Raw genomic sequence first — 56,467 nt, forward strand, 5'->3', positions numbered from 1 at the left:
ATTGAACATCACTCCTCCGGCTCGGTGGTGAACATCAGCGGAAATCCGGCCTCCTTGCCAAGATCGTTCGCCTCCTTGGCCTTGGTCTCGGCAATGTCGCGCTCGCAGACAACGACGACCGCGCTTCCGAAGCGATGCGCCGTCATCATCACCCGGTGGCCGGTGTCCTCGCCCATGTGGAAGACGACCTTCAATACCAGGGTGACGAAGTCGCGCGGCGTATAGTCGTCATTCAGCAGAATGACCTTGTAGAGCTTCGGCCGCTCCAGCTTCGGTTTGACTTTCGGTTTCGGTTTGAGATCAACAGGACTGTCACTCATCATTGTCGTCCGTGATTGTCACTCAATTGTAGCCCAGGGGGAAAATCCCCGTTGATGACGAAAGATCGGTTGCTCGACCGGCGCATATTGCGCCGCAACCGCAGCATCGACAACCCCGGCCCCGCACTCGCCCAAAATTCCGCGCCATTCGCGGGGCTTTGCCCGCCCAAATCGGCCCCCGGGCTTGACCTTGCCCTGCCGTTTCCGCAAAAGGCTCCTCAACGAATTCTTTCAAACGGACAGGTTTCAAGCCATGGGCTTCAAATGCGGTATCGTCGGGCTGCCGAATGTCGGCAAGTCCACCCTCTTCAACGCGCTGACGAAAACGGCGGCCGCGCAGGCCGCCAACTATCCCTTCTGCACCATCGAGCCCAACACCGGCGAGGTTGCCGTGCCGGACCCCCGCATGCAGCAGCTCGCGGCCATTGCCGGATCGAAGGAAATCATTCCGACCCGCATTTCCTTCGTGGACATTGCCGGCCTGGTGCGCGGCGCATCGAAGGGTGAAGGTCTTGGCAACAAGTTCCTCGCCAATATCCGCGAAGTCGATGCCGTCGTGCATGTGCTGCGCTGCTTCGAGGACGACGACATCACCCATGTGGAAGGCCGCATCAATCCGGTTGGCGATGCCGACACGATCGAGACGGAACTGATGCTCGCCGACCTCGAAAGCCTGGAACGCCGCGTCGAGCAGACACGCAAGCGCGCCACCAGCAAGGACAAGGAATCCTTGGCCCAACTGCCGGTAATGGAAGCCGTAATTGCCCTGCTCAACGACGGAAAACCAGCACGTCTGCTTTTGAAGACACTGGCGGACGAGGAAATCGAAATCCTCAAGGGCCTCAATCTCCTGACGTCGCACCCGGTGCTTTATGTCTGCAACGTCTCGGAAGCCGACGCATCCACCGGCAACGAGCACACCGCGGCTGTCGCGGAAATGGCAAAGCAACAGGGCGCCGAATGCGTGATCATCTCGGCGGCGATCGAGGCCGAAGTCGCGCAGCTTCCGGCCGATGAAGCCGAGGAATTCCTCTCGGCGCTGGGGCTTACCGAAGCCGGTCTCGACCGGTTGATCCGCGCCGGCTATCACCTGCTCGACCTCATCACCTATTTCACCGTCGGCCCGAAGGAAACGCGCGCCTGGACGATCGTGCGCGGCACCAAAGCGCCCGCTGCCGCCGGCGTCATCCATACCGATTTCGAACGCGGCTTCATCCGCGCCTTCACCATCGCCTATGACGACTACATCGCCTACAAGGGCGAAGTCGGCGCCAAGGAAGCCGGCAAGGGACGCGACGAAGGCAAGGAATATGTCGTCCAGGACGGCGACGTCATCCACTTTCGCTTTAATACCTGATCTGGTCTTGAGCGCGGCGGCGGTCAGATCGCGTCTTTTGACGCGCTGACCGAAGTGACACAGACCTTGTGGCTTATTTCTTCTCCCCGCCGGGGAGAAGGTGGCCCGGAGGATCGGATGAGGGGGCAACGCTGGCGAATCTCGCGACCCTTGCTCCTCATCCCGCTGTCGCGACCTTCTCCCCTCGGGGGGAGAAGGCGCCATGTTGAACTGGCTCTCTCAATAGCATCTCCCTACGCCGCAAACGCACTCTCGATTTGACCTTTACGTAAAGGGAAAAATCATTTTAGATGCCGGTGACATCGACTAGGCAAGGGAGGAAGCCATGGCGCCGGTCGCGACATATGCCTATGAGGATTTTTCCGTTGGACGGGAATTTCCCCTGGGACCGCAATCGATTTCTGCAGCACAAATCATCGAATTCGCCAGCGAGTTCGACCCCCAGCCCATGCACCTGTCCGAAGAGGCTGGCCGCCAGAGCATTCTCGGCGGGCTGGCGGCATCCGGCTGGCACACCTGCGCCCTGCTGATGCGAATGATGGCGGAGAGCTATATCAGCGATTCGACATCGCAGGGCAGCCCCGGCATCGATTATGTCGACTGGAAAAAGCCGGTTCTGGCTGGTGATACGCTTTCGGGAAAATCCATTGTTCTGGAACAGCGCACCTCCGGCTCACGCCCCGGCATCGGCCTCGTGAAGTTTCGCCACGAGCTTTATAACCAGCGCGGCGTTCTGGTATCGCACGGCGAAAACACCGTGATGTTCCTGATGCGTGCGGACGGAGGCCTTGCGGCATGAGACTGGCAGAACTTTCCCCGATCGGCGAACGCGTCACCCTCGACACATTGCATTTTTCCGCCGAAGACATCGTCCGTTTCGCCCGCGATTTCGATCCGCAGCCCTTTCATCTCGATGCCGAAGCCGCGAAAAACAGCGTCTTCGGCGCGCTCTGCGCTTCCGGTTGGCACACCGGCGCCGGCTGGATGAAATGTTTCCTCTCCCATTGGGGCAAGGAAGTGAAGAGGCTGAAACAACTTGGCCTCGAGCCACCGAAACTTGGCCCCTCCCCCGGCTTTCGTGAACTCAAATGGAAAAAGCCGGTTTTCGCCGGAGACGACGTTACCTATTTCGTCACCTTGCTCGATGCCCGACCGCTGGAATCAAGAGCCGGGGTTTGGCTGAACACCACCTTCAACGAGGGCGTGAACCAGTCCGGAGAAACCGTGCTGACCTTCCAGAGCGGGGTTCTGGAGTTCGAATAGCGGCTGGCCGAGATAGCCCGCGCGCGATACCCTCGGAATCGGCGTCGCGGCGGGAAGGCAAGAATGAACGATATTCTACAGGGTTATGCTGAAGCGGCAACGCCGGACCTGATTGCCAGGTTCGATGGACTGGATTGCCGAGAAATCTACGCAGCGGTCATCGATCTGTTGCCGGTCACCCCGGCCCGCGTCGCAGATGTTGGCAGCGGCACCGGTCGCGATGCCGCCTGGTTTGCCGAATGCGGCCATAATGTTCTGGCGGTAGAGCCGGTCAAGGAACTGCGTGAACCCGGAAAAAGATTGCACCTCTCGCACAAGATAACCTGGCTTGACGACTGTTTGCCCGATCTGGTGAAAGCGCGCCTCCACGGCCCGTTCGATCTGGTTACGCTGTGCGGCGTCTGGCACCATATCGATGACGAGGCACGGCAGACCGCCATGGAAAGCCTCTCGGAGATGACGGCAGCGGGCGGATTGCTGATCATGTCCCTGCGTCACGGCCCCGCACCCGAAGGCCGCCGTGCTTTTCCCATTTCACCAGCGGAAACGACGGGCAATGCAGCCCGTCTGGGGTTCACGTTGATCCGACAGGTAGAAGTTGCCTCCATTCAAGCGGGCAATCGCGCCATGGGCGTCCACTGGACATGGATCGCACTACGAAAGACCGGACAAAACACCGGCCTGTCGCAACATTCCTAACCGGAAACCGGCCTCAATGGCCTGAAAACTCCACCAGTGTCCGCACTTCGACACCGAGGTCTTCCAGCTTCCTGCGCCCGCCGAGATCGGGCAGATCGATGACGAAGCAGGCCGAAACGATTTCCGCGCCCATCTGCCGCAAGAGCTTGACCGCGCCTTCGGCGGTGCCGCCGGTCGCGATCAGGTCGTCGACAAGAATGACCTTTTCGCCCGGCTGCACGGCGTCCACATGCATTTCCATCTCGTCAACGCCGTATTCAAGGCTGTAGGCCACGCGCACGGTGGTGTGCGGCAGCTTGCCTTTCTTGCGGATAGGCACGAAACCGGCGGAAAGCTGGTGCGCCACCGCTCCGCCCAGAATGAAGCCGCGCGCTTCCATGCCGGCGATCTTGTCGATCTTCGTTCCCGCATAGGGCTGCACAAGCTCGTCCACGGCACGGCGGAAAGCGCGCGGATTGCCAAGCAGAGTCGTGATGTCCCTGAAGATGATGCCCGGCTTCGGATAGCCGGGAATGGAGCGGATGGCAGCGGAAAGCTCCGAAGCGATAACGGTCATGGTATTTCCAGTTAGATTGGGAAATGGATCAGAAGGTTCGGGCCACCCTATCAACTTGGTGGCTGCGGACCAACTAAAAAGGACCGCCCGCTCATTCCTACCCCGACATTCCCTCGATCCGCGCCCAGACCGGGCATACATCCGCGAAGGAATGCGACAGAGGCCGTAGCGCCTCATCGTTCCTGTCGTCGAAGGAACCGGAGACCAACGCAATGGTAGGCGCATCGTCGACTGCGCCGAGCGTGCTACCGCAGACCGGGCAAAAGGCCCGGCTGGAGTAATCGGAAGATCGGAAAACCGTAGGCGCGCCGCCCTCTCCCGTCCAGACCACTGCATCGCTCGCAAACTCCACCCAGGCAAGGCTGGAAGCGCCGGAATGCCGCTGGCAGATATCGCAGGAGCAGCTGTGCGGATTGCCGGGTTCACCCGTGGCCTCGAAACGGACGGAACCGCACAGGCAACCACCGCTCCGGACTTTCGCCATTTCTCATCCTCCTTCGACACATGAAAAGGCCCCCAGGGCAAGACCATGGGGGCCAATGATTGCAGGCATTTGAAGCCGGTCAATGTTCCTTGTTGGCGTAGACCGATTTCTTGGTGAGATAGATCAGCGCCGTGAAGATGAACAGGAACACCATGACCATGAAGCCGGTGCGCTTGCGTGCCTCCAGATGCGGTTCTGCGGCCCACATCAGGAAAGCGGACACGTCCTTGGAATATTGATCAACCGTCTGCGGTGCACCATCGTCATAGGTCACCTGATCGGCACTGATCGGCGGCGCCATCTTTAAGGAAGTGGCGCCAACGAAGTACGGGTTAAAGTGCGTGCCTTCCGACACCGTGTAATCCGAACCATCCGGGTTTTTTATGCCGGCCGGCGGTTCCTGATAGCCGGTCAGCAGCGCATGGATATAATCCGGCCCGCCTTCCTGATAACCACCAATGATCGGGATCATGTCGATGATGAATTGCGGGAAACCGCGCTCCACGCCGCGCGCCTTGGCAAGCAGCGACATGTCAGGCGGTGCGGCGCCACCATTGGCGGCAGCCGCCGCTTCGTGGTTCGGGAATGGCGAAGGGAAATGATCGGAAGGCACAGCCTTGCGATTAAACATTTCGCCGTCGGCGTTCGGCCCGTCCTGCACTTCATATTCCGCAGCGAAAGCCTTCACCTGCTCTTCCGAATAACCGAGATCGCCTAGTGTGCGGAAGGAAACGAGGCTCATCGAATGGCAGGCAGAGCAGACTTCCTTGTATACCTTCAGGCCACGCTGCAACTGGCCTTTGTCATATTTGCCGAAGGGACCGGCAAAAGACCAGCTCTGTTCCTCGGGCTTGATGATCGGAAAGTGATTGCCGGCGATCGCATGCTCGGTCTTGGCGGCAAGATCATGGCTCTCCTCCGCCGCAAAAGCGGCGGCGGAACAGCCGATGGCGGCGATAAGCGCGATGCTCGTGAGAAGCGTCTTCATTGTCGTCATCCTTCCTTCGCGCTCAGACTTCGGCCGCCGCTGGCGCGGCAGTCTTCTTGGCGTTCTTTTCGAGAACGGCCTCGGTAATCGAATTCGGAATACGCCGCGGCGTTTCCACCAGACCGAGTACCGGCATGATGACGAGGAAGAAACCGAAGTAATAGAACGTACCAAGCTGCGAAAAGCCGACGTAGTTGCCTTTGATATCGCCTCCGAAGAGCAGGCCAAACAGGCCGCTACCTTCCGCCGGACGCGAACCCAGCCAGCCGAGCAGGATGGCGTTGACCACGAACAGCCAGAAGAACAGCTTGTACCAGGGACGATAGACGGCGGAGCGAACCCTCGACGTATCGAGCCAGGGCAGGAAGAACAGCACGATGATCGCGCCGAACATGACGAGAACGCCACCGAGCTTGGAATCGATCGGCCCGATGTTGACGGTGACGGCGCGCAGCATCGCGTAGAACGGCAGGTAATACCACTCCGGCACGATATGCGCCGGCGTCTTCAGCGGATCCGCCATGATGTAGTTATCAGGGTGGCCGAGGAAGTTCGGCATGTAGAAGACGAACCACGCATAAGCGATGAGGAACACCGAAACGCCGAGTGCATCTTTCAGCGTCGCATAGGGCGTGAAGGGCACCGTGTCGGTCTTGCTCTTCACTTCCACGCCGGTCGGGTTGGTCTGACCGGTAACATGCAGCGCCCAGATGTGCAGGATGACGACACCAGCGATCATGAAGGGCAGCAGGTAATGGAGCGCGAAAAAGCGGTTGAGCGTCGGATTGTCCACCGCAAAGCCGCCGAGCAGGAACTGCTGGATCCACTCACCTATGCCCGGGAAAGCCGTGAAGAAGCCGGTGATAACAGTTGCACCCCAGAAGGACATCTGACCCCAGGGCAGAACGTAGCCCATGAAGCCCGTCGCCATCATCAAGAGATAGATCACACAGCCGAGAATCCAGAGGATTTCGCGCGGCGCCTTGTAGGAGCCGTAATAGAGGCCGCGGGCGATGTGCAGGTAAACCGCGATGAAGAAGAACGACGCACCGTTGGCGTGCATGTAGCGCAACAGCCAGCCGTGGTTGACGTCGCGCATGATCTTTTCGACGGAATTGAAGGCAACCGTCGTTTCAGCGGCGTAATGCATGGCAAGCACGACGCCGGTGAGGATCTGCACGATCAGCATCACAGCCAGCATCGCGCCGAATGTGTAGGCGTAGTTCAGGTTACGCGGGACAGGATAGGCAACGAAGCTGTCATAGATCATGCGCGGCAAGGGAAGCCGCGAATCGATCCACCTCTCGATGCCGGTGGACGGCTGATAACTGGAATGACCACTCATAAATATCTGTCCCCTTATCCGATCTTGATCACGGTATCGGATGTGAATGCAAATGTCGGGATGGCGAGGTTCTGCGGCGCCGGACCCTTACGTATGCGGCCCGCCGTATCGTAATGCGAGCCATGGCAGGGACAGAACCAACCGCCGAAATCGCCGGCCTGGCCGAGCGGAACGCAACCGAGATGGGTGCAGGAACCGATCATGACGATCCAGTTTTCCTTGCCCTGACCGGCGGAACGGTCAATGTCCGTCGCCTGCGCGTCGGGGGCAATGTTGGCGTTGCGCGCCACCGGATCCTTGAGATCGGCAAGAGCGACAGCATTGGCTTCGCCGATTTCCTTTTCCGTGCGGTTACGGATGAAAATCGGCTTGCCGCGCCACTTCACGGTCAGCGACATGCCCGGCTCGACCGCCGCGACATTCACCTCGATGGAGGCAAGCGCCAGCGTCGATGCGTCTGGACGCATCTGGTCGATAAAGGGCCATGCCACTGCGGCGGCACCAACTGCGCCCGTCATTCCGGTTACTAGATAAAGAAAATCGCGACGGGTCGGTTCACCCGAGGCGTCGTGATTGGTTACGTGCTCGCTCACCGCTACACCATCCTCTGCGCTGTTTTTGCCGTAAATCGCATGAGTCCTCCCGCTATGATTTGATCCAAGACAATCTCCGTCCCACCGTCTCGGTCATCCTCGCGGCGTTTGAGAAACCGCGTCATTCTGTTTGATCGCAAAATATTGACTGACTTGGCAAGAGCAAAGCACACAAAGCTGCCGTAATTCTGCCAGAAGGGGCGGATTTGTTTCTGATTTTTTCCTAAGCCCCGGCAAGCGGGCAACATTGTGCCCACCCCTGCGGCATGTTACGAGACATCAAGGGAGAGCTTGGAAAGCAGGGATTCGGATGACGGCGAAGCTCTCGTGCATGGTCTCCACGGTCGTGGCTGCCGTACTTTTCATCGCCAGCCTGCGTTATGTGACGGATTTCTGGCTTTTAGCCTTCGTCACCAGTTTCCAGCTTCACATCGCCTTCGTCTGTATCCTGCTGTCATGCCTGGTATTTTGGCTGACGCGTGACGCGATTTCCGCTTTCCTCATCATCTGGTCGCTTGCACTCGCCATCCACGCCGTCGCCATGCTCATGGAATTCTCGACAACCGCCAATGCGGCACCTGGCGCTAGACCCTTCCGGCTATTGTCCTTCAACGTATTGATGGATAACGCCGCCAATGCGGATGCGATTGCCGATACGATTCTCGAATCAGACGCGGATGCGGTCTATCTGTTCGAGGCGGCTGCGCTGGAATCTGTTCTGCCGCGCCTTCAGCAAACCTACCCCCACAGGCTCGGCTGTTATGCCGGAACGCCGACCTGTGATCTTTTGATCCTGTCGAAGCGGCCGCTGCTGGAGGGCCGTTTCCATAGCCTCAGCGATCTGCGCCGCGACCGTTTCGCCATCGCCAGCATCGATTTCGACGGCACGGAGCTGACGCTCGCCGCAGGTCACATCACCAAACCCTATTTCGACGATTATCACCGGGATGAGCTGGACGAAGTCAGCGAAATTCTCTTTCGCGTCACCGGGCCGCTCATTCTGGCCGGAGATTTCAATTCGGCCAGCATCGCTCCCGACATGCGCGACTTCCTCGCCGCCAACGACCTGAAAAAAGCGGCATGGGAACCCGCCACGTGGCCGACGAAGGCAGGTCGCTTCGGCATCGCGATTGACCATATCTTCGCCCGCGAACCGGCCACGCTCTTGAAAACCACCCGTCTGCCCGACAGCCTCGGTTCCAATCATTTCGGACTGATGGCGGATTTCATGATCGGGAAATAGCTGTCGACAGGCCCTATTGGGCCGCCTCGTCCACAGCGAGGAAGCCGCCCGACTGTCGCGCCCAGAGTTCCGAATAAAGTCTGCCCTGCGAGACGAGATCTGAATGGCTGCCCTGCTCGACGATACGGCCCTGATCCATCACGATCAGCCGGTCGAGAGCAGCAATCGTTGACAGACGGTGGGCGATGGCCAGCACTGTCTTGCCCTGCATCAACTCATCCAGATTGCTCTGGATCGCCGCTTCTACTTCCGAATCAAGCGCAGACGTCGCCTCGTCGAGGACGAGGATCGGCGCATCCTTCAGCATCACGCGGGCAATGGCGATGCGCTGGCGCTGGCCGCCGGACAATTTCACGCCGCGTTCGCCGACATGTGCGTCGAAACCCGTGCGGCCGCGCTGGTCCTCCAGCCGTTCAATGAACTCATCCGCCTTGGCCCGGCGTGTCGCCTCCAGCAATTGCGCTTCGGTGGCATCCGTTCGGCCGAACATGATGTTGTCTCTGATAGAACGGTGCAGCAGCGAGGTATCCTGCGTGACCATGCCGATATGGGCGCGCAATGATTCCTGGGTGACTTTGGCGATATCCTGCCCGTCAATGAGGATGCGGCCTTTCTCGACATCGTAAAACCGCAGCAGCAGATTGACGAGCGTGGATTTGCCCGCGCCGGAGCGTCCGACGATGCCGACCTTCTCCCCCGCCTTGATATCGAGATTAAGATTGTCGATGACCCCGTTCGCCCGCCCATAATGGAAGCTGACGTTTTCGAAGCGGATACTTGGACTTTTCACGTCCAGCACCGTCGCATCCGGCGCGTCCACGAGGCCGATCGGCTGCGAAATCAGCTCCGCCGCATTCTGCACCGTGCCGAAATTGCGCATGATGCCGTTGAACTGCGTCATCAATCGCCCGAGCAGGAAGTTGAGGCGCAGAACCAGTGCCAGCGTGAAGGCGACAGCGCCGGAACTGATCTTGCCGGACAGCCACAGATCGATGCACAGCGCCGCCATCGACGTGATCATCACACCCGACAGCAGCGCCATGGAGGCGCGCACACCGGTGATGAACCGCGTGAACGTCATCGTGGCGTTCTGGAAGATATCGAAGCCCTGCCGCATGTAGCGGTCATTGGCATCGTCGCGCCCAAACAGCCTGAGCGTCTGGATATTGCTATATGCATCCACCATCCGGCCGGAAAGCATGGAGGCCGCCTCTGCCGTTTCTTTCGAATGGGAACGGATGCGCGGCACGAAATAACGCGCCAGCAGCGAAAAGATCAGCACCCAGACGAGGACGACGACGGCAAGCCGCCAATCCAGCCCGCCGATGAGCAACAGCATCGAGACGGAGTAGATGCCGACAAACCAGACGCTTTCCATCAGCGAGGTGACAAGATCGCCCGCCGCCTGCCCGCCCGACCAGACCTTGGTGACGATGCGGCCGGAAAAATCATTCTGGAAAAAGGTCAGCGATTGCCGCGCCACATGCATATAGGATTGCCAGCGCACCAGATTGTAAAAGCCAGGCGTGATGATCTGCTGGTCCACCAGCGCGGTCACCATGGTGACGATAAAACGCACGATGCCGATCAACACCAGCATGCCGACGAGTTCGCCGCCGTGGGCTGCCAGCAGTCCAGCCCAGCCCTCTTCCGGCTTGACGGTCGAGAGAATGTCGACCAGCCGCCCGACGAACCAGAAAAGCGCAGCCTCAATGGCAGCCGTCAACCCGCCCAGCACCAGCATGGCAAGAAACGGCGCCTTGGCCTGCGAGATATAGAACCAGATGAAACCGGACGTGTTTTCCGGCGGCCGCAAATCGTCCTTGCGGGCGAAGGGCTTTATCCAGTTCTCGAAAAACTCGAAGATGCGGGTAATGACCATGATCCGGATATAGGCGGATTCCCGGAGCGGGAACAGCCGCAGAGCGTTCGGGAAGAGATTATATTTCGGTAACGTTCGGGAAATGAAAAAGGGCGGAGAATGTTCCACCGGGCTCTGGATAGACCCGCCTGGATTTTGCGCACTCGCAGCATCCTCACTCCGTCACCAAGGACTAGATCCGGGGTCCAGCGCAATCAAGTCTTTGATCGCGGACTCCTTTCACGGCGCAGACGCGCCGTGCTGGATACCGGCTCAAGGCCGGCATGACGGAGGAGAGGTTTAACTCGCCTACATACATAAGCGCGAACCGCAAACGAAAGGGCGGGAAACCATGCTTCCCGCCCCTCGATCTTTCCTTACTCGGCAGCCACTTCCGCCTCGTGGTCGGCTATGAAGCCGCCGGACTGGCGCCGCCATAGATCGGCATAGATACCGCCCATCGCCGCCAGTTCCGCATGGCTGCCCGATTCCACGATCTGGCCCTTGTCGAGGATGATGAGCCTATCCATTTCGGTCAGCGTCGACAGGCGGTGCGCGATCGCGATCACCGTTTTGCCTTCCATCAGCGAGAACAGGTTTTCCTGGATCGCCGCCTCGACTTCACTGTCGAGCGCTGAGGTCGCCTCATCAAGTACCAGGATCGGCGCGTTCTTGAGGAACACCCGGGCAATCGCGATACGCTGGCGCTGGCCGCCGGACAGTTTCACGCCGCGTTCGCCCACCTGGGCATCAAGGCCCTGACGGCCATGCATATCCACAAGCGTTTCCACGAAGTCCCAGGCATTCGCCCGCTTTGCCGCCGCGATCACCTGCTCGTCGGTGGCCTCGGGATGGCCATAGGCGATGTTGTCGCGGATCGAACGGTGCAGCAGCGAGGTATCCTGCGTCACGACACCGATCAGCTCGCGCAGGCTGTCCTGCGACACCTTGGAGATGTCCTGCCCGTCGATGGTGATCCTGCCCGCTTCCAGATCGTAGAAACGCAGAAGCAGGTTCATCAGCGTCGTCTTGCCGGCACCGGAACGCCCGACCAGTCCGACCTTCTCGCCCGGCTTGATATCCAGCGTCAGCCCGTCAATCACGCCCTTGGTCTTGCCGTAGTGGAAGCGGACATTGTCATAACGGATCGCGCCCTGCGGTGCCGCAAGCTGAGGCGCCTTCGGAGCATCGACGATATCGTGCGGCTTCGTCATCATCGACATGCCGTCATAGACGGTGCCGATGTTTTCAAACAGCGAGGTGACTTCCCACATGATCCATTGCGACATGCCGTTGACGCGCATGGCAAGGCTTATGGCAATGGCAACCGAGCCGGCCGTGACCGAACCCTGCATCCAGAAATAAAGACCGAGCGAGGCCGTGGAAAACAGCACGACCGCATTGTTGAGGTCGATCAGGATGTTGAAGCCGGAAATCTTGCGCATCTGGCGGTGAACGGTTCCGAGAAACACGTTCATGCCCTCACGCGCATATCTTTCCTCGCGGCCCGCATGCGAAAACAGCTTGATCGTCGAGATGTTTGTATAGCTGTCGACGATACGCCCCGTCATCATCGAGCGCGCATCGGCCTGCTCCTGCGCCAGCCGGCCGAGTTTCGGCACGAAATAGGTGAGGATACCCATATAGATGCCGAGCCACACCAGCAGCGGAATGACCAGCCGCCAGTCTGCGGCAGCAACCATGAACAGCATCGAGACGACGAAGCTGATCGCGTAGACGAACACGTCGATCACCTTCAGCGCCACTTCGCGGATCGCCAGCGCCGTCTGCATCACCTTGGTCGAAACCCGGCCTGCAAATTCGTTGGCGAAAAAGTTCATGGAGTGGCGCAGCAGGAAACGATGCATCTTCCAGCGCGCGATCATGCCGAAATTGCCGGCAAGCGTCTGGTGCATCGTCATGGTGTGCACTGCGCCCATCAAAGGCAGCACGATAAGCACCAGTCCGGCCATGACCATCAGATGCCAGCCCTCATCGGCAAAGAACGTCTCGCGATTGGCCGTGGAAAGCCAGTCAACGATGCTGCCGAGGAATTTGTAGAGCATGGCTTCCGCAACGGCGATGCCCATGGACATCAGGCCGAGCAGCAGGAGCCACGGCCATGCGGGCTGCACATAATGCCACACGAACGGCAAAAGCTTCTTCGGCGGCACAGACGGCGCCGAAGAGGGAAAAGGATCAAGGCGTTTTTCAAACCAGCCAAACATAGGCCAAGCTCCGGCAAGCAATCGCCCCATCGTGAAACGTGAGCAAACGCAAATATGGCTCACGACGGAACAGAAAAGTATTGGATATGGCCGCAACAGCCACATGACGAATCAAACTATGGGAAACGCGGTCGAACCGCGGGGTAACACCTAGGCCAGCAGCAGCACTACTGGGGCCGGGAGGCGAATACGAATGTCATTTTGCATCAGAACCTCCCTAGCTGGTGTTGAAGATGTCGCCTTGTAGCGCAAAAATTAATCGTTGACCAGCCGCAAAGATGCCGAACGCCTCAGAAAAGCTCTCGATTGCGACCAATTCTGCCGAAAGGGCGGAGATGACCCGCAAAGGTCTCCGCCCGTCGTAAGGCTGAGATGCGCAGCTTACTCGGCGGCGTCCTGCGCTTGCCCGCTCTCGTAATCGTCAATCAACGCGGCCATGCCGTCCTGCGTATGGCGCTTGAGTTCCCGGCGATCGCTGGGCCGGGGTACGAAAGTGATGCTCAGACCCGTGTCCCGCACCGTGCCGATGGTAAAGGACGCACCGGACAGCATGCGCACGCCCTCGTGCAGCCACAGCGGATCGGTGGCGAAATGCTGGCCGATGCCGACCACCACGGGAATGCCCTGCCAGTGCGACATGCGGTCATAATGAATGTGGCCCGCCAGAATGCCGATAACATCGTATTCGAACAGCACCTCGTCCAGCGCCTCGGTATCGGCGAAGGAGAGGGATTCCCATTCGGCCTCGGGGCGATCGAAATCGAGCGCCGGCGCGTGGTGCATCACCAGAAGCTTCGGCAGTTCGGGGTGGTTTTCGATTTCTTGCGCGAGCCATTCGATCTGCCCGGGTTCGAAAGCACCGCCAACCTTGCCGGGAACGCTGGTATCAAGAACGATGACATGGATGTCGGCAATCACCAGGGCATAGTCATAGGGCTCGTCAATATTCTCATGGCGGCCGAGCATCACCGGATAAAAGCCATCGCGGCGATCATGATTGCCGAGCGCGAAAAGAACGGGCACGTCAATCGCAGCTTCATCCAGCAGGCGCTTGAGTTCCTCATAGCTGCCGGCATCGCCCCTGTTGGTCAGATCGCCACTCACAACTATGAATTCGGGCTGTGGCACAAGCGCCTTGATCTGCACCAGAGTATCGGCCAGCGTGGCCGAGGTGTCGGAATAAAGATCATCGTCCTGCACCTGCGGATTGCCCACATGCAGATCGGTCAAATGGACGAAATTAACCCGTTCGGACATGATATCTTCCTGTCTTTGCTGCGCGGAATCCGGATCGAAACAACGCCGATCCGACGCAACCCGATGTGCCGGATCGGCCTGACGACACGTTGGTTAATGGGTAGCCCGACTGTGTGTCACGCGAATGAATACGGCACTCTTCGAAACGGTCTCGGGCTGCATCTGTCACAAGCCCGCCGCCCGTGATAAGCGGTCCGGCATTCCAAACGCGACGAGAAGACCATGAGCGATATCAGACCCCAAATCAGGATTGCCCTCTACCAGCCGGATATTCCCGGCAATACCGGCACGATCCTGCGGCTGGCGGCCTGTCTCGGCCTCGGCGTCGATATCATCGAGCCGGCCGGTTTCGATATTTCCGACCGCAACCTGAAACGGGCAGGCATGGATTACATCGCAGCGGCGACGCTGACGCGCCACGTCAGCTGGGACCGGTTTGAGGAGTGGCGCGCAACTACCGGCCGCCGCCTCGTTCTCGCCTCCACCAAGGCCGCCCTGCCCTATACGAAAATCGCCTACCGGACCGACGATATCCTGCTTTTCGGCCGTGAAAGTGCTGGTGTGCCGGACCACGTGCATGAGAAGGCGCAGGAGCGAATCATCATCCCGATGGTCGAGGGGCAGCGCTCCATCAACGTCGCAATGTCCGCCGCGATGATCACCGGCGAGGCTTTGCGCCAGACCGCATGGTCGTAAGCGCCTTTTTTAACGCCATTTTTTCGTGCAAATACAAAAATTGACCGTTTTTGCTTCAAAACTGTCGCAACCCGGTCTGTACCGAAAGCGTTCAGGCTCCTATACTTATTAGCCGGACAACAAAAATCGCCCTCGCCGGAGCCATCCGCCGGCGGGTGTGAGGAGACGTCGCATGCAATCCACCATTGTCATCGTCAACCTTCTCGGCGCAGTCGCGCTGCTGCTCTTTGGTCTTGCCCAGGTCAAGGACGGGGTTACCCGTGCCTTCGGCATGAAACTGCGAAGTGTATTGGCGACGGGCACCCAGAGTGGCCCGCGTTCCTTCTTTTCCGGCTTTTTCGCCACTGTCGCGCTGCAAAGCTCGACGGCAACCGCGCTTACCGTCGCCTCCTTCGCAGAACGCGATCTAATAAAGCCGCGCATGGCGCAGGTCGTGCTGCTCGGCGCCAATGTCGGCACCGCCGTCACCGCCTGGATTGTCGCGGCCGGTGTGGAGTGGCTGTCGCCGCTGCTGATCCTTTCCGGTATCGTGCTCAAAAAGGGTAGCTCAAACGCCCGACAAGGTGGCGGAACCGCGGTCATCGGCATCGGCCTGATGCTTCTGTCGTTGCATCTGTTGAGCGGCGCGACCGAACCGATGCGTGCGTCGCCAGCCCTTGGCGTCTTCATCGGTCTGCTTGATGGCGCATGGCCCGTCGCGTTGATCTTCTCCGCCGTGCTGGCCTTCGTCTCCTCCTCCAGCCTCGCGGTCGTGGTGCTTATCCTGTCGCTTGCTGCTACCGGCACGCTGTCAGCCGGTCTCATCATCGTTCTCATTCTCGGCGCCAATCTCGGCGGCGCCATTCCGCCGGTCATCGCCACGCTCTCCGGCCCGGCCTCGGCGCGGCGCATCACCATCGGCAACCTTGTGGTGCGTACCATCGGCTGCCTCATCGCCATGCCGCTGGCATCCTATGGCGCAACGCTTTTGCAGCAATTGCCGCTTTCGCCCGCCAAATTGCCTGTTGATGCGCATCTCATCTTCAATGTCATTCTGGCAGCGGTTGCCTGGCCCTTCTCAGCCCTCATATCCGACCTGATGGCAAAGCTGGTGCCGGGCGATCCGAAAGCCGAAGATGGCCCGAATTTCCTCGATCAGCAGGCGCTGGATACGCCTGTTGTGGCGCTCGCCAATGCCACACGTGAGGTCTTGAGCGTCGGCGATGCTATCGAGCGCATGCTGATCCGCGCCGAAAACGCCTTCAAGCATAATGATCTGGCACCCCTTCAGGAAGTGTCCCTGCTCGAGAAGAAGGTCGATCGCCGTCAGCAGGAGGTGAAGGTCTATCTTTCCCAACTGGGGCGCAAAGGGCTTGCAGACGACGAAGCGCGCCGTTCGATCGCCATCATCGACTACGCGATCAATCTCGAACATATCGGCGACATCATCGAAAAAGGCATTTGCGAGCAGATCCGCAAGAAGGTGCTGAACAGCTTCAAATTTTCCGACGACGGTTATGAGGAGCTGAAGACGCTGTTCGATATGACAATCGAAAATCTGCGGGCCGCCCAGAGCATTCTGGTGACCGGCGATTTCGATCTCGCCCGCCGGCTGATGGAAAGCAAGGTGGATATACGCCGCCTCGAAAAGCAGTCCTCCAATCGTCATCTGGAGCGGCTGCGCGATGGGCTGACGGAAAGCATGCAGACGAGTTCACTGCATCTCGACATGCTGCGCGACCTGAAGCGCATAAACGCCCATATCGTGTCTGTGGCCCATCCCATTCTGGATGAAAGCGGCGTGCTGATCGAAAGCCGCCTGCGCTACGCCGAACCTCGCGCTTAAAGCTTAGTCTGCCGAAGGAAGCCGCCGCATGGTGAATTCGATGCGGTCGCCTTCCAGCTGCCGCCAGCTTTCCACTTCGGTCCAATAGGCGGCTTTCGGAAAGCTGTCGAACCACTCGCGCGCCTTGGCACGGGCTTCTTCACGGTCGAGACAAAAGGTCTGCCGCACGAACATGCCGTTGCGCATCGGGTCGCCGCCGTCACTTTCACGCGCCTTGCGGTGATTGGCGATCCTGCGCTTCAGCCCGTCCAGGGGCGGCGGTCCGGCAAATTTCGTCATGATATTCACCTCTGGCACCTACATCGCTAAAGATAGTGCCCGCACGTGAACTTGGCGAGTCGAATTTGTGCGCAAGGCCAGCACCTGCTAGATGCGACAGGGAATCGACTTCACCAAAGGAGAACATGCATGGAACGGCCATCTTTGCCGAAGGGCTTGCCCGAGGACATAGAAGACAAGAAGGCCGCCGCCCAGGCCTGGTTCCAGCATCTGCGCGACACCATCGTTGCCTCCTTCGAAACCCTTGAAGACGAGCTGAGCGGCCCGCTCGCCGATCAGGAACCGGGACGCTTCGTGCAGAAGGACTGGCTGCGCGACAATGGCGAGGGCGGCGGCGGCAAGATGTCGATGATGGAGGGCCGCGTCTTCGAAAAGGTCGGCGTCCACACCTCCACCGTCTACGGGGAGTTCTCGCCGGAATTCCGCCAGCAGATACCGGGCGCGGAAGAAGACCCCAGTTTCTGGGCCTCCGGCATTTCGCTGATCGCCCATCCGGTCAATCCCAATGTGCCGGCTGTTCATATGAACACCCGCATGGTCGTCACCACCAGCCACTGGTTCGGCGGCGGCGCGGACCTGACGCCCGTGCTTGGACGCCGGCGGACGGAACAGGACCCGGACACCCAGCTTTTCCACCGCGGCTTCGAGATCACCTGTAACCGCCATCCCGTGGCCGACTATCCGCGCTACAAGTCGTGGTGCGACGAGTACTTCTTCCTGAAGCACCGCAACGAACCGCGCGGCACCGGCGGCATCTTTTTCGACTGGCTGCACCCGGAAGAGGAAAAGGGCGGCTGGGACTCCAATTTCGCCTTCGTGCAGGATGTCGGCCGCGCCTTCAACCTGGTTTACCCAAAAATCGTGCGGTCCAATTTCAACCAGCCCTGGACGGAAGAGGACCGCGACGAGCAGCTCATTCGCCGTGGCCGCTATGTGGAATTCAACCTGCTTTACGACCGCGGCACGATCTTCGGTCTCAAGACCGGCGGCAATGTCGAATCGATTCTGTCTTCCCTGCCGCCCGTGGTCCGCTGGCCCTGAAATACTCACGTAAATTTGACGCCCGTCAGGAATTTGGGCGCAAATCGCGCAAATTAGGACTTATGGAAAAATAAAGGCAATGATAATCTCCTGCGTGCAGACGTACTGGAGGAGCTATCGTCATGATTACTTCGAACAGCATGCCTATGTCCGCTTCCGCTGAGGGAGCCTCGCATTCCATTGATACCCCTGATTTGATCGACCGCCTGGCAGCGGAAATGCGTGCCACCGGTGATCGCGAACTGCCGCATTCCTTTTATGTCGAACAGGTAAAACGCACGCTTGCCGGAAAAACGGTGACGCGGGCCGACAATGACGAAATGCCTCGTACAAAAATCCCGGCAGCCGGCACATCCTCTGTTTTCCAGTGCTGGGCGATGCCCGAATAGGGCCTGAACAGGGTCAGCGGACGCCGCTCTGGAACATTAGCGGCGACCGTTCGTTTCTTGTCAGAGGGACAGCAGGCATTTGCAGGCTGTCCCTCTGTCTAAAACAGGGAGGCAAGACCATGAGACTGTTTGAATGTGGAACGCTGGTGCCCGGCTGTGCCTGGCACACCCGCGCGGATGACGACGCGGAAGTCGTGCGCCGCACCGTGGAACATATGCGATCGGCCCACGGCGAAACCATCATCCGCGAAAACATGATCGAAAACATCAAATCCCGCATCCGCGATGAGGCAAATGCGGCCTGAGCCGCAACGCCTCCGCCGCTGCGATCTCAATTCTCCAGCATATCCTTCAGCCGGGCGGTCAGCGCTGCCCGGTCAAGCGAGAAATTGACGTCGACCCACTTTTCTTCGAGGCTTTTCAGCACCTCGCCTACCTTCGGACCGGACTCCACGCCCGCGGCCATCACATCAGCGCCGCTCAGCGGAAAGCCGGGCTTGTGGAACTTGTTCGCTCTCGTCAGCAGCGTTGAAAGCCGCGCGACTTTCTGCATCGCCGCCTTACCGCCCGAAAGGTCGGCGCGGGCCGAGGCAAGCGCCAGTTTCAGCCGCGTCTTCACACCGTCAACGCCCTGCCGGTAAAGCAGCCGGTCGAGCGCCGTCTCTCTCATCTCCGGATCGACTACCGGCGCGGAAGCCCAGTGGGCAAGATATGCAGCTTCAGCCTTCGACAGCCGCAGCCGCGCAGCAAGCGCCGTTAGCCTCTCCCTGTCGGGCGGCACTATGGCAGCGAGCCGCAGCATCGGGTCAACTGTCCAGCCAAGCGCCTGTTCGGTTGCCACCAGCCCGTGAATGGCGTCGATACCCCATTTTTCCGTTTCGGGAAGAATTTCCGCCAACACGCCGGATTGCCGCATCCACAGCAAGGCGCGGGAGGGATCGCGCGCGGAAAGCAGCTTTTTCAGCTCGCTCCACACCCGCTCGGCCGAAAGCGTCCCAAGCTTGTCCTTGGCCCGCGCACTGGCGCGCAAACCATCGGCATCGGGGCGACCGGAACCATAATGGGCAAAAAAACGGAAGAACCGAAGGATCCGAAGATAATCTTCCGAAATCCGCATCGCCGCATCGCCGATGAATCGCACGGTTCCTGTTTCAATATCTGGCAGACCATTGATGAGGTCGATGATCTCGCCTTTCTCGTCGGCGTAAAGCGCGTTGATGGTGAGATCGCGCCGCTCGGCATCGGTCTGCCAGTCTGTGCCAAAAGCGACCTGCGCATGGCGGCCATTGGTCTCGACATCGCGGCGCAGCGTCGTCACCTCGAAACCCTCGCCGTCTATCACGAGCGTGACCGTACCGTGTTCTATGCCGGTCGGTACCGCCTTGATGCCCGCCGCCTTGGCGCGCTCAACCACCACATCGGGGGTAAGCGTCGTCGCCAGGTCGACATCGACGACCGGCTGTTCCATCAGCGCATTGCGCACGGCGCCGCCGACGATCCGCACCTCGCCGCCATCGGCGTTCAACAGCGCGAATATGCGCTTCAGCGCCGGCTTTTCAAACCAGTCCCGCCCGGCAACGCTGCTCATGAATAAAACCTCTCGTAAATCGTCCGCACGATGCCCGCCGTAATGCCCCAAATGTAGCGCTCGCCATAGGGCATTTCGTAGAAAAACCGCTCCTTCCCCTGAAAGATGCGGCTGCCGCGCCCGTGATTGGCCGGGTCCATCAAAAAGGACAGCGGCACCTCGAAAACCTCATCCACTTCCGTGGGATTGAGCGTCAGGTCAAAGCCGGGACGAACGACCGACAGCACCGGCTTGATGCGAAAACCGGTACCGGAAATATAATCCGGCAGACGCCCGACTGTTTCCACGAAAGATCGCGAGAGGCCGATCTCCTCTTCCGTCTCGCGCAGGGCCGCCTCTTCCGGTGTGCGGTCCCCGGCATCGATGCCACCGCCCGGAAAGGAAATCTGGCCGGAATGTTTGCGCAGGGTTGCGGTGCGCTGGGTGAAAATCACCCGCGCTTCGTTGCCGTCGTCGATGACAGGCACCAGCACGGCGGCGTCCTTCAGCCTTATACCGTTTCCCGAAAGCACCACGCCCGGATTGAGCAGATGATCGCCATTCTCGCGTTCCGCCACGCCCTCGCCTTCCTCCAGCACCCGGCGGCGGAAATCGGCGGCGGTAAAAGTTTCAAGGCGCGTCGTCGTCATCGTCATTGCGAAAGCCGTTCCAGTTCATTGGCGGGCATCACGGGAAAGACAACCCCGCCCGAGCGCACGGCAAACATCTCGACACCGTCCACATCAATCACCTCGCCGAGTGCCACGAGATCATACATCACCGCCCGCGAGACGAGCGCCTCCAGCCTGCCGCGCACCAGAATGTAGGGTTTCAATTCGCGGTTTTCTCCGAAAATCGTAAAGCGTAGCGGATGCTCCGGCCCCGCCTCCACCACATCGCCGACATTGGTGCGGAAGGTCAAAAGCGATCCGCCATCCTTCTCGCCCGCCGTCACCTTCATCTCGACGGCCACGAAAGGCGCATCCACCACGCGGATGCCGACTTTTTCCACAGGAGTTACAAGATAGGTCTTGCCGTCGTCATCCTTGCGCAGGACCGTGGAAAACAGCCGCACCAGCGGCGCCCGGCCAATGGGCGTACCCATATAGAACCAGGTGCCGTCTGCGAGGATTTCCATGTCGAGATCGCCGCAAAAGGGGGGATTCCAGCGGTCCACCGGGGCAGGTCCACGTTTGGCGTCGCCGGTCTGCTCGGCGGCGCGGGAAATCATCGCCGCCAGCCCTGCTGCATCGCTTGCCGAATTTATCGTCTCCGCTGCCATATTCGAGTCTCGCTTTGCCGATAAGGAAATACTAAGTCACGACATAGTCATTCGAATGGCGCTTGTCAGCGGCCAAGAGAGCAATAAGCTAGTTGCAGCGCGAAATCCGCCCCGGCCAATGGCCATCAGGATCGGGGCAGGAATGGGTCGGCGGCAAAGGTATGAGGAGAGCGACATGGGCGTGATGAATACCGGCGAAACCCTCGACGAAAAAGCCATCGTCGCCTCGGCCGAAAAGGCGCTTTCGGATATTGCCGCGATCCGCGCGGAGGTATCCAAGGTCATCTTCGGCCAGGAAAAAGTGGTGCAGAACACGCTTCTCGCCATACTCTCGGGCGGCCACGCGTTGCTCGTCGGCGTTCCCGGCCTTGCCAAGACCAAGCTCGTCACCACGCTCGGAACGGTTCTCGGGCTTGATGCCAACCGCATTCAGTTCACGCCGGACCTCATGCCGTCGGATATTCTCGGCTCCGAAGTCATGGATCAGGATGAAAACGGGCGGCGTTCCTTCCGCTTCATAAAAGGTCCGGTTTTCGCGCAATTGCTGATGGCGGATGAAATCAACCGCGCCAGCCCGCGCACGCAGTCCGCACTGCTGCAGTCAATGCAGGAATATCACATCACCATGGCCGGCCAGCGTTACGACCTGCCGAAACCCTTCCACGTTCTCGCTACCCAGAACCCGCTGGAACAGGAAGGCACCTATCCACTGCCTGAAGCGCAGCTCGACCGCTTCCTGCTGCAGGTGGATGTCGGCTATCCCGAGCTTGCCGCCGAACGCCAGATATTGCTCGACACGACAGGCACCGCATCGGGCGAGGCACGCAAGGTTATCGACGCCGAACGCATGATGGAAATCCAGGCGCTCATCCGCCAGATGCCGGTCAGCGACAAGGTGGTGGACGCGATCCTTTCGCTTGTCCGCTCTGCCCGCCCCGGCCACGGCAACAAATTGACCGACAAACACGTTGTCTGGGGCCCGGGTCCCCGCGCCGGCCAGTCCCTGATGCTGACGGCACGCGCCCGTGCACTTTACGAAGGCAGGCTCGCGCCGTCGCTGGACGATGTCTACGCGCTGGCCGAACCGGTGCTGGAGCACCGCATGGCGCTGACATTCGCCGCCCGCGCCGAAGGCATGTCGGTGCGCGATGTCATCGCAGCCCTTGTGGAGCAGGCGAAGAACTAAGGCATCGGACCGAAAAGTGTGACGCTGTTTCGGAAAACCCGATGCTCGACAAAAACTCGGAGCGGCCCACCGCTCTGACATCTGCCTAAGCTTTCTCGAAAGGAGTGCCTGTGGCATCCATCGGCCAGATCGTAGATAAGACACCGGGTAGCGAAGTCCTGGCGCGCGCGCGCCAGCGTGCCGCACTGGTGCCGGACTGCATGGTCGAGGCAAAGCGCATCGCCAACACCGTCACCGCTGGCTGGCACGGCCGCCGCAAGCGCGGCATCGGCGAGAATTTCTGGCAGTTCCGCCCCTATGCCGAAGGCGAGAGTCTGTCGCGCATCGACTGGCGACGCTCGGCCCGCGACGATCACACCTATGTTCGCGATCGCGAATGGGAAGCTGCCCACACCATCTGGCTTTGGGCCGACATGTCGCCGTCGATGATGTTCAAATCCACCCTCGGCTCCGTTTCCAAGGAAAGCCGCGCATTGGTGCTGATGCTGGCGCTGGCTGAAATCCTTGCGCGCTCGGGCGAGCGTATCGGTTGTCCCGGCATCATGGAGCCCATCTCGGCCAGAAACGCCGCCGAACGTCTGGCTGCCGCCATCATGCACGCGCCGCTCACCACAGGCATGCCGGAAACGGGCATGATCCGCGGTGCAAGCGATATCGTCCTCATCGGTGATTTTCTCGATGATGCGAAAAATGTGATGGAGCGGATTTCGCCACTCGCGCGGCGCGGCTTGCGCGGGCATGTGGTGGAAATCGCCGATCCGGCCGAAGAAACCTTCCCCTATTCGGGCCGCACCGAATTTACCGACCCGGAAACCGGTGAAAAACTCGTCTCCGGCCGCGCGGAAACCATTCGCGAGGACTATACCCGCGCCTATCTCGCCCGCCGCGAGGCGCTGTCTTCGTCGCTGCGCCGTCTAGGCTGGAATTTCGTGTTTCACCGCACCGATCATCTCGCCTCCGAGGCGCTTGTGGCCGTTCACATGTATTTGTCCGGTGCGCCCGCGCAAGGCGGTGGCAACCGATGAGCGCATTGCCCTTCGTCTTCACCAGCCCCTATATCCTCTTCGGCCTTCTGGCACTGCCAGCCATCTGGTGGCTGCTGCGGCTCACCCCGCCGCGCCCCAAGGCGGAAGTTTTTCCGCCGCTGAAAATTCTGGCCACCGTGCTGAAGCGCGAGGAAACGCCCTCGAAAAGCCCGTGGTGGCTGACATTGCTGCGCATCGCGCTCGCCGCCGCCGTGATTTTCGCGCTGGCCGATCCGGTGGTGAACCCGCGCAACAACAGCATTGCCGGCACCGGTCCCCTGGTGCTTGTGGTCGATAATAGCTGGGCCTCCGCAACCGATTGGCAGAGACGCGTCGAAACCGCTCAGGCCCTGATCGGCGATGCGGAAAGGGCCGATCGCCCCGTTTCCATCAGCTTCACCGCCGATGCGGAACATGACGCGGTGCCGGCAACCACGGCGGTGGCGCTGGACAAGCTTGCCGCCGCCAAGCCGAAGCCGCTTGCGCCCGACCGCGTGCGCACGGCGGAAGCCATTACCGAGGCGCTGAACGGCACCTCCCCCGGCACGCTCGCCTATATTGCCGACGGCGTGGCCACCGCGCAGGATGAAAGCGCGCTTAAAACGCTGGCCAGCCTCTCAGCTGCCGAATTCCGCATCGTCACGGGTGACGGGAAATCCATCGCCGCCATTACCGGCGCCACCAACAATGCCGATGCGATGAGCGTCACGCTATCGCGGCTCGACACAGCCTCCCCCAGCCGGTTGACCGTCAATGCGCAGGACAGCCAGGGCCGCATCCTTGCCACTGGCACCGCCAGTTTCGCCCCCGGCGAAGCGGAAACAACGGCGACGGTGGAAGCGCCTTTCGAATTGCGCAACGACTTCGCCCGCCTCTCCATCGAGGCAGTTTCGACGGCGGGCGCGGTGCATCTTCTGGACGACGGTTTCCGCCGCCGCCGCGTGGCGCTGCTGGCCGGTGAAACCGGCAATGATTTCCAGCCGCTGCTGCAGCCGCTTTATTACATCAGCCGCGCCCTTCAACCTTTTGTCGATCTCATCCCGCAACGACAGGCAGATCTTGCGCAGGCGATCCCGGAAATCCTGCAATCCAATCCTTCCGTCATCGTCATGGCCGATATCGGACGTCTGCCGCAGGAAACCTATGAGCCGATGCAGCGCTGGCTTGCCGGTGGCGGCACGCTGATCCGTTTTGCCGGACCGCGCCTTGCCGCAGCCCCCGCCGACGATCCCCTGGTGCCGGTGACCTTGCGGCAGGGTGAACGCGCGCTTGGCGGCGCGCTCTCATGGGCCGAGCCACAGCCGCTTGCCGATTTCCCGAATTTCGGCGCCTTTGCCGGAATGCCGAAGGCCGATGGCGTGCTCGTCAAACGGCAGGTTCTGGCCGAACCGACACCCGACCTTGCCGAGCGCACCTGGGCGAGCCTTGCCGACGGCACGCCACTCGTCACCACCCGCAATGTCGAGGCGGGCCGCATCGTGCTGTTCCATGTCAGCGCCGAGGCAAGCTGGTCCGACCTGCCGATATCAGGCCACTTCGTCGATATGTTGCGCCGTATCGTGCAATTGTCCAAGGCAGGCGGTGCTTCCACCTCCGCGAATGCCCCGGCCGCAGCATTGCCGCCCTTCCGGCTACTGACGGCCGAAGGTGCTTTGTCAGCCGATGTCGGCTCCGCCCGGCCGTTGGAAATGCGCCCCGGTCAGGCTCCCCGCACCGGTTTCGACAATCCCCCCGGCCTTTATGGCACAGAGGATGGTTTCGTGGCTCTCAATCTTCTACCGGCTGGCGCCACGCTTCGCCCGCTCGATGCCTCGGTCGCCGGTGTCAACACCACCAGCGAAGCACTGATAGGCGAAACAGCGAAATCGCTGCGCCCGGCCTTGTTCATCGCCGCCTTCCTGATGTTGATTGCCGACAGTCTCATCGTGCTCTTCATGAACGGCGCCTTCGCACGCCTGCCGAAAGCCCGCAGCGCCACGGCTGCCACCGTGCTGCTGGCCATTGGCGCCTTCGCCGCGATGTCCCCAACTGACGCGCGCGCCGACGACCCCAAACCCGGTGACGAGCAGATTTTCGAGCGGCTGGACACGACGCATCTCGCCTATGTCCGCACCGGCGAGGACGATGTCGACCGCATTTCCGAACAGGGTTTGCAGGGATTGAGCGAATTCCTGACCTGGCGCACGACGCTGGAGCCCGGCCAGCCGGTCGGCCTCGATATATCCAAGGATGAATTGTCGTTTTACCCGATCATCTACTGGCCGGTGTCGGCCTCCGCCCCCATGCCTTCAAGCGCCGCCATATCGCGCATCGATGCCTATATGCGCGCCGGTGGCACCGTTCTGTTCGACACGCGCGACCAGTTTTCGTCGCTCGACACTGGCGCGACCAGCCCCAATGGCGAACGTTTGCAGGCGATCCTCGCCAATATCGATATTCCGCCGCTGGAGCCCGTGCCGGAAGACCACGTCCTGACGCGGTCTTTCTACCTGCTCACCAATTTCCCCGGCCGCTACAACGGCTCGCCGCTCTGGGTGGAATCGCGCCAGGGGGCGGCAAAGACGACATCCGGCCTCTCCTCCTCCGGCGATGGCGTGACGCCGATCATGATAACAGGCAATGATTTCGCCGGCGCATGGGCCGTCGACGCGCAGGGCGCACCGGTGCTGCCCACCGTGCCGCCGGACGAGCTGCAGCGCGAACATGCGTTTCGCTCTGGCGTCAACATCATGATGTATATGCTGACAGGCAACTACAAGGCTGATCAGGTCCACGTTCCCGCACTTCTCGAACGATTGGGGCAGTGACATGACATTGACATTCGCCCCCTTCCTGCCGTGGATCGTGATTGCCGTTCTGGCCGTCGCCGCCCTTGTTCTCTCCTTCATCGGCCTGTGGCGCGGCGTGCGCGGCGCATGGCTGCGCGGGCTGGCGCTTACCGCCCTGCTTGCCGCCATCGCCAATCCGCTTTTGACGCAGGAGGAACGCGAGCCTCTCTCCACGATCGTCCCCGTTATCATCGATCGATCACAGAGCCAGGACGTGCAGGACCGACCGCAGATGACGGATACGGCGCTCGCCGCGCTGAAAGACCGTCTGTCCCGCTTCCCGCGCATCGAACCGCGCATTGTGGAAGTGCGTGATGATGGCGAGAGCGATTCACCTTCGACGCAGCTTTTCTCTGCCCTCTCCTCCGCCGTCTCCGATGTTTCGCCCTCCCGCGTCGGCGGTGCGATTTTCCTCAGCGATGGCCAGATCCACGATATTCCGAATGCTCTGCCCAATGCCGAACAGGCACTCGGTTTCCGCGCTCCCGTCCACGGGCTGGTCACCGGCAAGGCCGATGAGTTCGACCGCCGTATCGAGATCGTCCGCGCCCCCCGCTTTGGCATCGTCAACGAGGAACAGCAACTGACGCTGCGCGTCTTCGATGATGGCCGTGCAGCCGCAGGCGGTGGTTCGGCGGAAGTCACCGTGAAGATGAACGGCGAAGAAATCGCCACCTTGCAGGCTACACCCGGCCAGCCGACACCCTTCACTTTCAAGGTTCCGCGCGGCGGTAACAATGTCATGGAATTTTCCGTCGCCGAGCTTCCCGGCGAAGTGACGGCCGCGAACAACCGTGCGGTTCACCTGATAGAAGGTATCCGCCAGAACCTGCGCGTGCTGCTGGTCTCCGGCGAGCCGCATGCGGGCGAGCGCGCCTGGCGCAACCTCCTGAAATCCGACGCCTCGGTTGATCTGGTGCATTTCACCATTCTGCGCCCGCCGGAAAAACAGGACGGTACGCCGATCAACGAACTGTCGCTGATCGCCTTCCCCACACGCGAATTGTTCGTGGAAAAGATCGAGGATTTCGACCTCATCATCTTTGACCGCTACCAGCATCGCGGCGTGCTGCCGATCCTCTATTACGATTACATCGCGCAATATGTCGAAAAGGGCGGCGCGCTATTGATCGCAGCCGGCCCGGAACATGCCGGTCAGGATTCGATCGCCATGACACCGCTCGCATCCGTGCTGCCGGCCCAGCCGACAGGCCAGGTGCATCAGTCCGCCTTTTATCCCCGCCTCTCGGAAGCGGGCAAGAAACACCCCGTTACCCGCGGGCTGGAAGGGTCAGCCGATGAGCCGCCACATTGGGGACGCTGGTTCCGCACCGTCAGCGTCGAGCCGCCGCAGGGCCAGACCGTGATGCTGGGTGACGGGCAGGACCCGCTGCTGGTGCTGAACCGCCAGGGTGAAGGCCGTGTCGCCATGCTGCTTTCCGATCAGGGCTGGCTTTGGGCGCGTGGTTACGAAGGCGGCGGCCCGCATGTGGCGCTTTACCGCCGCATCGCCCACTGGCTGATGAAGGAACCGGAGCTTGAGGAAGAGGCGCTGACGGCACGCGCCAACGGTCGCACATTGCAAATTACCCGCCAGACCATCGGCGACGACCCCGGTCAGGCAAGCGTGCATTTCCCCTCGGGCAAAACCGAAAACATGGCCTTCAACAATACCGAGCCAGGTCTTTACAAGATCGAGCGTCGCATGGACGAAACCGGCCTGTTCGAAATCAAGAACGGCGATTTCACCACGCTCGTCCATGTCGGCGCGGTGGATGCGCCGGAATTCAAGGCAATGATTTCGACGACCGAAACTCTGAAGCCCTTGGCCGACGCCACCAAGGGCAGCGTGCACCGTGTCGCCGACAATTCGGGCCGCGTGGCGCTGCCCGATATCCTGCCTGTCAGGGGCGATATCAGGGTTGCCGATGAGGATCGCATACTGATACGCATGACCGATGAGACGGTGCTGAAAGGTGTCAACACCCTACCGCTGTTTGCCGGTTTTGCAGGGCTTGCCGCCCTGCTCCTTGCCTTCTCCGCGCTCTGGTGGCGTGAGGGCCGGTAGGAACTTTCCGGTGGAAGCTCAGGCGCTTTCACGTCTCGCAGTGGAAACGAGAAACGGCCGCCGCTCGGCGACCCGGGAAAGATAATCATGAATTTCGTTTTGAGCGACATCGCGGATGCAGAAGCCGAAAAGGCCATCCGCGATCCCCTGGTGGCCTATAATCTCGCCCGTTTTGGCGCAAGCGACAAACGCGAACTCATCATCACCATCCGCAACGATGAGAACACCGTGACCGGCGGTCTTGTCGGCTATACCGGCCGCGGCTGGCTTTATGTGCAGCTTCTCTTCGTGCCGGAAACCATGCGCGGCCAGGGCACAGGTCCGAAGCTGCTGGCGATGGCGGAGGAAGAGGCCAAAAAGCGCGGCTGCATCGGCGCCTATATCGACACGATGAACCCGGATGCCTTGAGGCTCTATGAACGCTACGGCTTCACCAAGATCGGCTCGCTCGCACCGCTTTCCGGCGACCAGTCGATCACGTGGCTCGAGAAACGCTTCTAGAGCATTTGCAGTAAATGTGCGTAGCGGTTTTACATCAGGAAAATGCGTAAAAACAAAGAGCTAGAGCACGTCCAACGCTTCGGTTCAAACCGGACGCGCTCCAGGCTGAATGGCCTGACCCGAAAGGGACAGGCCGCATGGGCCACGCAAACATGCCCTATGTCAGCGCCACCCGTCGCGTTTCCGCATTGATCATCGTTGCAGCAATCGCAGCCAGCACAAGCAGCCCGGCGAAAATGCCGATGGCGAAACCGAAGCCCTGCGCGATGGCATAACCCAGCAACGATGGTGCCAGAAGGCCGCCCAGCCTTGCCATGGCGCCCGCAGCCCCCATGCCGGTCGCACGCGATTCCGTCGGATACAATTCAGGCGTGAAGGCATAAAGCGCACCCCAGGTGCCGAGCAGCGCGAAGCTCATGATCAGAAGCGAAGTGGCGATCATTGCGCCGCCTGTAGCGAGCGTGAAGAGCAGGCAACCGAGGGCGGACAGCAGGCAGAAACCGATCAGCGTCGGCTTACGGCCCCATTTTTCAACGCCATAGGCGGCAAGCGCATAACCGGGGATCTGCGCCAGTGCCACCAGCACGAGGAAACCATAACCGCGCACGAAGCCAAAACCGTCTCCCGCCAGTTTTGCCGGCATCCAGGTGAAGACGCCGTAATAGGAAACGGAAACAAGGAACCAGATGGCAAGGATCATGATGCTGCGCTGTCTGAGCGCCGGCGAAAATATCCCCTGCCCCTTCGACACCTCCGGCTGAAAAAGCCCTGTCCCGGCATCAAGTGGCGCGCGGCCGTTTACCACCAGCATGCGGTTGACGATGGCCTTGGCTTCGTCCGATCGGCCTCTTCGCACGAGGTAAAGCGGCGATTCGGGCACCATGAACCGTAAACCCAGACCCACAACGGCTGGGAAAGCCGTAACCGCGAAAATATAACGCCAGGCATCGGCAACACCGGCAAGGCTGGCGCCCCACGCTGCAAGCGCCACGATCAGGGTTCCGATGGCCCAGAAGCCTTCCAGCATGACCAGCCAGCGGCCCCGGTTCTTTGCGGGCAGGAATTCCGCCATCATCGCATAATCCACCGGCAGGGTGCCGCCGACAGCCGCACCCGTTAAAAAGCGTAGGACAAGAAGAATGGCAAAGTTCGGCGCAAAGACGGAAAGCACACCGAACACGGCATCACAGGCCACGGTGACGATCAACACACGGCGGCGACCGTAACGGTCCGCCAGACGCCCGAAACCGGCAGCACCTAAAAGCATGCCAAAGAAGAAGGCCGTTCCGGTTTGCAGGGCCTGCGGAACAGTCAGTCCAAACGTTAGGGCAATCGAGGCGGCGGTGAAGCCGACCGCCAGCACCTGCATGGCATCCGCTGCCCAGACGAGGCCGAAAATACCCATCAACCGCCGCTGATAGGCGCCCGCACCTGCGCGTTCCAGCGCATCGTTCATGGTGATTGCCGTCATATGCTCGCCCCCGTGCCGAAATCGACTATCGAGTGCTATCGCATAGGGGAAAGAAACGGAATTGAATTTTGCGAAGTACGATGCATGGTTTCAAGGCAGAACACCATCCCGTCATCTTTAGCGAAATAACCGGCCAGTACCAATGTGGGCGACTCAACGCCCCATCCCTCATCGAGTCTGTCGTTTTTGATGAGGGAAAAAGGACGAACTGGTGAGGGGCGGGAAATCCGACGTAAAGAAATCCGTCAGCCGTAAACCCGAAGAGGCTCCTCGAAGCCGTCGTCTTCCGCCCGGGCGGCAGGCATGGCGGCCTCGCATTTACGCCAGCCGATCTTGCCCTTCAGCCGCTGGTGTACGTCGTCACCAACAGGCACGACCAGCACCCGGTTCGGGTCCACCGGACCTGGAAAATCAAGCGCCGCGTAGGCGACCTTTTCGAAACCGAGCGGCATGTAATAGGGCGGATCGCCGATCAGAATGACGGCCTCCGAACCCTTCCGCCGGGCGGCAGCGATAGCAATCCGGACGAGTTCACGGCCGATGCCCATGTTCTTGTGCGAAGGCCGCACGGCAAGCGGGCCAAGCATATGGCCCTGCACCCCACCGGCCAGAACCGGCGTCATGCGCACCGAAGCGATCGTCTCGCCATCATCGGCGCAGACGAAGGACAGCGACCGGTCATGCGGACCCTGCTCGCGAATGCGCGCGGCGGCACGGGTGTGCCGACCGGGGCCGAATGCTTCTTCGTTGATGATTTCGATGATGGCGTCGTGCGACGCGTCCTCGGTGAGGTAGACAAGATCGTGCTTGGACATGAAGAGACCGAAACTTCCAAAATGCGGATGCGACAATAGATGACGGCTGCGCCGGTAAAGGCGTTCAGGAGCGTCAGCGTCGTCGGAGCATCCGTGTTTCGATCATAATCTACAATTTCCTCAGATTTGTGAAAATCGCAATTATCAGGAAAATTCCCACCCGTCCAGAACAAATCTCGGCACTATTCCATTCAGCCCATGCGAGACCGGAAACGCATTGTTCAATGCACTACGGGTTCGCGGCACCGCGCTAAACGGTTAGGATTGCGGTCAAGGAAACAATCAAGGAGATCGTCATGGGCATGCTGGTGGAAGGCGTATGGAAAGACGTCTGGTACGACACCAAGGAAACCAAGGGGCACTTCAAGCGCAGCGCCTCGCAATTTCGCAACTGGGTAACGGTGGATGGCGCGCCCGGACCTTCCGGCGAAGGTGGCTTCAAGGCCGAGAAGGATCGCTACCACCTCTATGTGTCGCTCGCCTGCCCCTGGGCGCATCGCACCCTGATTTTCCGCAAGCTGAAAAAGCTGGAAGACCTGATTTCCGTGTCCGTCGTCGATCCGCTGATGCTGGAAAACGGCTGGGAGTTCAGACCGGAAGGCGAACGCACTCCGGGTGCAACCGAGGACCACCTCTTCGGCTTCTCCACACTGTGGCAGGTCTATACCAGAGCGGATGCCAACTATTCGGGACGGGTGACCGTGCCGGTACTGTGGGACAAAGAACGCGGCACCATCGTCTCCAATGAATCGGCCGAAATCATCCGCATGTTCAACGTGGCTTTCAACGACCTCACCGGATCGGCTGCGGATTATTATCCCGAAGCACTGCGCGCCGACATCGATGCGCTGAACGACGTTATCTACGACACCGTCAACAACGGCGTCTATAAGGCCGGTTTCGCCACCACGCAGGATGCTTATCAGCAAAATGCCGTGAAGGTGTTTGAAACGCTTGATATGCTGGAAGACCGACTGAGGGACCGCCGTTTCCTGTTCGGTGCAGAACAGACGGAAGCAGACTGGCGTCTCTTCACCACGCTGGTGCGATTCGACCCTGTTTATGTCGGCCACTTCAAGTGCAACATCCGCCGCATTCACGATTGCCCGCATCTCACGGGTTACCTCCGCGACCTCTACCAGACACCAGGCGTGCCGGACACAGTCGATATCCGCCACATCAAGGAACATTATTACCGCAGCCACCTCACCATCAACCCGACAGGTATCGTGCCCGTTGGCCCGGAACTGGACCTGACCATGGCCCATGGCCGTGAGACGCTTGCCTGACGGCAGAGACGCCGCCGCTACCAGTAGTCGGCGATCGCCGCTTTGCCGGAAAGTTCGGCAAGGCGGCGGCGGGTGGCGGGCGTTACATTTTCCGGCAGGTCCGAGAGATCGAAAAAACCGCTTTCGGTGATTTCATGATCCGGTTTTTTCGGCGTGGTCTGGGTGACCTGAAGCCGGTAGAGCGCCACATGATCGCGGTTGCTGCCTTCCAGATTGAGGTAGACATGGACAAGCTCGGGGGTCGACGCAGCCTCGAGATTGCCTTCCTCGCGGATTTCCTTGTTGAGCGCCATCAGCAGCGTTTCGCCGCGTTCCACCCCGCCGCCGGGCAGATACCAGCCGGGCAGATAGGTATGCCGCACCAGAAAAATCCGTCCCGCATCATCGAAGCAGAGCGCACGCACACCGAGGGTGGCACCGCGTGTGAACAGAAAAACGAAATGAAGCAGGCGGATAAGGATACGCGTGTGGAACGGACGTGCCTGCCGCTCGGTTCTCTCGTCATTCACCCTGGTTTCCCCCTGCCGGCAGGCTTTTATTGGACGTGCCGCATATCATAGGTTATCTCTGCCGCCATGTTCAAACTTGCGCATATTTCAGACGTCCATCTCGGGCCATTGCCAAAACTCACTTTCCGGGAACTTGCATCCAAGCGTATCACCGGTTTCGTCAATTGGCACCGCAACCGCCGCAAGCACCTTTTCACCGACACGCTGGAAAAGCTGCTCGATGATCTCGAGGCCAAATCGCCGGATCATCTGGCTATTACCGGCGATCTCGTCAATCTTGCGACAGGCATTGAAATTCGCGCCGCCGCCGACTGGCTGGAAGAAGTCGGCGACCCTGAAAAGATCTCGGTCGTTCCCGGCAATCATGACGCCTATGTTTCCGGCGCGCACGACAAGGCCATGCGCGCCTGGTATCCTTATGTGCGCGGCGATGGGGACCCGGGGGAATGGGACGATGACCGCAAGATTTTCCCCTATATGCGCGTGCGCGGTCCCGTCGCACTGATTGGCTGCTCCACCTCGATTGCAACGCCGCCCTTCTCGGCCACCGGCTATTTCGGCAACCGTCAAGCACGCGCAACCGCGGAACTTCTGAAAAAAGCCGGTGAACAGGGGCTGTTCCGCGTGGTGATGATCCATCACCCGCCGATCCGCGGTGCGGCGGCTGCCCACAAGCGCATGTTCGGCATTCGCCGTTTCGCGGCAGCGCTTGGCGTTGGCGGCGCCGAGCTCGTGCTGCATGGCCACACCCATTTGAACACCGTATACTGGCTGAACACTCACCACGGGCAAGAACACATCCCGGTCGTCGGCATCGCCTCGGCCAGCCAGGGACCGGGCGGCGAAAAACCGCGCGCGGCCTATAACCTCTTCCATATTTCCGGTGGCCCCGGCACCTGGAACGTCGCCTGCGAACGCCACAGCCTCAACGATACCGGAACGGGTATCGGGCTTGAAGATATCAGGGTATTTTATGAGAATGGCAGGCCGTTGGGGTTTTCGCGGCTGGGGGGATAAACACCGGAGTGTTGAGGTTAGGGTCTGTGGCTCACTCCCCTCTGCCCTGCCGGGCATCTCCCCCATAAGGGGAGATCGGCAAGACGCTCTTTCGTCAATTCATTCTGAACGTTGAGATGGTCGAGACCGTGCCTCAGGTCGATCTCCCCCTTTCGGGGGAGATGCCCGGCAGGGCAGAGGGGGGTGAGCCCCTCCCAAGAAGCAAACTTACCTAGCTCGCTCTTCCAGCACCCGATTGGCCGCCGAAACAATCGCCTCCAGCGAAGCGCCAACAATATTGGTATTCACCCCGGCGCCGAACAATTTTCCGCCCGGATGCTCCATCTCGACATAGGCAATGGCCGAAGCATTGGACCCGTGTTGCAGTGAATGCTCGGAATAGTCATTCACCGACAGATCGATGCCGAGATAAACCGAAAGCGCATTGATGAACCCGTCGATAGGACCGGTGCCCTTGCCCTCGATGCGCTTCACCTCACCGTTATCGGTGATTTCCGCGGCGACGATGCGCACGCCCTTGAAGTCGCCAGCCGGATAGGTGTGGTGATCGACGAACTTGATGCGCGCATTTGGCTGCGTCACATAACGTTCCATGAAGCGCTCGTAGATGCGCTTGGCCGGCAGTTCCACGCCCTCTTCATCGGTGATGCGCTGGATGTCTTCGCGGAACTCCACCTGCAGGTTGCGCGGCAGGTTGATGCCGTAATCCTGCTGCAGAATATAGGCGATTCCACCCTTGCCGGACTGCGAATTGATACGGATGATCGCTTCGTAGGAGCGGCCGACATCCTTCGGATCGATCGGCAGATAGGGCACTTCCCATACCGGGTGATTGGCAACCTTGATCGCCTTCATACCCTTGTTGATCGCATCCTGATGCGAGCCGGAAAACGCCGTATAGACCAGTTCGCCGACATAAGGGTGGCGCTCGGGGATCGTCATCTCGTTCGAATATTCGTAGACCGCCTTGATGCGCTCAATATCGCGGCAATCCAGCTCCGGATCGACGCCCTGCGTATACATGTTCAGCGCCAGCGTCACGACGTCGACATTGCCGGTGCGCTCGCCATTGCCGAACAGCGTGCCCTCGACACGGTCCGCACCGGCCATCAGAGCCAGCTCCGTCGCAGCGATGCCAGTGCCGCGGTCGTTGTGCGGATGCAGCGAAATGATGACGTTTTCGCGATTGTCGATATTGCGGCACATCCATTCGATCTGGTCGGCATAGATGTTCGGCGTCGCCATTTCGACTGTGGAAGGCAGGTTCAGGATCAGCTTGTTATCCGCCGTCGGCTTCACCACCTCGACCACGGCATTGCAGATTTCCAGCGCCACTTCCAGCTCGGTGCCGGTAAAGCTTTCCGGAGAATATTCGAAGCGGAAACCGCCGCCGGCCTTGGCCGCCATGTCGGTGATCATCTTGGCGGCATCGACTGCAATCTGCTTGATGCCGTGTACATCCTTGCCGAATACCACGCGGCGCTGCAATTCCGAAGTGGAGTTGTAGAAGTGGATGATCGGCTTGTTGGCGCCTTCCAGCGCTTCGAAGGTGCGGGTGATCAGTTCCGGACGGCACTGCACCAGCACCTGCAGGGAAACGTCCTCAGGCACATTGCCCTGCTCCACGCACCAGCGGGCAAAATCGAAGTCCGTCTGCGAAGCGGAGGGGAAACCGATCTCGATTTCCTTGAAGCCCATTTCGAGCAGCAGCTTGAACATACGGGCCTTGCGGTCGTGGCCCATGGGGTTGACCAGCGACTGGTTGCCGTCACGCAGGTCCACCGAACACCAGATCGGCGCCTTGGTGATGGTCTTGCCCGGCCACGTGCGGTCAGGAATATTGATGGTCGGGTAAGGGCGATACTTGACGTTCGCGTCCGACATGCCTTTGGAAATATTGGTGATCTTGCCGTCCATTTCGCTTCCTCCTTGCGCAGTCCGCGGGCTTCTCGAGCCATCGGCGGATGCGCGGCCCTCAAGGGCCTAAATCCAGTATAAAATGAGATTTCGAGATGAGGAGCGTTTGCGCCAGCGGGCTTTCGGCCGCCGGGCGCTCCTCACTGGACCCGGCAACCGCGTGTAAGGTCGAGGCTAAGAAGCGAGAGTGCACCGCACGGAGAGGCAATCGCAGAAATCTGCGCGCTCATGCCGGAAATGGTTGCGATGCTGTTGCTCATGGGCAAGCTTATAATCGGCGAAATATTTGGATGCAAGGGCTATTGTCTCTTCAATCCTTTTACAAAACCGGTCAACGCCATCATCAACCCGCCGCCTATCAGCCCCCAGAAGGCACCGGAGACACCGGCGAAGGAAAGGCCGGAGGCGGTGATGAGGAAGGTGATCGCCGCCGCCTCGCGTGTTTCCGGGTCCTTAAAAGCCGCAACGGCAGAGCCGGAAAAGGCGCCCACCAGTGCAAGCCCCGCCACCGCCTGAATGAGGATTGGCGGCGCCAGTGCCACGAAAGCCGTTACCGCGCCCGCCAGCAGGCCGAAGACGATGTAGCCGACACCGCCGATGATCGCCGCCCAATAGCGCCGTTTCGGATCAGGATGGGCGTCCTCGCCAGCGCACATCGCCGCCGTAATCGCAGCAAGATTGACCGCATGGCCGCCGAAGGGTGCGGAAAGCAGTGAGAAGAAGCCGGTCGCCGCGAAAAGCGGTCCGGGCTGCGGATCGTAGTGATTGACCTTCAGCACTGCGATACCGGGAATATTCTGCGAGGCCATGGTGACTATGAAGAGCGGCAGCGCGATGGAAATGACGGCGTGCAGGCTGAAGACGGGCATTACCCACTCCATCGGAGGCGTCAGCGATTGCGCCACACGGTCAAGCGCCCCAGCCGGAATATCGACACCGAAGATCATCACCAGCACGAAAGCGGCAAGCGCTGCAGGCACGGCAAAAAGTCGTTTAAAGGCTCCCACCACGATCCAGGCAAGAATGATCGGCAATCCGAGCGCCGGGTTAAAGCCGATCGCCTTGATCGGCGCAAAACACAGGCCGATGATGACCCCGGAGAGCATGGCGTTGGCCAGTGGCGCTGGAATGGAGGCGACCGCCTTTCCGAGCGGCCGGAACAGGCCGGCAATGATGATCAATATGGCGCAGATGACGAACCCGCCCACGGCTGCCGGAAAGCCGCCCTCGATCACGCCCGTGGTCGCCAGCAAGGCTGCACCGGGTGTCGACCATGCGATGCTGACGGGCATCCGCGTCGCGACTGAAAGCGCAATCGCGCAAACCCCCATCGCCACCGAAAGCGCCATCAGCCCTGACGCTGCCTCGAAATCCGTCGCACCGACAGCCTTCAGGCCCTGCAACACCACGGCGAAAGAACTGGCAAAGCCGACAAAGGCGGTCAGGCACCCCATGAACAGGCTCTGGACGGAAAAATCTTTCATCAACATGGCGGTTCCCGGATCTTCTGTTTCCCTTGAAGATCAAAAAACCCAACCGCTGGCAAGATGCCCGCAGGCTGAACAGGTACGCCTTTTACCAGCGCAGAAAACGCGAACCGGCAAAAGCGCCGATCAGGCCGGTGAGGAAAATGCCAAGCGAATACCAGATCAGCACGAAAGCCATGCCGTTTTCGGTGCAGAACCAGGAATAAACCCAGGCTCCGGCTGCACCCGCCGCAATGCCCGCGACAAAACCTGCTAGGGCTGGATCAGCCGGGGCTGAACGTTTGAGAACTGAAAAATTCGCCAGGAATACCGGAAACGCGAAAGCGACGATCAAAAACGGGCAATGCAGCGCGGACGACCCGAGAACAAGCGTCCTGTAATTGTCCGGAAAGGCAAACCCCAGCTGTACGAGCGCTATCGCCGCCATCACAACGAAAATCACCGCAAGCCAAACGAATAAGCAGCCGCTGTTTCCCTCGGGGCGGGTAAGGCGGCCGACCGCGAAAAACGCAGTCAAGGCCAGCAGGGCGTTATACGCGGACTTGATCCAGAAACCCAGCTCGGTCAAGGCGTCGTGCATGTCGACCCGCGGCCCGAGAATGGCAAGCATCAGCAACAGCGAAACGCCAAGGCAGGGCAGGACGGCCAGCGCCAGCCGGCGCTCCAGTGCCAAGGCAGGCACGGGCTTGAGGCCGCTTGCCAGTTGTTCAATGATGTCTTCCGTCTTCCTCACGTTTCGCCTCGCAACTTTGCCGCCAGCATTTTAAGCGTCCTGTGAATACCGACCCTCGCCGCAAGCTCGGTCTGGCCGGATTTTTTGGCCGCTTCGGCGATTGACTGACCCTCGAGTTTCACCCTGCGAATGAGGTCGCGTTGCCGCTCCGGCAACTCGTCGAGCAACCGTTCCACATCCATGCGTGCCGTGAGCTGATCGACCGACGATCCCGCTTCCAGCGTCTCATCAAGTTCCACTTCCGAAAGCTGGCGCGCACCCCTGCCCCTGTAGTGATCGATGAGTTTGTAGCGCGCTATCGAAAAGAACCAGGCGGTAAACGGCCTTGCTCGATCATAGGTCTCGCGTTTGGCGTGAAGCGACAACAGGGTTTCCTGAACGAGATCTTCCACATCCCCCCGTGAAGCGGCCCTCATGCGCCTGTCGAAATAGGCTGTCAGCAGCCTGCGTAGGGCATGGAGCAAATGCCTGTAAGCGCCCTCGTCCCCATCAAGGGAACGCAGCATCAGCATTTTTAATGTCTCTTCCGAAAGGCTGCCTGTCATCGTCACTGTCGGGTTATTCGCAATCGGCGGGATATTGTTACATAATGGCGTGAAAAGAATCTCGCCCGAATATGATGTCACAAACGCGTGAGCGTGTAACGACACACGGGCCCCCACCGAATGGACAATCGTGAGCCCCGGTGCAACGCCGGCGGACATTTAATGACGTCCAGAGGAGATCTTTCATGACCCGCATTTTTACCGCCATCGCCACCGCTTCCATGCTGTCTGTTCTTTCTTTCGCAGGCATCGCCCATGCCGACGGCATGAAAACCGATATGACGAAAATGCATAACGACACCATGAAGACGCAGACGATGAAAAAAGGCGACATGATGAAGGCCTGCAACACGATGAAGTGATGCCGGCCGAACATTCAATGCACATGACCGGGAGCGGCACGTATCATCCGGCCTGAATGAAAAAAGCCCGTACCGGTTTCCACCGGCACGGGCTTTCTCAACCAAAAATTAAAACCTTAAACTTCCGACTGGCTCTCGACGATCTTGCCAACGAGGCCGTAGCCCTTGGCTTCTTCAGCGCCGAGCCAGTAATCGCGATCGATGTCCTTTGCGATCTTTTCTTCGCTCTGGCCGGTGGCCTTGGCGAAGATCTTGATCAGGCGCTGGTTCATCTTGATGATTTCGCGGGCCTGGATTTCGATGTCGGATGCCATGCCGCGCGTGCCGCCGGAGGGCTGGTGCAGCAGGAAGCGGGTGTTCGGCAGGCAAAGGCGACGTTCCTTCGGCACCGAAACATAGATCAGCGCGCCAGCGGAAGCGACCCAGCCCGTACCGATGATATAAACCTTCGGCTTGATGAACTTGATCATGTCATGGATCGAATCACCAGATTCGACATGGCCGCCCGGCGAATTGACGTAAACGCGAATGTCGTCGTCGCTGGCGGCGGCAAGTGCAACGAGCTGCGTGCAGACCTTCTGCGCCAGTTCCTGCGTGATGCCACCATAGATGAAGATCGAACGCGACTTGAAAAGATTCGCTTCCGTTTCCTTGCCGATCGGCAGTTCCTTGCTCTTGTCGTCTTCGTCTTCGTTCATCAGCGGCTCTCCAGCGTAATTCATGCATGCCCTTCGGACATAGTGCGACTTGTTACGTAAGGCAATGAGCAAAAAAGGCAAGGTTTGCGCCCCAACAATAAACAGCACCCCCGGCAGATGACGCATGGACAGCCTCTCCGGGTTCGCGGTATCGTCAGGTCCTCATTGCAGTGCCGCCGATTGCGGGAGCCCCAAGATCCCCTTGCCGGCGGCGATAATCAAAAGAGGGAATCATGCTGAAAAGACTAAGCCTTGCTGCCGCAGCGCTCGGCGCCACCGCCCTGCCCGCTTTCGCCCATTTGAACCCGGAAGAACACGGCTCCTTCATGGCCGGCGTGTCCCACCCCTTCTTCGGTGCGGATCATATCCTGGCAATGGTTGCCGTTGGCCTCTGGGCATCGCAGATCGCCATGGCGCAGAATGACCGCAAGGCGCTGTGGATCGTGCCTGCCGCCTTCGTCGGCACCATGGCCATTGGTTTCCTGATGGCCGTTTATGGCATCGGCCTTCCGTTCGTTGAACCTGCCATCCTGGCCTCCGTCATCGGACTCGGCCTGCTGGTCACGATTGCGGCAAAGCTTCCGACGGCAGCCGCTGCGGCCGTGGTCGGCGCTTTTGCCCTTTTCCACGGCCATGCCCATGGCGGTGAACTCGGCAGCGCCGGCGCCCTGCAATTCGGCATCGGTTTCATGATAGCAACCGCGATCCTCCATCTCGCAGGCATCGTGCTTGGCCTGCGCATTGCCCGTTTCGGCTCGGCCGCAAGCCGTACCGCCGGCGCACTGACGGCGATAGCGGGCCTTTCGCTTGCCTTCGGCGGGTGACGATCATTACCGAAATTTAAAGTTTCGGCCGCTTTGAAAAGCCTGAATTTGGACCTACCTCCTTATCGTTGATTTCCGCTTCACGGTAAGGAGGCATCATATGTCACCGGAAGAAAGCCAACTTCTCAAGGCCCTGTTCGACAGGACAAAAGCCGCATCCGCCACCCCGCGCGACCGCGAGGCGGAAATATTGATCGCAGATGCCGTGCGCGATCAGCCCGCAGCCCCCTATTATCTCGCCCAGGCGGTGATCGTTCAGGAAAAGGGTCTGGAAGCGGCAGCAGCACACATCCAACAGCTCGAAGACCGCATCCATGCGCTGGAAGGCGGTAATGCGGCCCCGCAAGCAGCCGCACAGGGTGGTTTTCTGAGTTCGATCTTCGGCACCGGCCAACAGCAATCACCTGCTCCAGCACCCGTCTCGCCACCGCCCCAGACATCATGGCGCAACGATACGGCAGGCCAGACAGCAGGTCCCTGGGGCTCAGCCGGCCGCGCACCTGATCCGCAGCCCGGTGGCCTCTGGAGCCAGCAACCCGCAGCGGCCGGACGCTCCGGCGGCGGTTTCCTGCAAGGTGCGCTCGGCGCTGCTGCAGGTGTTGCCGGCGGCATGCTGCTCGCCAATTCGCTGAGCGGTATTTTCGGCAACCACGCATCGTCGCTCGGTATTGGCTCGCCATTCGGCGGCGGCAATCCGCTGGGCAACAACGCACCGGTCGAAGAAACCGTCATCAACAACTACTACGGCGACAGTTCCGCCCAGCCGGACAATAATAACGATGTCCAGCAGGCCGATTACGACGACAGCGCCGATGACGATTTCGATCAAGGCGACGACGGGTCGTTCGCCTGAACGTTCTCAACCGTGAAAAGCCGGATCAGCCGCGGCCGCGATAGGTCGGCACACCCTGATCCGGCAACCACACGCCCTCGGGCACCGGTCCGGTCTGCCAGAAAACGTCAATCGGAATACCACCGCGCGGATACCAGTAAGCGCCGATGCGCAGCCATTTCGGCTGCAACAGCTCCACCAGCCGCCTGGCGATATAGACCGAGCAATCCTCGTGAAATGCGCCGTGGTTGCGGAAGGATTGCAGGAACAGCTTCAGCGACTTCGATTCCACCAGAAAATCACCGGCAATATAGTCGATGACGATATGGGCGAAATCCGGCTGTCCGGTCATCGGGCAAAGCGAGGTGAATTCGGGTGCTGTGAACCGCACCACGTAATCGGTACCGGCATTGCCGTTCGGCACCTTTTCGAGAATGGCCTTTTCCGGGCTCTCGGGCGTATCGACCTTCGCGCCCAGCTGCGACAGGCTGGAAACATCCGTCACGGACATGGAAAACTCCTGCTTATTCAAACGATCACTTTGACGCCATGCGCCTTTTCGCCTTCCGGCTCGACGTGAATGGCAAGGCTGGCACCCGGTATGACGTCCCTTATGGCATCTTCAAGGCGGTCGCAAATATCATGTGCCTCCCGCACCGTCATCGGGGCGGGAACGACCACGTGAAAATCGATGAAGGCGGCCGAACCGGCGCGGCGGGTTCTGAGATCATGCACGCCGATGATGCCGACGGAATTTTCGGCGATCGCCTTCTTGATCGCCTCGTCTTCTTCCGGTTCCACCGCCCGGTCCATCAATCCGCCGAGCGAATGCAAAATGACCTTCGATCCCTGAAAAAGGATATTGATGGCCACCAGAATGGCGAGCAGCGGATCGAGAATGGCGTAACCCGTCAGAAGCGCCAGAACCAGGCCGACCAGCACCCCTGCCGACGTTACGACATCCGACATGATATGATGACCATCCGCCTTGAGAGCTGGTGAAGCGTATTTCCGGCCGACGCGGATGAGGATTGTCGCCCAGACAGCGTTTATGACACCCGCTGACGCGTTGATGGCAAGACCGAGAACCGGCGCTTCCGGCAGCTTTGGGTTGAAGAGACCACCCCAGGCCTCCTGCACGATCAGTAGCGCGGCGACGACGATCAGCACGCCCTCAACGACAGCCGAGATATATTCCGCCTTGTGATGGCCGAACTGGTGATCGTCATCTGCGGGCTTCTGCGCATAACGGATGACGAAATAGGCAATGAATGCCGCAACCACATTGACGGTCGATTCCAGACCGTCCGACAGCAGCGCTACCGACCCCGTGACCCACCAGGCCACGAGCTTGAGGCCAAGCACGCCGAAAGAAAGTGGAATGCCCCAGAATGCGAGCTTCCTTACCAGTGCATTGCCTTCAGTGTTCATTTTTGCCCCCGTGCGGATGCGAACGAATTGCAGACCTGACCGCCAAAACGCACGAACCGCGCGCACGGGGTCTCCGTGCACGCGGTTCGCTATTTGCGCTTCCTATCGTTCAAACCGCAGCCGAGGTCAAGACCCATGAGGTCACGTCGAAGACGTCACCCCTCGCTTTTCTGCTCACAGAAACGGATACGGTTGCCGAATGGATCGATGACTTCCATGACATTGCCCCAGGGCAATTCTTCGACACCAGGCTTCAGGAAGCGGTAGTCTTTGCCCGCCAGCTCTTTTTGGAAGGCATGCACGCCGTGCATGGTGGCGAAGATATTGGAGCCCGGCGTCGCGTCGCCGTGATGGCCGCTGAGGTGAAGCCCCATTCCGGCCCGCGAAACCTGCATGTAGAGCGGGAAGTTTTCGCCGAAGCGGTGTTCCCAGTCGACCTTGAAACCGAGAAAATCAACATAGAATTCCCGCGCCTTGGCCTCATCGAAAATTCTGAGAATCGGGAATATCCGCGCAAAGCCGATGTGAGGAAGGTTTTCCCCACCCGCCGCGCTTGCATCCCGGGCGTCCAAGTCATTGCCCATTCTGCTTGCCCCTTGTCACGCAACGGAGATGGTACCGGCCGCAACGGATGCGGCCGGTACGCCTGATCCTTATTCGGCTGCGACGATCTTGCCGTCCTGCCACTTGTAAAGCGAGAAAGCCTGCGACGACAGGTCGCCACTCTCGCCATAGGTGACCTTGCCGATCGCCGTGGCAAAAGCGTCACCGCTCTTCAGAGCCGTGATGACCGCTTCGGAATCCTTTGCGCTTCCAGCCTTCTCGATGCCGGCCTTCAGCACTTCGACGGCAGCGTAAGCGTTAAGGGTGAAGGCTTCCGCAGGGATGTTGGCGGCCTTTAGAGCTTCGGCAGCAGCCTTGGAATCCTCGTTCTTCAGGGCGTCGGAGGCGTTGGTGAAGATCGTGCCTTCACCAGCCTTGGCACCGATGTTCCAGAACTCGCTGTTCGACAGGCCGTCACCGCCGATAACGGCAGCCTTGGCGCCGATATCGTTCAACTGACGCACCAGAAGACCGGCTTCCGGATGGTAACCGCCGAAATAGACGATATCGACATTTTCAGACTTCAGGCGGGCCGTCAGCGCGCCGAGATCCTTTTCGCCTGGTGTCAGCGCGTCATAGAGAACTTCAGTAACGCCACCGGCATTCAGCGTGGTCTTGAAGGCATCCGCCAGACCCTTACCGTAAGCGCCCTTGTCGTGAATGATGGCGACCTTCTTGTCCTTGAGCTTGGCAAGAACGTATTTCGCCGCAACTTCTGCCTGCTGGTCATCACGACCGCAAGTGCGGAAAACGTTGGCAAGGCCACGGTTCGTCAGGCCCGGCGAGGTCGCCGTGGGGGTGATCATCAGGACGCCGTTTTCAGCAAACACGTCCGATGCCGGAATGGCAACGCCGGAGGTAACCGGACCGACGACGAAATGGATGCCTTCGGCAACCAGCTGGTTTGCGGCCGACACACCCTGCTTCGGCTCGCCGCCATCGTCAGCAAGCTTCAGAACGACCTGCTCTCCGAGAATGCCGCCCTTCTTGTTGATTTCATTGACTGCCGTCTGGGCGCCGTTCTTGACCTGGTCGCCATAGGCGGCGACGGGACCGGTAAGCGGCGCAATCAGGCCGATGACGATTTCGGCATGGGCAAGCGGTGCGAATGCGAAGGACGCTGCAAGCGTCACGCTGGTCAATGTCTTCAGTTTCATCCTGGTGTCTCCTTGGAAATGGGGTCTCAGCCCCGATGAGCGCCTTGGGCGCCGACCGAATGAAACTTCGCGGACGCCTCCCGGCGAAAACCCGTTCCATTTTTGAATTCCGAGCCTTCATTTCAACTCATACGGAAGGTTTGATGGCTTATGCAAGTCACCTTTGCTGGATAAGGTCTATTCGCGGTAAATCTATCGTCAGGCCAGCCTCGATCGTGCCATCGAAACGGGCGAGCGCAACGGCGTAAACGCTTGGCGTTTGGTAGCCGCAGGAGGATAATGGCGGTATGATAACAGCAGATGACGAATTTCTGACGGGCCTGCCCGTCTTCCGACATTTCGAAGACGTGGCCGACCCGGCGCTTTATCGCGCCCTGCCGCCGGGATGGGCGTTGGCCATTGCCGATATCATCGATTCGACAGGAGCGATCGGCACCGGCAGATATAAGTCCGTCAACATGGCGGGCGCTGCGGTCATCTCAGGCATATCGAACAGCCTCGGGCGTCACGACCTGCCCTTCGTGTTCGGTGGCGATGGAGCCGCCGTTGCGGTGCCACCGAACGGGATACCCCTTGCGCGCACCGCCCTTTCGAACGTGCAGCGCTGGGTGAAGGACGATCTCGACCTTTCGATGCGTGTGGCGCTTGTTCCGGTGGAGGACATACGCAACAACGGCTTCGATGTGCGCGTCGCGCGCTTTCAGGCAAGCGAGGATGTTTCCTACGCCATGTTTTCGGGCGGCGGCAACAGCTGGGCCGAGGCGCGGATGAAGGAGGGGCAATATGCCCTGCCTACGGTTTCGACAGGCGGGCGGCCGGACCTGACCGGCCTTTCATGCCGCTGGAACCCCATTCCGGCAACCCATGGCAAGGTGGTGTCGATCATCGCCATGCCGGGACCCTCACGGGATATGCCGGCATTCCGGCAGCTGGTCATCGATCTCGTCGATCTGGCCACGCAGGACGCAAGACAAGGCCACCCCGTGCCGGAGGATGGGCCGAAACTGGGCTTCGTTCGGGAAGGCCTCGGTCTGGAAGCCAGGGCAGGTGCGGCCTATCACGATAGCTGGGGCAAGGTGCGCCGTTCGCTCCGCATTCTCGGCGAGAGCTTGCTCGTGAATTTTCTAGGCATGACGGGATTGTCGCTCGGACGATTTAATGCGGATCGCTATCGGCGCTCGGTTGCCAGCAACACCGATTTCCGGAAATTCGACGATGGCCTGAAAATGACTGTTGATATCGACGCCGAGAGGCTCGAAAAGATCCGTGCGCGGCTGGAGCTGGGGCGCCTCTCCGGCACCTGCAATTTCGGCCTGCACGAGCAGGACGCCGCATTGATGACCTGTATCGTGCCCTCCCCGCTTTCGAAGGACCATATGCATTTCGTCGATGGTGCCGACGGCGGCTATGCCGCTGCGGCAAGCCGGCTAAAGCAACAGATACAGGCTGCGTCTTCGCCCTGAGTGGCGCGGACGCCTTTTCACCGCATTACATGCGAGCCAGACACCAAAAAAGAAAAAACCGGCGTCATGCGCCGGTTTCAACGGAATGGCACCGCCGGGCCGTGGGATGGCCGTTATATCAGGCGGCAGCAGTCTTGCTGCTCTTCTGAACCTGGCAATAAATCTCCTCGAGGGAAGCGAGGATTTTTTTGACGGATTCGGAATTGCTGGAATAATAGATGGTCTGAGCATCCCGTCTTGTTTTCACCAGCCGCTGGGCACGCAATTTCGAAAGATGTTGCGAGAGCGCGGACTGGCTGAGACCAACTTGGGAGGCGAGAACACCGACCGGCACTTCCGTATCCACCAGCGTGCACAAGATCATCAGGCGCTTGGGATTCGCCATCGCTGAGAGCAAGTCTGCAGCGGCGATGCTATGTTCCGACAGAGATTGGTTATCCATACGCTCAAGTCTCCTGATGACAGTCGAAAAGACCGTCATGGTGGCTATTATAGGTGGTCCAAAAGGTGTTTTTTATAATTCAGTCGATACGTTGTATATACCTAAATCTTGCTTATATCGTGTCTCCCTCCAAGACTATTCTTCATTGATCATTTACCTAGACATATTGATCAAATTTTCAGACTTTTGCCTGTTTTTCGTCATTTTAGCAACAAACTGCTACATTCTCAGTAGTATTTGGAGCAAAAAACAATCAAAAATTGAGCACGCAAATCTTGTCTTCCAATGTCTGGCTTCGTGACCACTACCTTACACCACCTTAAATTTAGCAAGGAGGTACAGAATCTAGTTTTACTTTGCGCAATTTTCTCAAAGTTTGCAATATGCTTTTTATTCGTAATTATTTTAATGCATAACTTATAATGTCCTGGGTATTCTTTTTCTTTATACCAGCATTAGGTAATACAAAAAGGCCTTCCGGGGAGGAAGGCCTTTCGTTTTCTCGACCAATGCGAGTGTTTCTCATTTCTTTCGGTGGCGAGTAAGGCCTGTCACAATTTCGTCTGCGGAAATCGTGCCTATAATTGCGCCATTATCGACAACACCGATCGCGCCGGAATGTTTCGAGAGCGCATCAAGGATGTCGATCAGCGGCGATGTCGGACGGGCGGTGGCGGCCACGTTCAACCGGCCGTTTTGTTCATCCACGCCTGGCTTCATCACGTCCGCGGCGGTCAGCATGGAGATCGGGTTCATGTTCTGCACGAAATCCGCGACATATTGCGTAGCCGGTTGCTTGACGATCTGCTGCGGCGTACCGCACTGGATGATGCGCCCGCCTTCCATCATGGCGATGCGGTTGCCGATGCGGAATGCCTCGTCCAGATCGTGACTGACGAAGAGGATGGTTTTCTTCAACCGGCTCTGGAACTCCAGAAGTTCGTCCTGCAGGCGGCTTCTGATGAGCGGGTCGAGCGCCGAGAACGGCTCGTCCATCAAAAGAATGGGCGCTCCGGTTGCGAAGGCGCGCGCCAGCCCCACGCGCTGCTGCATGCCGCCGGAAAGCTCCCCCACCTTGCGGTCGGCCCAGGCGGACAGGTTCACCAGCTCAAGCTGCTCGGCCACCATGCGCTTGCGCTCGGCTTCCGGCGTCCCGGAAAGCTCCAGTCCGAAACCGACATTGTCGGCAACGTTTCGCCATGGCAGAAGGCCGAATTGCTGGAAGACCATCGAAACCGTATGCATGCGCAGATCGCGCAGCGCCTTCGCCGTCGCCCGATAGGGATCGACAAAACCGGACGCCGTCTTCACGCTGACGTTGCCGCGCACCACCGGCGCCAGACCGTTAACGGCCCTGAGCAGCGTCGATTTACCGGAGCCCGAAAGCCCCATGAGCACGAGTATCTCGCCCTCATTGACCGAAAGCGAGGCATTCGCAACGCCGAGGACCAGTCCGGTCTGCTCGTTGATCTCGTCACGCGTGCTGCCCTTGTCGATCAGCGCCAGCGCCGCCTCGGGCCGGTCGCCGAAGACGATATCGACATTTCCGAAGATGATTGCATCACTCATAGATCATGCTCCGTGCCGGGAAGGCGGAAAAGTCGGTCGAGAACGATCGCCAATATGACGATGCACAACCCCGCTTCGAAGCCCATGGCGATGTTGACGGTGTTCAAGGCGCGTACCACCGGCACCCCCAGGCCGTTGGCGCCGACGAGGGCGGAAATGACCACCATCGAAAGCGAAAGCATGATCGTCTGGGTAAGGCCCGCCATGATTTGCGGCGCAGCGAAGGGAAGCTCCACCTTGCGCAGAACCTGCGATGGCGTGGCACCGAAGGCGATGGCCGCTTCCACCAGTGCCGGCGGCGTCGAAACGATGCCGAGACGGGTCAGGCGCACGGGCGCGGGAATGGCGAAGATGACGGTGGCGATAAGCCCGGGAACCATGCCGAGGCCGAACAGCACTAGCGCCGGAATGAGATAGACGAAGGTCGGAATGGTCTGCATCAGATCCAGCACCGGGCGCATGCCGGCATAGATCCACTTGCGCCGCGCCGCCAGTATTCCAAGCGGTATGCCGATGACCATGCAGACGGCGCTGGAGGCAAGAACGAGCGCCAGCGTTTCCGTCGTCGCCTTCCAGTACCCCAGATTGATGATGAACAGCAGACCAAGCGCCGTGAAGACCGGCATGCCAACCGACCGCCTCGTCCAGGCCGAAAGAGCCGTCACAATCGCGACGATGACCAGCGGATGCGGCGCCTGCAAAACGTAAAGCAGGGCGTTAATGACGCTTTGGAAAATGAAAGAAAGCCAATCGAAGAAAAAAGCGAGATTGCCGGTCAGCCAGTCAATGGCCTCCTTGGCATATCGGCCGACGGGCAGGCGGTTTTCAGGAGCGCTGAGCCATTCCACGGTAAGACAAGACCTTTCGTGAACCAGAGCAATTCCAGTAAAAATGCGTAACGGTTTTGGGTCCGGAATTGCAAAAAAATAAGAAGAACAGGCATTGAAGGTGATCCCGTTTCACCGGAAATGCCGCTAATGCAGAAACGACGGCCGGCAACAGCATTGCCGGACACCGGGATGGCGCGTGACCCCGGATGCGAGAAAAATTCGCGGACCGAGACCATGCAAAGGACATCGTAATTCCTGCAGTATCCGGCCTGTTACAAGGTTAGGCCGGATACATGCGTTGTCTGCAAACTAGAGGCCCAGGGCCTTCTTGACAGCGGGCAAGGCGTCAGCGCTGCCATCCTTGGTCTTGACGTTGGCAAGCCAGGGTTCGATCGCAGCCGGGTTGGCCTTCAGCCAGGCAGTCGCCGCCGCTTCGCCCTCGAGGCCATCATTCAGGATCTTGCCCATGATCTCGTTTTCCATGGGCAGGGAGAATTCCAGGTTCTTGAGAAAGACGCCGACATTCGGGCATTCCTCGGTGTAACCCTTGCGGACATTGGTGTAGATCGTCGCGCCGCCGAGATTGGGGCCGAAAACCTCGTCACCGCCGGTCAGATAGGTCAGCTTGAAATTCGTATTCATGGGATGCGGTTCCCAGCCGAGGAACACGATCGGTTCGCCGGATTTCCCCGCGCGGGCAACCTGCGACAGCATGCCCTGTTCGGAGGATTCGACCACTTCGAAACTCTTCAGCCCGAAGGTGTCCTTGGCGACCATGTCGAGGATCAGGCGGTTGCCGTCATTGCCGGGCTCGATGCCGTAGATCTTGCCGCCGAGATCGCCGCTATGGGCCGCGATATCCTTGAAATCCTTGATGCCGAGTTCAGCACCCTTGGCATTGGTCGCAAGCGTGTATTTCGCGCCGGTCAGGTTTTCACGCAGTGTTTCAACCGACTTGTCGTCGCGGTAAGGCGCGATATCGCCTTCCATGGTCGGCATCCAGTTGCCGAGGAAGACGTCGATGTCCTTGTTTTTCAGCGATGTATAGGTAACGGGCACCGAGAGAAGCTTGACGTCGGTTTCATAACCGAGGCTCTTCAGCAGCACCGTGGCAGTCGCTGTGGTGGCAGTGATGTCGGTCCAGCCCACATCGGAAAAACGAACCTTGCCACAACTTGCCGGCTCCGCAGCGCCGGCCGCATTGAACGTCATGACGGAGATTGCTGCGGCCAAAGCCAGACAGAGACTTCTATTTGCAAACATCGCTTGCTCCCTTTTTTCGTTCCCTTGCCATTATCAATATCTGCCGGACACAATCAACTCGCGTGCATTTGCGTGCTTTGGCCCGCCGTTTGCGACACGACGATGAAAATCTCCGGCTTTTAGTCAGCGATATGGACAGCTGCGGGATGCGGAAATCTGTGTTTTTCCCGTTGCGGCACTTTTCAACCCGACCCTTCGCCGTCAAAAGACGCGAAGGTGTACAGGGAGTGGACGATGGCAAAACTCTATTTCAATTATGCGGCGATGAACGCCGGCAAGTCGACCATGTTGTTACAGGCATCCTATAATTATCACGAGCGCGGCATGCGCACATTGATTTTCACGGCCGCCTTTGACGACCGGGCCGGCTTCGGCCGGGTCGCGTCGCGTATCGGCCTGTCGTCCGACGCACGGACCTTCGACGGAAACACCGATATCTTCTCCGAAGTGGAGGCCCTGCATGCCGAAGCGCCCGTCGCCTGCGTTTTCATCGATGAAGCCAACTTCCTGTCCGAACACCATGTCTGGCAGCTTGCCGGTATTGCCGACCGGTTGAACATTCCCGTGATGGCCTACGGCCTGCGCACGGATTTTCAGGGCAAGCTTTTCCCAGCCTCCAGGGAACTGCTCGCCATTGCCGACGAGCTTCGCGAAATCCGCACCATCTGCCATTGCGGCCGCAAGGCGACGATGGTCGCCCGTTTCGACAATGAAGGAAATGTGGTCAAGGAAGGCGCGCAGATCGATGTCGGCGGCAACGAAAAATACGTCTCCTTCTGCCGCCGCCACTGGGTAGAAACGGTCAAGGGCGATTGACCGTCTGCGGCCGGTTGCCGCATTTGATTTTTCGCAAGGATGGCTCCCCTGCTCCTGCGCTAAGACCATGCGGACACATTCGCGTGGATGTGCTTTCTCTCAGGAGCAAAAAATATGCACAACAAAACTGCCACCATCGCCAGCCTTTCCATCGCTGCTGCCCTCCTTGCCTTTCCCGCCCTGTCGGCCGAAATCGAGGTGAAGATGCTCAACAAGGGCAGCGATGGCCAGGCGATGGTCTTTGAACCGGCAACCGTCAAGGCAGCTGTCGGCGACGTCATTTCCTTCGTGCCCGTCGACAAGGGTCATGATGCGGCTGCCGTCAAGGAAATGCTTCCCGAGGGTGTTGCGGACTTCAAGGGCAAGATGAACGAGACGGTGAAACTGACCGTCGAGAAGGACGGCGCATACGTCGTCAAATGCACGCCGCATCTCGGCATGGGCATGGTCGCCCTCGTTGTGGTCGGCGATGCCGCACCGGCCAATCTGGATGCCATAAAGACCGGCAAGCTGCCGAAAAAGGCGCGGGAGCGGCTGGACGCCGAAATTGCCAAGCTCGGTCTGTAACCGCCTGTCACCTTGTCCAGGCGATGCATGCTCCGCGCGTAGTTCCGGAACACGGGAACGACCCGCGCGGACCGCAGGTTGAGAAAAGTTTCGCAATCATGTTGTATCCCGGTGGGTAGGGACATATCTGGAAGACAGTAAACGACCGCGGTTGTTGCGAAGCGCCAAAAGGCGCATGGCCGGACCGCGGTTGTTCCTTCCGGCGTTCAGCCCCACGGGCAGAGGAGACTATGACGACATGATCGACCGGATAACCGCTTTGATTCAGGCAGCCTTCAACGCCATCGGCAAGGCCGCCGGTCTCGTCGTCGCCTGGCTTTTGTGGCCTTTCATGGCCGCCCACGGCTGGTATCGCGACCGCAACTGGATCATCAAGGGTCCGATCGCTCTGGTACTCATCCTTCTTGCCGGCTTTTACGGATACTTCTTCTGGCAAACGCAGGTCTGGACGAATTTCGACCCGGATTATATTTCCCGTTACAAGCTTGCCGAACGCACGGTGCCGCCCGGGCAGGAATTGCCGGCTGCAACACCCACGGCCGACGCCGGCGCCACCGGTGCTGCCGCAAACACTTCCGCACCGGTATGCCAGCGCTCGGCTATCGTCGATGCCGCCGCCGATCTTACCGATTTCAACGTCAATCAGAATGCATGGATTTCCTCCATGCTACTCTATCGTCTCGGCCTTTTCGGCATGGATTGGGACAGCACGCCATTTCTGGACAACAAGGCGTCCTTCCAGCGCGGCGTGAACCAGGCCGTGCGCCGCACCGCAGTGGAACTGGTGGACACGCTCGGTCGCGTTCGCGGAACCTCCGGTATCAACAACAATCTTCAGGAAGCGCGCGGGAACATGCAGTTCAGCGAATATTCCTGGTATTTCGGCCTCGATCCATTTGGCCCCAAAACACCCACACCCAGCTACTATCGCGCCGCCATCCGCAGCTTCCAGGCCTTTAACGGTGAACTGACCGCCTGCAAGGCCGTCTTCGATACCCGCGCCGATAACCTCATCCAGTTCATCGACCGCATTGCCGGCGATATCGGCTCGACATCGGCCATTCTGCGCGAGCGTTCGGAAAACTATAATGGCGGCTGGTTCGACACTCGCGCCGACGACCGTTTCTGGTTCGCCTATGGCCAGCTCTATGGTTATTACGGCGTGCTGTCCGCAGCCGGAGCGGACTTCGCGCAGGTTATTCGCGAACGCAATCTGACCAATCTGTGGAACGACACCCTGGGGCAGACGCGTGCGGCGCTACGCATCCAGCCGGCAATCATTTCCAACGGCGACGAAAGCGGTTGGATCATGCCCTCGCACCTTGCCACCATGGGATTTTACGTTCTGCGCGTTCGCTCCAACCTCGTCGAACTCCGCTCCGTTCTCGACAGGTAAGGCAACGGCTCGGACCGGCATGAAAATCAGCTTATCAGGCCAAGGCGTATTGTCTTGGCCACCAGCTGCGCGCGGTTGACGCAATCGAGCTTGCGAATGGCGTTGTTCATATAGGTATTGACGGTGTGCTCCGAGATGGACAGAAGCTCGGCAATCTCTACGGAGGTCTTGCCCTGCGCAGTCCAGCGAACCACGTCGAGTTCCCGCTTCGTCAATGGAGAGGGGAGTTTTGAGCCTGCACGACAAAGCCGGTCATAGGCCTCCAGGGCGTGAAGGGCGATCATGCACAGCTCGTTCAGCGAACCCTGCGACAGGACATCGCAATCGCCTGCAAAATTCATCAGATGCCGGTTTCCGTCCATGCCATTCACCGGCACCAGAAGACCGGAGGTGATGCCCATGCCGCGCAGCAGGGTTGAGACTTCCAACAGCGAGCCGGAGTTGATGTCCTTATCATCAAGAGACCAGTATTGCGGCATCATCGATGAAGCGCCGCGCTTTATGACGGGACAATCTGCAAGTTCACCGTCCCGGGTCATCGCATTCACCACCCACACCGGCAGGCTGCTTTCCACCACTATCGGCAGGGCATAAGCATTGCGAATGCTCGGCAGCTTCAGCAAGGTCACATAGGAATAACCGAACGCCTGCATCACCTGCTGCAGCGCCGCCAGCCATTGGGGTCTGTCAATGGCAGCCGAAAGGTCGCGGCAAAGTCTGGCCTGGCGCTCCGTCTTTGGCATTCAGGCGCCACCCGGCGGTGGGCGAAGGACACCCAGAAGCGACGACCAGGCGGCATGGGCAAACAGTGTTGCAACCTTCATATCGGGCGGACCACCTTGACTAAAGTGCCGGTTTTTCGGGTTTATCCTTCGGCTTGGCCATCAGTTTCTCCAGGAAACCGAGCATGACCGCCGAGACGACAAAGGCCAGATGGATGATGGTAAACCACATCAGCTGGCTATCCGTATACTGACTGGCGTTGAGGAATATCTGCAGCAGGTGAATCGACGAAATCGCCACAATCGACGATGCGACCTTGATTTTCAGGCTGCCGGCATCAAGCTTGCCCAGAAACGAAACCTCGTCATCCGCTTCATCGAAACGGCTGACGAAATTCTCGTAGCCGGAGATCATCACCATGACGATAAGGCTCGCGACCAGTGCCGCATCGATCAGCCCGAGCATGGCGAGGATCATGTCCGATTCGTCATAAGTGAAAACGTTTTTGGCGACCTTCAGGAATTTCAGCACGAAGGAAAATGCATAAACCGCCAGCGCCGCGACGAGCCCGAGATAAAACACGACGAGCAGCCAGCGGCTGGAGAGAATGATCCGCTCGACGAGCAGTTCAAGTGATTTCATTTCCGTATCCGATTACTTTTTTGTATATTGTGGAGCATGCATTCTTCCGCCATCTAAACTGGCTGCGAATATCCTAGCAAGCGTCAATGTCGGGACTTTGGCCGGAACCGGGCGTTTTCGGGCCTCTCCACCGGTATGGATGCAGTCTCACGGGGCGTCACATTTTTGCCACGCACCGTTATGCTTTAAAACATGATGATAAAAGTCATATATAATATGTTGACAGTTATGATCATGTTTTTTAGTCCTCAGCTATCGGCTTGCCCGTAACAAATCAAAACAGTTTCAGCCGCGACAGCAAGCGCGGCGCGTTTTTGCGCGCCATAGCTTCTGCGCGCGCCTATCCGGGGGTATTTAATGTCCATCTCGCGCACACATTCGGCGCTGCTTTTGTGCACTGCCATGTCTCTTCTGCCCTTTGCAGGACCTGCGCAATCGCAGAATGCCGCTTCGCAGACGAACGACACCACCACGCTGGAGAAGATCGTGGTCAAGGGCAAGCGCGTCAAAAGCGCGAATGCAGCCGCCGACACACCACTTGCAAGCCAGACGACGGCGGAAGACATCAGGAAGAAAGACATCGGCAGCATCAAGGACCTCGGAAACTCCACCGAGCCGGGCGTTGATTATGTGGATGCCAAGCCCGGCAGGCCCGGCGGCCTGTTCATTCGCGGCCTCGGCGGCGCGCGCGTGGTGACCCTGATCGACAATATTCCCGTTCCCTTCTTCGAGAATTTCGCCCGCCAGGGACAGGCCACCACCACCTTGAGCAATACGAATTCGAGCTTCGATTTTTCATCGCTTTCCACGGTTGACGTGGTGCGCGGCGCCGATTCCAGCCGCATCGGTTCCGGCGCTCTTGGCGGCGCACTCGTTCTGCGCACGCTTGAACCGGAAGACCTGATCGGTGAAGGCAGGGACTGGGGCGGTGTTGCCAAGACCACCTATGACAGCGAGGACAGAAGCGTCGGCGGATCGCTCGCCGTTGCAAAGAAGATCGAAAACACCTCGGTTCTGTTCCAGGGCTCCTACAAGCGCGGCAACGAAACGGACAATAAGGGCTTCGCCGACGTCTACGGAACCCGCCGCACCAAGCCCAACCCGGCAGATACCTACGAAAGCAACCTGATGTTCAAGATCCGCCAGGATCTGGAAGGCGGCCACCGCATCGGGCTTACGGCCGAGCGTTATTCATTGAGAGATCGCAGCGACATGCGAACCCTGCAAGGCGTCAGCGTATCGGGATCGACTTACCGTATTGGCGACTACAGCGGCTACGAGGATACGGAGCGCGACCGCGTATCGCTTGATTACGAATATGAAGCGCCGTCGACAGACAGCCTGATCGATGCGGCCAATCTGTCGCTCTACTGGACGCGCCTCTCCAAGGAATCCGGCGCTGGCGACCGGCTGACCAACAACTCGCTCTATATCCGCGAAGACAGCATGCGCAACAGCGCTTTCGGCATCGTCGGCGGCCTTGAATCCGGCTTCGAACTCGGCGGCGTGCAGCACACCGTGCGCTTCGGCGGCAACGCCATGACAACCGATTTCAGTCAGGCGCTTTATGCCAACACAGGCGGAGTGACCTCATCGTCACAGTCGGACATGCCTGACGTGAGCGGCAAGAGCCTTGGCCTCTATCTCGATGACGAAATCGCGTTTGGAAACGGTTTCCGGCTGACCCCCGGCCTGCGCTTCGATTCCTACGATTACGATCCGGATGGCTCGGTATCCAGCAACAGCGGTTACAACACCTTCGGCTTGCCAAGCGGCAATAGCGGTTCGCGCTTCTCACCGAAGCTGCTCGCCACCTACGACGTGACGCCGGAATTGCAGCTCTTTGCGCAATGGTCGATGGCCTATCGCGCTCCGACCATCAACGAGCTTTATCTGAACTTCTCAAATATCAGCTCGGGTTATGCCGTGGTCGGCAACTCCGCGCTCAACCCCGAAACCAGCAACGGCTTTGAAATCGGCGCCAATTACGCATCCGGCGATCTGACGGGGAGCCTGACGCTGTTCCACAACAAGTACAAGAACTTCATCGAGCAATACACGACCTCGACAACGCTGTTCCCCGGCTTCGGCGGCAGGGGCAACGGATCGCTCTTCACCTATCGCAACCGCAACAATGTTGAAATCTCCGGTGTAGAAGCCAAGGTCCGCAAGGAACTCGCAAACG

General features: G+C 59.4%; 57 protein-coding genes (2 of these 57 cut by a window edge). 26 read left to right on the forward strand and 31 right to left on the reverse strand.

What is annotated here, in order from left to right:
• Positions 1-5, forward strand: the end of a protein-coding gene (locus CRP02_RS22390; RefSeq protein WP_097172322.1) for a GNAT family N-acetyltransferase. It extends 448 nt beyond the left edge of the window; the window shows 5 of its 453 coding nt (coding positions 449-453); the start codon falls outside the window, past its left edge; the stop codon is at positions 3-5.
• Positions 6-8: 3 nt separating this feature from the next.
• Here CRP02_RS22390 and clpS read toward each other — a convergent pair whose 3' ends face one another.
• Positions 9-320, reverse strand: coding sequence for an ATP-dependent Clp protease adapter ClpS (gene clpS, locus CRP02_RS22395; RefSeq protein WP_003513495.1), 312 nt, complete (start codon positions 318-320; stop codon positions 9-11).
• Between the two features lie 253 nt (positions 321-573).
• On the opposite strand from clpS, the gene ychF reads away from it, so the two are divergent.
• The 4 genes from ychF to CRP02_RS22415 all read left to right on the forward strand — a co-directional run bounded on the left by ychF (position 574) and on the right by CRP02_RS22415 (position 3,639).
• Complete coding sequence (ychF, locus tag CRP02_RS22400; RefSeq protein ID WP_003513497.1) at positions 574-1,677, forward strand: redox-regulated ATPase YchF; 1,104 nt, start codon at positions 574-576, stop codon at positions 1,675-1,677.
• Positions 1,678-2,002: 325 nt separating this feature from the next.
• Positions 2,003-2,476, forward strand: coding sequence for a MaoC family dehydratase (locus tag CRP02_RS22405; protein WP_097100658.1), 474 nt, complete (start codon positions 2,003-2,005; stop codon positions 2,474-2,476).
• A complete protein-coding gene (locus tag CRP02_RS22410) occupies positions 2,473-2,940 on the forward strand; it encodes a MaoC family dehydratase (RefSeq protein WP_097172323.1) in 468 nt (155 codons plus the stop codon). Before CRP02_RS22405 ends, CRP02_RS22410 begins: the two co-directional genes overlap by 4 nt.
• A 63-nt stretch (positions 2,941-3,003) precedes the next feature.
• Positions 3,004-3,639, forward strand: a complete 636-nt coding sequence (locus CRP02_RS22415; protein WP_097172324.1) for a class I SAM-dependent methyltransferase — start codon at positions 3,004-3,006, stop codon at positions 3,637-3,639.
• A 13-nt stretch (positions 3,640-3,652) separates the two neighbouring features.
• Here the strand turns inward: CRP02_RS22415 and CRP02_RS22420 are convergent, their stop codons facing one another.
• The 5 genes from CRP02_RS22420 to petA all read right to left on the reverse strand — a co-directional run bounded on the left by CRP02_RS22420 (position 3,653) and on the right by petA (position 7,605).
• On the reverse strand, positions 3,653-4,195 hold the full coding sequence (locus tag CRP02_RS22420) for an adenine phosphoribosyltransferase (RefSeq protein WP_097172325.1): 543 nt from the start codon (positions 4,193-4,195) through the stop codon (positions 3,653-3,655).
• A 97-nt stretch (positions 4,196-4,292) separates the two neighbouring features.
• Complete coding sequence (locus CRP02_RS22425) at positions 4,293-4,679, reverse strand: GFA family protein (protein WP_097172326.1); 387 nt, start codon at positions 4,677-4,679, stop codon at positions 4,293-4,295.
• A gap of 79 nt (positions 4,680-4,758) precedes the next feature.
• The gene (locus CRP02_RS22430; protein ID WP_097100662.1) at positions 4,759-5,667 is read right to left on the reverse strand and encodes a cytochrome c1; all 909 of its coding nucleotides are present in this window, start codon (positions 5,665-5,667) and stop codon (positions 4,759-4,761) included.
• Between the two features lie 22 nt (positions 5,668-5,689).
• A complete protein-coding gene (locus tag CRP02_RS22435; protein ID WP_097172327.1) occupies positions 5,690-7,012 on the reverse strand; it encodes a cytochrome b in 1,323 nt (440 codons plus the stop codon).
• 14 nt (positions 7,013-7,026) lie between these two features.
• Positions 7,027-7,605, reverse strand: a complete 579-nt coding sequence (gene petA, locus CRP02_RS22440) for a ubiquinol-cytochrome c reductase iron-sulfur subunit (protein WP_003513514.1) — start codon at positions 7,603-7,605, stop codon at positions 7,027-7,029.
• A 310-nt stretch (positions 7,606-7,915) separates the two neighbouring features.
• Between petA and CRP02_RS22450 the strand changes: the two genes are divergently transcribed.
• The gene (locus CRP02_RS22450; RefSeq protein WP_097172329.1) at positions 7,916-8,848 is read left to right on the forward strand and encodes an endonuclease/exonuclease/phosphatase family protein; all 933 of its coding nucleotides are present in this window, start codon (positions 7,916-7,918) and stop codon (positions 8,846-8,848) included.
• A gap of 13 nt (positions 8,849-8,861) precedes the next feature.
• Here the strand turns inward: CRP02_RS22450 and CRP02_RS22455 are convergent, their stop codons facing one another.
• The 3 genes from CRP02_RS22455 to CRP02_RS22465 all read right to left on the reverse strand — a co-directional run bounded on the left by CRP02_RS22455 (position 8,862) and on the right by CRP02_RS22465 (position 14,194).
• On the reverse strand, positions 8,862-10,838 hold the full coding sequence (locus CRP02_RS22455; RefSeq protein ID WP_414896241.1) for an ABC transporter ATP-binding protein: 1,977 nt from the start codon (positions 10,836-10,838) through the stop codon (positions 8,862-8,864).
• Between the two features lie 248 nt (positions 10,839-11,086).
• A complete protein-coding gene (locus CRP02_RS22460) occupies positions 11,087-12,937 on the reverse strand; it encodes an ABC transporter ATP-binding protein (protein WP_097172330.1) in 1,851 nt (616 codons plus the stop codon).
• Between the two features lie 381 nt (positions 12,938-13,318).
• Entirely contained in the window at positions 13,319-14,194 is an 876-nt protein-coding gene (locus CRP02_RS22465) for a phosphodiesterase (protein ID WP_097172331.1), read from the reverse strand.
• Positions 14,195-14,416: 222 nt separating this feature from the next.
• Between CRP02_RS22465 and CRP02_RS22470 the strand changes: the two genes are divergently transcribed.
• Together CRP02_RS22470 and CRP02_RS22475 are read left to right on the forward strand one after the other, a co-directional pair.
• On the forward strand, positions 14,417-14,890 hold the full coding sequence (locus tag CRP02_RS22470) for a tRNA (cytidine(34)-2'-O)-methyltransferase (RefSeq protein ID WP_097172332.1): 474 nt from the start codon (positions 14,417-14,419) through the stop codon (positions 14,888-14,890).
• A 172-nt stretch (positions 14,891-15,062) separates the two neighbouring features.
• Positions 15,063-16,715, forward strand: a complete 1,653-nt coding sequence (locus tag CRP02_RS22475; RefSeq protein WP_065662220.1) for a Na/Pi cotransporter family protein — start codon at positions 15,063-15,065, stop codon at positions 16,713-16,715.
• Between the two features lie 3 nt (positions 16,716-16,718).
• Here CRP02_RS22475 and CRP02_RS22480 read toward each other — a convergent pair whose 3' ends face one another.
• A complete protein-coding gene (locus CRP02_RS22480) occupies positions 16,719-16,994 on the reverse strand; it encodes a hypothetical protein (RefSeq protein WP_013636608.1) in 276 nt (91 codons plus the stop codon).
• Between the two features lie 129 nt (positions 16,995-17,123).
• Between CRP02_RS22480 and hemF the strand changes: the two genes are divergently transcribed.
• The 3 genes from hemF (at position 17,124) to CRP02_RS22495 (ending at position 18,729) form a co-directional block, all read left to right on the forward strand.
• Positions 17,124-18,035 (forward strand): oxygen-dependent coproporphyrinogen oxidase, encoded by a 912-nt coding sequence (gene hemF / locus CRP02_RS22485; protein WP_097172333.1) that lies wholly within the window; start codon positions 17,124-17,126, stop codon positions 18,033-18,035.
• A 122-nt stretch (positions 18,036-18,157) separates the two neighbouring features.
• Positions 18,158-18,424, forward strand: coding sequence for a hypothetical protein (locus tag CRP02_RS22490; RefSeq protein WP_097172334.1), 267 nt, complete (start codon positions 18,158-18,160; stop codon positions 18,422-18,424).
• Between the two features lie 119 nt (positions 18,425-18,543).
• Complete coding sequence (locus CRP02_RS22495) at positions 18,544-18,729, forward strand: DUF1059 domain-containing protein (protein WP_003513537.1); 186 nt, start codon at positions 18,544-18,546, stop codon at positions 18,727-18,729.
• A 26-nt stretch (positions 18,730-18,755) separates the two neighbouring features.
• Here the strand turns inward: CRP02_RS22495 and CRP02_RS22500 are convergent, their stop codons facing one another.
• The 3 genes from CRP02_RS22500 to CRP02_RS22510 are packed head-to-tail and all read right to left on the reverse strand — an operon-like array spanning position 18,756 to position 21,273.
• Positions 18,756-20,012, reverse strand: coding sequence for a CCA tRNA nucleotidyltransferase (locus tag CRP02_RS22500; protein WP_097172335.1), 1,257 nt, complete (start codon positions 20,010-20,012; stop codon positions 18,756-18,758).
• Positions 20,009-20,647: an NUDIX hydrolase gene (locus CRP02_RS22505; protein WP_003513539.1), complete on the reverse strand. Its 639-nt coding sequence runs from the start codon at positions 20,645-20,647 to the stop codon at positions 20,009-20,011. Before CRP02_RS22505 ends, CRP02_RS22500 begins: the two co-directional genes overlap by 4 nt.
• Positions 20,644-21,273 carry a DUF1285 domain-containing protein gene (locus CRP02_RS22510; RefSeq protein ID WP_097172336.1) on the reverse strand — a complete coding sequence of 210 codons (630 nt, stop codon included), beginning with the start codon at positions 21,271-21,273 and terminating at the stop codon, positions 20,644-20,646. The genes CRP02_RS22505 and CRP02_RS22510 overlap by 4 nt, the downstream gene beginning before the upstream one ends.
• A gap of 175 nt (positions 21,274-21,448) precedes the next feature.
• Between CRP02_RS22510 and CRP02_RS22515 the strand changes: the two genes are divergently transcribed.
• The 5 genes from CRP02_RS22515 (at position 21,449) to CRP02_RS22535 (ending at position 28,881) form a co-directional block, all read left to right on the forward strand.
• Positions 21,449-22,459 (forward strand): AAA family ATPase, encoded by a 1,011-nt coding sequence (locus CRP02_RS22515; RefSeq protein ID WP_097100675.1) that lies wholly within the window; start codon positions 21,449-21,451, stop codon positions 22,457-22,459.
• Between the two features lie 110 nt (positions 22,460-22,569).
• Positions 22,570-23,484: a DUF58 domain-containing protein gene (locus tag CRP02_RS22520; RefSeq protein ID WP_003513542.1), complete on the forward strand. Its 915-nt coding sequence runs from the start codon at positions 22,570-22,572 to the stop codon at positions 23,482-23,484.
• Complete coding sequence (locus tag CRP02_RS22525; RefSeq protein ID WP_097172337.1) at positions 23,481-26,291, forward strand: DUF4159 domain-containing protein; 2,811 nt, start codon at positions 23,481-23,483, stop codon at positions 26,289-26,291. The genes CRP02_RS22520 and CRP02_RS22525 overlap by 4 nt, the downstream gene beginning before the upstream one ends.
• Before the next feature lies 1 nt (position 26,292).
• Positions 26,293-28,380, forward strand: a complete 2,088-nt coding sequence (locus CRP02_RS22530; protein WP_097172338.1) for a hypothetical protein — start codon at positions 26,293-26,295, stop codon at positions 28,378-28,380.
• A gap of 87 nt (positions 28,381-28,467) precedes the next feature.
• Complete coding sequence (locus tag CRP02_RS22535; RefSeq protein ID WP_097172339.1) at positions 28,468-28,881, forward strand: GNAT family N-acetyltransferase; 414 nt, start codon at positions 28,468-28,470, stop codon at positions 28,879-28,881.
• A 157-nt stretch (positions 28,882-29,038) separates the two neighbouring features.
• Here CRP02_RS22535 and CRP02_RS22540 read toward each other — a convergent pair whose 3' ends face one another.
• A complete protein-coding gene (locus tag CRP02_RS22540) occupies positions 29,039-30,352 on the reverse strand; it encodes an MFS transporter (protein WP_097172340.1) in 1,314 nt (437 codons plus the stop codon).
• Positions 30,353-30,597: 245 nt separating this feature from the next.
• On the reverse strand, positions 30,598-31,167 hold the full coding sequence (locus CRP02_RS22545; protein ID WP_097100680.1) for a GNAT family N-acetyltransferase: 570 nt from the start codon (positions 31,165-31,167) through the stop codon (positions 30,598-30,600).
• A 296-nt stretch (positions 31,168-31,463) separates the two neighbouring features.
• On the opposite strand from CRP02_RS22545, the gene CRP02_RS22550 reads away from it, so the two are divergent.
• A complete protein-coding gene (locus CRP02_RS22550) occupies positions 31,464-32,456 on the forward strand; it encodes a glutathione S-transferase family protein (RefSeq protein WP_097172341.1) in 993 nt (330 codons plus the stop codon).
• A gap of 17 nt (positions 32,457-32,473) precedes the next feature.
• Here the strand turns inward: CRP02_RS22550 and CRP02_RS22555 are convergent, their stop codons facing one another.
• Positions 32,474-32,965, reverse strand: a complete 492-nt coding sequence (locus tag CRP02_RS22555) for an NUDIX domain-containing protein (RefSeq protein WP_003513554.1) — start codon at positions 32,963-32,965, stop codon at positions 32,474-32,476.
• Between the two features lie 66 nt (positions 32,966-33,031).
• Between CRP02_RS22555 and CRP02_RS22560 the strand changes: the two genes are divergently transcribed.
• Complete coding sequence (locus CRP02_RS22560; protein WP_097172342.1) at positions 33,032-33,982, forward strand: metallophosphoesterase family protein; 951 nt, start codon at positions 33,032-33,034, stop codon at positions 33,980-33,982.
• Between the two features lie 207 nt (positions 33,983-34,189).
• On the opposite strand, the gene leuA is transcribed toward CRP02_RS22560, so the two are convergent.
• From leuA to CRP02_RS22580, 4 genes are all read right to left on the reverse strand, one after another.
• Positions 34,190-35,899 carry a 2-isopropylmalate synthase gene (leuA, locus tag CRP02_RS22565; protein ID WP_003513556.1) on the reverse strand — a complete coding sequence of 570 codons (1,710 nt, stop codon included), beginning with the start codon at positions 35,897-35,899 and terminating at the stop codon, positions 34,190-34,192.
• Between the two features lie 299 nt (positions 35,900-36,198).
• Entirely contained in the window at positions 36,199-37,386 is a 1,188-nt protein-coding gene (locus CRP02_RS22570) for a benzoate/H(+) symporter BenE family transporter (RefSeq protein WP_097172889.1), read from the reverse strand.
• An 88-nt stretch (positions 37,387-37,474) separates the two neighbouring features.
• A complete protein-coding gene (locus tag CRP02_RS22575; RefSeq protein ID WP_097172343.1) occupies positions 37,475-38,119 on the reverse strand; it encodes an NrsF family protein in 645 nt (214 codons plus the stop codon).
• Positions 38,116-38,631, reverse strand: a complete 516-nt coding sequence (locus tag CRP02_RS22580) for a sigma-70 family RNA polymerase sigma factor (RefSeq protein ID WP_179784167.1) — start codon at positions 38,629-38,631, stop codon at positions 38,116-38,118. The genes CRP02_RS22575 and CRP02_RS22580 overlap by 4 nt, the downstream gene beginning before the upstream one ends.
• Positions 38,632-38,849: 218 nt before the next feature.
• Here CRP02_RS22580 and CRP02_RS22585 point away from each other — a divergent pair, with 218 nt between their 5' ends.
• Positions 38,850-39,026, forward strand: coding sequence for a hypothetical protein (locus CRP02_RS22585; protein WP_097172344.1), 177 nt, complete (start codon positions 38,850-38,852; stop codon positions 39,024-39,026).
• A gap of 116 nt (positions 39,027-39,142) precedes the next feature.
• On the opposite strand, the gene CRP02_RS22590 is transcribed toward CRP02_RS22585, so the two are convergent.
• A complete protein-coding gene (locus CRP02_RS22590) occupies positions 39,143-39,724 on the reverse strand; it encodes an ATP-dependent Clp protease proteolytic subunit (protein ID WP_003513567.1) in 582 nt (193 codons plus the stop codon).
• A gap of 233 nt (positions 39,725-39,957) precedes the next feature.
• On the opposite strand from CRP02_RS22590, the gene CRP02_RS22595 reads away from it, so the two are divergent.
• Positions 39,958-40,548, forward strand: a complete 591-nt coding sequence (locus CRP02_RS22595; RefSeq protein WP_003513569.1) for a HupE/UreJ family protein — start codon at positions 39,958-39,960, stop codon at positions 40,546-40,548.
• A gap of 100 nt (positions 40,549-40,648) precedes the next feature.
• On the forward strand, positions 40,649-41,401 hold the full coding sequence (locus tag CRP02_RS22600) for a DUF2076 domain-containing protein (protein ID WP_097172345.1): 753 nt from the start codon (positions 40,649-40,651) through the stop codon (positions 41,399-41,401).
• Between the two features lie 25 nt (positions 41,402-41,426).
• On the opposite strand, the gene queF is transcribed toward CRP02_RS22600, so the two are convergent.
• The 4 genes from queF to CRP02_RS22620 all read right to left on the reverse strand — a co-directional run bounded on the left by queF (position 41,427) and on the right by CRP02_RS22620 (position 44,571).
• Entirely contained in the window at positions 41,427-41,891 is a 465-nt protein-coding gene (queF, locus tag CRP02_RS22605) for a preQ(1) synthase (protein WP_013636627.1), read from the reverse strand.
• Between the two features lie 17 nt (positions 41,892-41,908).
• Entirely contained in the window at positions 41,909-42,811 is a 903-nt protein-coding gene (locus CRP02_RS22610) for a cation diffusion facilitator family transporter (RefSeq protein ID WP_097100687.1), read from the reverse strand.
• A 155-nt stretch (positions 42,812-42,966) separates the two neighbouring features.
• Positions 42,967-43,395 carry a glyoxalase superfamily protein gene (locus CRP02_RS22615; protein WP_097172346.1) on the reverse strand — a complete coding sequence of 143 codons (429 nt, stop codon included), beginning with the start codon at positions 43,393-43,395 and terminating at the stop codon, positions 42,967-42,969.
• A gap of 69 nt (positions 43,396-43,464) precedes the next feature.
• Positions 43,465-44,571, reverse strand: coding sequence for a branched-chain amino acid ABC transporter substrate-binding protein (locus CRP02_RS22620; protein WP_065662206.1), 1,107 nt, complete (start codon positions 44,569-44,571; stop codon positions 43,465-43,467).
• A gap of 287 nt (positions 44,572-44,858) precedes the next feature.
• On the opposite strand from CRP02_RS22620, the gene CRP02_RS22625 reads away from it, so the two are divergent.
• The gene (locus tag CRP02_RS22625) at positions 44,859-46,034 is read left to right on the forward strand and encodes a DUF3095 domain-containing protein (RefSeq protein ID WP_097172347.1); all 1,176 of its coding nucleotides are present in this window, start codon (positions 44,859-44,861) and stop codon (positions 46,032-46,034) included.
• A 118-nt stretch (positions 46,035-46,152) separates the two neighbouring features.
• Here the strand turns inward: CRP02_RS22625 and CRP02_RS22630 are convergent, their stop codons facing one another.
• From CRP02_RS22630 to CRP02_RS22650, 4 genes are all read right to left on the reverse strand, one after another.
• Positions 46,153-46,476, reverse strand: coding sequence for an ArsR/SmtB family transcription factor (locus CRP02_RS22630; protein ID WP_003513586.1), 324 nt, complete (start codon positions 46,474-46,476; stop codon positions 46,153-46,155).
• A 522-nt stretch (positions 46,477-46,998) separates the two neighbouring features.
• Positions 46,999-48,045, reverse strand: a complete 1,047-nt coding sequence (gene choV / locus CRP02_RS22640) for a choline ABC transporter ATP-binding protein (RefSeq protein WP_003513591.1) — start codon at positions 48,043-48,045, stop codon at positions 46,999-47,001.
• A complete protein-coding gene (gene choW, locus CRP02_RS22645; RefSeq protein WP_097172348.1) occupies positions 48,042-48,893 on the reverse strand; it encodes a choline ABC transporter permease subunit in 852 nt (283 codons plus the stop codon). Before choW ends, choV begins: the two co-directional genes overlap by 4 nt.
• A gap of 291 nt (positions 48,894-49,184) precedes the next feature.
• On the reverse strand, positions 49,185-50,138 hold the full coding sequence (locus CRP02_RS22650; protein ID WP_097172349.1) for a choline ABC transporter substrate-binding protein: 954 nt from the start codon (positions 50,136-50,138) through the stop codon (positions 49,185-49,187).
• Between the two features lie 234 nt (positions 50,139-50,372).
• Between CRP02_RS22650 and CRP02_RS22655 the strand changes: the two genes are divergently transcribed.
• From CRP02_RS22655 to CRP02_RS22665, 3 genes are all read left to right on the forward strand, one after another.
• Positions 50,373-50,954, forward strand: coding sequence for a thymidine kinase (locus CRP02_RS22655; RefSeq protein WP_097172350.1), 582 nt, complete (start codon positions 50,373-50,375; stop codon positions 50,952-50,954).
• Positions 50,955-51,068: 114 nt separating this feature from the next.
• The gene (locus CRP02_RS22660) at positions 51,069-51,521 is read left to right on the forward strand and encodes a pseudoazurin (protein WP_097172351.1); all 453 of its coding nucleotides are present in this window, start codon (positions 51,069-51,071) and stop codon (positions 51,519-51,521) included.
• 238 nt (positions 51,522-51,759) lie between these two features.
• Entirely contained in the window at positions 51,760-52,917 is a 1,158-nt protein-coding gene (locus tag CRP02_RS22665) for a DUF2333 family protein (RefSeq protein WP_097172352.1), read from the forward strand.
• A 26-nt stretch (positions 52,918-52,943) separates the two neighbouring features.
• Here the strand turns inward: CRP02_RS22665 and CRP02_RS22670 are convergent, their stop codons facing one another.
• Together CRP02_RS22670 and CRP02_RS22675 are read right to left on the reverse strand one after the other, a co-directional pair.
• A complete protein-coding gene (locus CRP02_RS22670) occupies positions 52,944-53,660 on the reverse strand; it encodes a helix-turn-helix transcriptional regulator (protein ID WP_097172353.1) in 717 nt (238 codons plus the stop codon).
• A gap of 100 nt (positions 53,661-53,760) precedes the next feature.
• Positions 53,761-54,282, reverse strand: coding sequence for a TIGR00645 family protein (locus CRP02_RS22675; protein WP_013636634.1), 522 nt, complete (start codon positions 54,280-54,282; stop codon positions 53,761-53,763).
• Positions 54,283-54,639: 357 nt separating this feature from the next.
• Here CRP02_RS22675 and CRP02_RS22680 point away from each other — a divergent pair, with 357 nt between their 5' ends.
• A protein-coding gene (locus CRP02_RS22680; protein ID WP_097172354.1) for a TonB-dependent hemoglobin/transferrin/lactoferrin family receptor crosses the window boundary here: on the forward strand, positions 54,640-56,467 show its 5' portion. It continues 413 nt past the right edge of the window; 1,828 of the gene's 2,241 nt are visible here — the first part of the coding sequence; the start codon lies at positions 54,640-54,642; its stop codon lies off the right edge, out of view.

The sequence above is a fragment of the Rhizobium sp. AN5 genome, from assembly GCF_900215255.1.
In the GTDB taxonomy this organism is placed as follows: Bacteria; Pseudomonadota; Alphaproteobacteria; order Rhizobiales; family Rhizobiaceae; genus Agrobacterium; species Agrobacterium tumefaciens.

Coding starts and splice junctions, on each gene's coding strand:
- clpS (WP_003513495.1), bottom strand. CDS start 320: ATGAGTGACAGTCCTGTTGATCTCAAACCGAAACCGAAAGTCAAACCG.
- ychF (WP_003513497.1), top strand. CDS start 574: ATGGGCTTCAAATGCGGTATCGTCGGGCTGCCGAATGTCGGCAAGTCC.
- CRP02_RS22405 (WP_097100658.1), top strand. CDS start 2,003: ATGGCGCCGGTCGCGACATATGCCTATGAGGATTTTTCCGTTGGACGG.
- CRP02_RS22410 (WP_097172323.1), top strand. CDS start 2,473: ATGAGACTGGCAGAACTTTCCCCGATCGGCGAACGCGTCACCCTCGAC.
- CRP02_RS22415 (WP_097172324.1), top strand. CDS start 3,004: ATGAACGATATTCTACAGGGTTATGCTGAAGCGGCAACGCCGGACCTG.
- CRP02_RS22420 (WP_097172325.1), bottom strand. CDS start 4,195: ATGACCGTTATCGCTTCGGAGCTTTCCGCTGCCATCCGCTCCATTCCC.
- CRP02_RS22425 (WP_097172326.1), bottom strand. CDS start 4,679: ATGGCGAAAGTCCGGAGCGGTGGTTGCCTGTGCGGTTCCGTCCGTTTC.
- CRP02_RS22430 (WP_097100662.1), bottom strand. CDS start 5,667: ATGAAGACGCTTCTCACGAGCATCGCGCTTATCGCCGCCATCGGCTGT.
- CRP02_RS22435 (WP_097172327.1), bottom strand. CDS start 7,012: ATGAGTGGTCATTCCAGTTATCAGCCGTCCACCGGCATCGAGAGGTGG.
- CRP02_RS22450 (WP_097172329.1), top strand. CDS start 7,916: ATGACGGCGAAGCTCTCGTGCATGGTCTCCACGGTCGTGGCTGCCGTA.
- CRP02_RS22460 (WP_097172330.1), bottom strand. CDS start 12,937: ATGTTTGGCTGGTTTGAAAAACGCCTTGATCCTTTTCCCTCTTCGGCG.
- CRP02_RS22465 (WP_097172331.1), bottom strand. CDS start 14,194: ATGTCCGAACGGGTTAATTTCGTCCATTTGACCGATCTGCATGTGGGC.
- CRP02_RS22470 (WP_097172332.1), top strand. CDS start 14,417: ATGAGCGATATCAGACCCCAAATCAGGATTGCCCTCTACCAGCCGGAT.
- CRP02_RS22475 (WP_065662220.1), top strand. CDS start 15,063: ATGCAATCCACCATTGTCATCGTCAACCTTCTCGGCGCAGTCGCGCTG.
- CRP02_RS22480 (WP_013636608.1), bottom strand. CDS start 16,994: ATGACGAAATTTGCCGGACCGCCGCCCCTGGACGGGCTGAAGCGCAGG.
- hemF (WP_097172333.1), top strand. CDS start 17,124: ATGGAACGGCCATCTTTGCCGAAGGGCTTGCCCGAGGACATAGAAGAC.
- CRP02_RS22490 (WP_097172334.1), top strand. CDS start 18,158: ATGATTACTTCGAACAGCATGCCTATGTCCGCTTCCGCTGAGGGAGCC.
- CRP02_RS22495 (WP_003513537.1), top strand. CDS start 18,544: ATGAGACTGTTTGAATGTGGAACGCTGGTGCCCGGCTGTGCCTGGCAC.
- CRP02_RS22500 (WP_097172335.1), bottom strand. CDS start 20,012: ATGAGCAGCGTTGCCGGGCGGGACTGGTTTGAAAAGCCGGCGCTGAAG.
- CRP02_RS22505 (WP_003513539.1), bottom strand. CDS start 20,647: ATGACGATGACGACGACGCGCCTTGAAACTTTTACCGCCGCCGATTTC.
- CRP02_RS22510 (WP_097172336.1), bottom strand. CDS start 21,273: ATGGCAGCGGAGACGATAAATTCGGCAAGCGATGCAGCAGGGCTGGCG.
- CRP02_RS22515 (WP_097100675.1), top strand. CDS start 21,449: ATGGGCGTGATGAATACCGGCGAAACCCTCGACGAAAAAGCCATCGTC.
- CRP02_RS22525 (WP_097172337.1), top strand. CDS start 23,481: ATGAGCGCATTGCCCTTCGTCTTCACCAGCCCCTATATCCTCTTCGGC.
- CRP02_RS22530 (WP_097172338.1), top strand. CDS start 26,293: ATGACATTGACATTCGCCCCCTTCCTGCCGTGGATCGTGATTGCCGTT.
- CRP02_RS22535 (WP_097172339.1), top strand. CDS start 28,468: ATGAATTTCGTTTTGAGCGACATCGCGGATGCAGAAGCCGAAAAGGCC.
- CRP02_RS22540 (WP_097172340.1), bottom strand. CDS start 30,352: ATGACGGCAATCACCATGAACGATGCGCTGGAACGCGCAGGTGCGGGC.
- CRP02_RS22545 (WP_097100680.1), bottom strand. CDS start 31,167: ATGTCCAAGCACGATCTTGTCTACCTCACCGAGGACGCGTCGCACGAC.
- CRP02_RS22550 (WP_097172341.1), top strand. CDS start 31,464: ATGGGCATGCTGGTGGAAGGCGTATGGAAAGACGTCTGGTACGACACC.
- CRP02_RS22560 (WP_097172342.1), top strand. CDS start 33,032: ATGTTCAAACTTGCGCATATTTCAGACGTCCATCTCGGGCCATTGCCA.
- leuA (WP_003513556.1), bottom strand. CDS start 35,899: ATGGACGGCAAGATCACCAATATTTCCAAAGGCATGTCGGACGCGAAC.
- CRP02_RS22580 (WP_179784167.1), bottom strand. CDS start 38,631: ATGCTGATGCTGCGTTCCCTTGATGGGGACGAGGGCGCTTACAGGCAT.
- CRP02_RS22585 (WP_097172344.1), top strand. CDS start 38,850: ATGACCCGCATTTTTACCGCCATCGCCACCGCTTCCATGCTGTCTGTT.
- CRP02_RS22590 (WP_003513567.1), bottom strand. CDS start 39,724: ATGAACGAAGACGAAGACGACAAGAGCAAGGAACTGCCGATCGGCAAG.
- CRP02_RS22595 (WP_003513569.1), top strand. CDS start 39,958: ATGCTGAAAAGACTAAGCCTTGCTGCCGCAGCGCTCGGCGCCACCGCC.
- CRP02_RS22600 (WP_097172345.1), top strand. CDS start 40,649: ATGTCACCGGAAGAAAGCCAACTTCTCAAGGCCCTGTTCGACAGGACA.
- queF (WP_013636627.1), bottom strand. CDS start 41,891: ATGTCCGTGACGGATGTTTCCAGCCTGTCGCAGCTGGGCGCGAAGGTC.
- CRP02_RS22610 (WP_097100687.1), bottom strand. CDS start 42,811: ATGAACACTGAAGGCAATGCACTGGTAAGGAAGCTCGCATTCTGGGGC.
- CRP02_RS22615 (WP_097172346.1), bottom strand. CDS start 43,395: ATGGGCAATGACTTGGACGCCCGGGATGCAAGCGCGGCGGGTGGGGAA.
- CRP02_RS22620 (WP_065662206.1), bottom strand. CDS start 44,571: ATGAAACTGAAGACATTGACCAGCGTGACGCTTGCAGCGTCCTTCGCA.
- CRP02_RS22625 (WP_097172347.1), top strand. CDS start 44,859: ATGATAACAGCAGATGACGAATTTCTGACGGGCCTGCCCGTCTTCCGA.
- CRP02_RS22630 (WP_003513586.1), bottom strand. CDS start 46,476: ATGGATAACCAATCTCTGTCGGAACATAGCATCGCCGCTGCAGACTTG.
- choV (WP_003513591.1), bottom strand. CDS start 48,045: ATGAGTGATGCAATCATCTTCGGAAATGTCGATATCGTCTTCGGCGAC.
- CRP02_RS22650 (WP_097172349.1), bottom strand. CDS start 50,138: ATGTTTGCAAATAGAAGTCTCTGTCTGGCTTTGGCCGCAGCAATCTCC.
- CRP02_RS22655 (WP_097172350.1), top strand. CDS start 50,373: ATGGCAAAACTCTATTTCAATTATGCGGCGATGAACGCCGGCAAGTCG.
- CRP02_RS22660 (WP_097172351.1), top strand. CDS start 51,069: ATGCACAACAAAACTGCCACCATCGCCAGCCTTTCCATCGCTGCTGCC.
- CRP02_RS22665 (WP_097172352.1), top strand. CDS start 51,760: ATGATCGACCGGATAACCGCTTTGATTCAGGCAGCCTTCAACGCCATC.
- CRP02_RS22670 (WP_097172353.1), bottom strand. CDS start 53,660: ATGCCAAAGACGGAGCGCCAGGCCAGACTTTGCCGCGACCTTTCGGCT.
- CRP02_RS22675 (WP_013636634.1), bottom strand. CDS start 54,282: ATGAAATCACTTGAACTGCTCGTCGAGCGGATCATTCTCTCCAGCCGC.